The 57671-nt window shown below is 66.5% G+C and carries 48 protein-coding genes (2 of these 48 running past the window's edge); 25 read left to right on the forward strand and 23 right to left on the reverse strand.

All coding sequences use genetic code 11. The features are described 5' to 3' along the window. The 5 genes from PKKP23_RS25120 to PKKP23_RS25140 all read left to right on the forward strand — a co-directional run. Nucleotides 1–2550: the 3' portion of a valine--tRNA ligase gene (locus PKKP23_RS25120; RefSeq protein WP_126878874.1), read on the forward strand. It extends 330 nt beyond the left edge of the window; 2550 of the gene's 2880 nt are visible here — the last part of the coding sequence; the start codon falls outside the window, past its left edge; the stop codon is at nucleotides 2548–2550. 97 nt (nucleotides 2551–2647) lie between these two features. Further along, nucleotides 2648–3529, forward strand: coding sequence for a UTP--glucose-1-phosphate uridylyltransferase GalU (gene galU / locus PKKP23_RS25125; RefSeq protein WP_017777743.1), 882 nt, complete (start codon nucleotides 2648–2650; stop codon nucleotides 3527–3529). A gap of 355 nt (nucleotides 3530–3884) precedes the next feature. After that, nucleotides 3885–6584: a magnesium-translocating P-type ATPase gene (gene mgtA / locus PKKP23_RS25130; protein ID WP_126878875.1), complete on the forward strand. Its 2700-nt coding sequence runs from the start codon at nucleotides 3885–3887 to the stop codon at nucleotides 6582–6584. 257 nt (nucleotides 6585–6841) lie between these two features. Next, complete coding sequence (locus tag PKKP23_RS25135; protein ID WP_126878876.1) at nucleotides 6842–7156, forward strand: hypothetical protein; 315 nt, start codon at nucleotides 6842–6844, stop codon at nucleotides 7154–7156. A 131-nt stretch (nucleotides 7157–7287) separates the two neighbouring features. Further along, a complete protein-coding gene (locus PKKP23_RS25140; protein WP_161978139.1) occupies nucleotides 7288–7626 on the forward strand; it encodes a transposase in 339 nt (112 codons plus the stop codon). 22 nt (nucleotides 7627–7648) lie between these two features. On the opposite strand, the gene PKKP23_RS25145 is transcribed toward PKKP23_RS25140, so the two are convergent. From PKKP23_RS25145 to PKKP23_RS25155, 3 genes are all read right to left on the reverse strand, one after another. Beyond that, complete coding sequence (locus tag PKKP23_RS25145; protein WP_126878878.1) at nucleotides 7649–8665, reverse strand: cyclic nucleotide-binding domain-containing protein; 1017 nt, start codon at nucleotides 8663–8665, stop codon at nucleotides 7649–7651. 173 nt (nucleotides 8666–8838) lie between these two features. Next, nucleotides 8839–9150 (reverse strand): hypothetical protein, encoded by a 312-nt coding sequence (locus PKKP23_RS25150; RefSeq protein ID WP_126878879.1) that lies wholly within the window; start codon nucleotides 9148–9150, stop codon nucleotides 8839–8841. 114 nt (nucleotides 9151–9264) lie between these two features. Next, nucleotides 9265–10809: a methyl-accepting chemotaxis protein gene (locus PKKP23_RS25155; RefSeq protein ID WP_126878880.1), complete on the reverse strand. Its 1545-nt coding sequence runs from the start codon at nucleotides 10807–10809 to the stop codon at nucleotides 9265–9267. Between the two features lie 374 nt (nucleotides 10810–11183). On the opposite strand from PKKP23_RS25155, the gene PKKP23_RS25160 reads away from it, so the two are divergent. Continuing rightward, nucleotides 11184–12350 carry a cupin-like domain-containing protein gene (locus PKKP23_RS25160; RefSeq protein WP_126878881.1) on the forward strand — a complete coding sequence of 389 codons (1167 nt, stop codon included), beginning with the start codon at nucleotides 11184–11186 and terminating at the stop codon, nucleotides 12348–12350. 137 nt (nucleotides 12351–12487) lie between these two features. Here the strand turns inward: PKKP23_RS25160 and PKKP23_RS25165 are convergent, their stop codons facing one another. The 4 genes from PKKP23_RS25165 to PKKP23_RS25180 all read right to left on the reverse strand — a co-directional run bounded on the left by PKKP23_RS25165 (nucleotide 12488) and on the right by PKKP23_RS25180 (nucleotide 15881). Beyond that, nucleotides 12488–12721, reverse strand: a complete 234-nt coding sequence (locus PKKP23_RS25165; RefSeq protein ID WP_114814772.1) for a sulfurtransferase TusA family protein — start codon at nucleotides 12719–12721, stop codon at nucleotides 12488–12490. A 182-nt stretch (nucleotides 12722–12903) separates the two neighbouring features. Further along, nucleotides 12904–13953, reverse strand: a complete 1050-nt coding sequence (locus PKKP23_RS25170; protein ID WP_126878882.1) for a Gfo/Idh/MocA family oxidoreductase — start codon at nucleotides 13951–13953, stop codon at nucleotides 12904–12906. A 40-nt stretch (nucleotides 13954–13993) separates the two neighbouring features. Next, the gene (gene iolG / locus PKKP23_RS25175; protein ID WP_126878883.1) at nucleotides 13994–15007 is read right to left on the reverse strand and encodes an inositol 2-dehydrogenase; all 1014 of its coding nucleotides are present in this window, start codon (nucleotides 15005–15007) and stop codon (nucleotides 13994–13996) included. After that, nucleotides 15000–15881 carry a MurR/RpiR family transcriptional regulator gene (locus tag PKKP23_RS25180; protein WP_017777733.1) on the reverse strand — a complete coding sequence of 294 codons (882 nt, stop codon included), beginning with the start codon at nucleotides 15879–15881 and terminating at the stop codon, nucleotides 15000–15002. The genes iolG and PKKP23_RS25180 overlap by 8 nt, the downstream gene beginning before the upstream one ends. A 253-nt stretch (nucleotides 15882–16134) precedes the next feature. Here PKKP23_RS25180 and PKKP23_RS25185 point away from each other — a divergent pair, with 253 nt between their 5' ends. The 9 genes from PKKP23_RS25185 (at nucleotide 16135) to PKKP23_RS25225 (ending at nucleotide 26993) form a co-directional block, all read left to right on the forward strand. Beyond that, complete coding sequence (locus PKKP23_RS25185; protein ID WP_017777732.1) at nucleotides 16135–17193, forward strand: sugar ABC transporter substrate-binding protein; 1059 nt, start codon at nucleotides 16135–16137, stop codon at nucleotides 17191–17193. Nucleotides 17194–17348: 155 nt separating this feature from the next. Further along, nucleotides 17349–18512, forward strand: a complete 1164-nt coding sequence (locus PKKP23_RS25190; protein ID WP_126878884.1) for an ABC transporter permease — start codon at nucleotides 17349–17351, stop codon at nucleotides 18510–18512. A gap of 13 nt (nucleotides 18513–18525) precedes the next feature. Then, nucleotides 18526–19356: an ATP-binding cassette domain-containing protein gene (locus PKKP23_RS25195; RefSeq protein WP_233411822.1), complete on the forward strand. Its 831-nt coding sequence runs from the start codon at nucleotides 18526–18528 to the stop codon at nucleotides 19354–19356. Nucleotides 19357–19435: 79 nt separating this feature from the next. Continuing rightward, a complete protein-coding gene (locus tag PKKP23_RS25200; RefSeq protein WP_126878885.1) occupies nucleotides 19436–21469 on the forward strand; it encodes a bifunctional 5-dehydro-2-deoxygluconokinase/5-dehydro-2-deoxyphosphogluconate aldolase in 2034 nt (677 codons plus the stop codon). Beyond that, nucleotides 21466–23400: a 3D-(3,5/4)-trihydroxycyclohexane-1,2-dione acylhydrolase (decyclizing) gene (iolD, locus tag PKKP23_RS25205; protein ID WP_126878886.1), complete on the forward strand. Its 1935-nt coding sequence runs from the start codon at nucleotides 21466–21468 to the stop codon at nucleotides 23398–23400. Before PKKP23_RS25200 ends, iolD begins: the two co-directional genes overlap by 4 nt. 24 nt (nucleotides 23401–23424) lie before the next feature. Continuing rightward, entirely contained in the window at nucleotides 23425–24339 is a 915-nt protein-coding gene (iolE, locus tag PKKP23_RS25210) for a myo-inosose-2 dehydratase (RefSeq protein WP_126878887.1), read from the forward strand. Next, nucleotides 24336–25145: a 5-deoxy-glucuronate isomerase gene (gene iolB / locus PKKP23_RS25215; protein ID WP_126878888.1), complete on the forward strand. Its 810-nt coding sequence runs from the start codon at nucleotides 24336–24338 to the stop codon at nucleotides 25143–25145. Before iolE ends, iolB begins: the two co-directional genes overlap by 4 nt. Before the next feature lie 196 nt (nucleotides 25146–25341). Then, on the forward strand, nucleotides 25342–25665 hold the full coding sequence (locus PKKP23_RS25220; RefSeq protein ID WP_126878889.1) for a helix-turn-helix domain-containing protein: 324 nt from the start codon (nucleotides 25342–25344) through the stop codon (nucleotides 25663–25665). Continuing rightward, nucleotides 25662–26993, forward strand: a complete 1332-nt coding sequence (locus PKKP23_RS25225) for a type II toxin-antitoxin system HipA family toxin (protein WP_126878890.1) — start codon at nucleotides 25662–25664, stop codon at nucleotides 26991–26993. Before PKKP23_RS25220 ends, PKKP23_RS25225 begins: the two co-directional genes overlap by 4 nt. 58 nt (nucleotides 26994–27051) lie before the next feature. On the opposite strand, the gene PKKP23_RS25230 is transcribed toward PKKP23_RS25225, so the two are convergent. Then, entirely contained in the window at nucleotides 27052–28731 is a 1680-nt protein-coding gene (locus PKKP23_RS25230) for a methyl-accepting chemotaxis protein (RefSeq protein WP_126878891.1), read from the reverse strand. A 321-nt stretch (nucleotides 28732–29052) separates the two neighbouring features. Beyond that, on the reverse strand, nucleotides 29053–30270 hold the full coding sequence (locus PKKP23_RS25235; protein WP_126878892.1) for an acyltransferase family protein: 1218 nt from the start codon (nucleotides 30268–30270) through the stop codon (nucleotides 29053–29055). A 274-nt stretch (nucleotides 30271–30544) separates the two neighbouring features. On the opposite strand from PKKP23_RS25235, the gene PKKP23_RS25240 reads away from it, so the two are divergent. Further along, entirely contained in the window at nucleotides 30545–31804 is a 1260-nt protein-coding gene (locus PKKP23_RS25240) for an MFS transporter (protein WP_017777721.1), read from the forward strand. A gap of 144 nt (nucleotides 31805–31948) precedes the next feature. On the opposite strand, the gene PKKP23_RS25245 is transcribed toward PKKP23_RS25240, so the two are convergent. The 9 genes from PKKP23_RS25245 to alaS form a co-directional block, all read right to left on the reverse strand. Then, nucleotides 31949–34282, reverse strand: coding sequence for a hypothetical protein (locus PKKP23_RS25245; RefSeq protein ID WP_126878893.1), 2334 nt, complete (start codon nucleotides 34280–34282; stop codon nucleotides 31949–31951). 461 nt (nucleotides 34283–34743) lie between these two features. Continuing rightward, nucleotides 34744–35478 (reverse strand): ABC transporter ATP-binding protein, encoded by a 735-nt coding sequence (locus PKKP23_RS25250; RefSeq protein ID WP_126878894.1) that lies wholly within the window; start codon nucleotides 35476–35478, stop codon nucleotides 34744–34746. Continuing rightward, a complete protein-coding gene (locus tag PKKP23_RS25255) occupies nucleotides 35478–36227 on the reverse strand; it encodes an ABC transporter ATP-binding protein (protein WP_126878895.1) in 750 nt (249 codons plus the stop codon). The genes PKKP23_RS25250 and PKKP23_RS25255 overlap by 1 nt, the downstream gene beginning before the upstream one ends. Beyond that, a complete protein-coding gene (locus PKKP23_RS25260; RefSeq protein WP_126878896.1) occupies nucleotides 36224–37498 on the reverse strand; it encodes a branched-chain amino acid ABC transporter permease in 1275 nt (424 codons plus the stop codon). The genes PKKP23_RS25255 and PKKP23_RS25260 overlap by 4 nt, the downstream gene beginning before the upstream one ends. Before the next feature lie 55 nt (nucleotides 37499–37553). After that, on the reverse strand, nucleotides 37554–38462 hold the full coding sequence (locus PKKP23_RS25265) for a branched-chain amino acid ABC transporter permease (RefSeq protein ID WP_420873248.1): 909 nt from the start codon (nucleotides 38460–38462) through the stop codon (nucleotides 37554–37556). A gap of 60 nt (nucleotides 38463–38522) precedes the next feature. Then, entirely contained in the window at nucleotides 38523–39014 is a 492-nt protein-coding gene (locus PKKP23_RS25270; RefSeq protein ID WP_126878898.1) for an acyl-CoA thioesterase, read from the reverse strand. 23 nt (nucleotides 39015–39037) lie between these two features. Beyond that, complete coding sequence (locus PKKP23_RS25275) at nucleotides 39038–40186, reverse strand: iron-containing alcohol dehydrogenase (RefSeq protein WP_126878899.1); 1149 nt, start codon at nucleotides 40184–40186, stop codon at nucleotides 39038–39040. Between the two features lie 262 nt (nucleotides 40187–40448). Then, nucleotides 40449–40979, reverse strand: a complete 531-nt coding sequence (locus PKKP23_RS25280) for an NUDIX domain-containing protein (protein WP_017777711.1) — start codon at nucleotides 40977–40979, stop codon at nucleotides 40449–40451. Between the two features lie 276 nt (nucleotides 40980–41255). Next, complete coding sequence (gene alaS, locus PKKP23_RS25285) at nucleotides 41256–43880, reverse strand: alanine--tRNA ligase (RefSeq protein ID WP_126878900.1); 2625 nt, start codon at nucleotides 43878–43880, stop codon at nucleotides 41256–41258. 207 nt (nucleotides 43881–44087) lie between these two features. Here alaS and PKKP23_RS25290 point away from each other — a divergent pair, with 207 nt between their 5' ends. Next, entirely contained in the window at nucleotides 44088–45308 is a 1221-nt protein-coding gene (locus tag PKKP23_RS25290; RefSeq protein WP_026122032.1) for a CaiB/BaiF CoA transferase family protein, read from the forward strand. Between the two features lie 65 nt (nucleotides 45309–45373). Here the strand turns inward: PKKP23_RS25290 and PKKP23_RS25295 are convergent, their stop codons facing one another. Beyond that, entirely contained in the window at nucleotides 45374–46006 is a 633-nt protein-coding gene (locus PKKP23_RS25295; protein ID WP_126878901.1) for an RBBP9/YdeN family alpha/beta hydrolase, read from the reverse strand. 145 nt (nucleotides 46007–46151) lie between these two features. Here PKKP23_RS25295 and PKKP23_RS25300 point away from each other — a divergent pair, with 145 nt between their 5' ends. Continuing rightward, on the forward strand, nucleotides 46152–47903 hold the full coding sequence (locus PKKP23_RS25300) for a glutamine--tRNA ligase/YqeY domain fusion protein (protein ID WP_017777707.1): 1752 nt from the start codon (nucleotides 46152–46154) through the stop codon (nucleotides 47901–47903). A 68-nt stretch (nucleotides 47904–47971) separates the two neighbouring features. On the opposite strand, the gene PKKP23_RS25305 is transcribed toward PKKP23_RS25300, so the two are convergent. The 3 genes from PKKP23_RS25305 to PKKP23_RS25315 form a co-directional block, all read right to left on the reverse strand. Then, a complete protein-coding gene (locus PKKP23_RS25305; protein ID WP_126878902.1) occupies nucleotides 47972–48421 on the reverse strand; it encodes an NUDIX hydrolase in 450 nt (149 codons plus the stop codon). Nucleotides 48422–48444: 23 nt separating this feature from the next. After that, on the reverse strand, nucleotides 48445–48858 hold the full coding sequence (locus PKKP23_RS25310; protein ID WP_240659135.1) for a hypothetical protein: 414 nt from the start codon (nucleotides 48856–48858) through the stop codon (nucleotides 48445–48447). Between the two features lie 189 nt (nucleotides 48859–49047). Then, nucleotides 49048–50493 carry a cytochrome-c peroxidase gene (locus PKKP23_RS25315; protein WP_126878903.1) on the reverse strand — a complete coding sequence of 482 codons (1446 nt, stop codon included), beginning with the start codon at nucleotides 50491–50493 and terminating at the stop codon, nucleotides 49048–49050. 269 nt (nucleotides 50494–50762) lie between these two features. On the opposite strand from PKKP23_RS25315, the gene PKKP23_RS25320 reads away from it, so the two are divergent. From PKKP23_RS25320 to PKKP23_RS25335, 4 genes are all read left to right on the forward strand, one after another. Next, complete coding sequence (locus tag PKKP23_RS25320; RefSeq protein WP_126878904.1) at nucleotides 50763–52340, forward strand: acid phosphatase; 1578 nt, start codon at nucleotides 50763–50765, stop codon at nucleotides 52338–52340. A 282-nt stretch (nucleotides 52341–52622) separates the two neighbouring features. Continuing rightward, nucleotides 52623–52838, forward strand: a complete 216-nt coding sequence (locus tag PKKP23_RS25325; protein ID WP_017777701.1) for a hypothetical protein — start codon at nucleotides 52623–52625, stop codon at nucleotides 52836–52838. 7 nt (nucleotides 52839–52845) lie between these two features. After that, the gene (locus tag PKKP23_RS34200; RefSeq protein WP_126878905.1) at nucleotides 52846–53082 is read left to right on the forward strand and encodes a DUF6726 family protein; all 237 of its coding nucleotides are present in this window, start codon (nucleotides 52846–52848) and stop codon (nucleotides 53080–53082) included. Between the two features lie 389 nt (nucleotides 53083–53471). Further along, the gene (locus PKKP23_RS25335; RefSeq protein ID WP_051062126.1) at nucleotides 53472–54134 is read left to right on the forward strand and encodes a flagellar basal body L-ring protein FlgH; all 663 of its coding nucleotides are present in this window, start codon (nucleotides 53472–53474) and stop codon (nucleotides 54132–54134) included. Nucleotides 54135–54215: 81 nt separating this feature from the next. Here the strand turns inward: PKKP23_RS25335 and PKKP23_RS25340 are convergent, their stop codons facing one another. Further along, nucleotides 54216–54965, reverse strand: a complete 750-nt coding sequence (locus PKKP23_RS25340; protein WP_017777697.1) for a response regulator — start codon at nucleotides 54963–54965, stop codon at nucleotides 54216–54218. Between PKKP23_RS25340 and PKKP23_RS25345 the strand changes: the two genes are divergently transcribed. From PKKP23_RS25345 to PKKP23_RS25355, 3 genes are all read left to right on the forward strand, one after another. Further along, a complete protein-coding gene (locus PKKP23_RS25345) occupies nucleotides 54954–55199 on the forward strand; it encodes a hypothetical protein (RefSeq protein ID WP_126878907.1) in 246 nt (81 codons plus the stop codon). The genes PKKP23_RS25340 and PKKP23_RS25345 overlap by 12 nt on opposite strands. A gap of 163 nt (nucleotides 55200–55362) precedes the next feature. Continuing rightward, a complete protein-coding gene (locus PKKP23_RS25350) occupies nucleotides 55363–56724 on the forward strand; it encodes an ATP-binding protein (RefSeq protein WP_126878908.1) in 1362 nt (453 codons plus the stop codon). 11 nt (nucleotides 56725–56735) lie between these two features. After that, nucleotides 56736–57671, forward strand: the 5' portion of a protein-coding gene (locus PKKP23_RS25355) for a tyrosine-protein phosphatase (protein WP_240659136.1). It continues 147 nt past the right edge of the window; 936 of the gene's 1083 nt are visible here — the first part of the coding sequence; its start codon is at nucleotides 56736–56738; its stop codon lies off the right edge, out of view.

Genomic DNA, 57671 nt, shown 5'->3' on the forward strand with positions numbered 1-57671 from the left:
CGCGAGAAGTTTGTCGAACGCGTGTGGGAGTGGAAGCAGCAGTCGGGCTCTACGATCACGAGGCAGGTGCGGCGCCTCGGCGCCTCCATCGACTGGTCGCGCGAATACTTCACGATGGACGACAAGATGTCGGCCGCCGTGCGCGAAGTGTTCGTGCGGCTCTACGAGCAAGGCCTGATCTACCGCGGCAAGCGGCTCGTGAACTGGGACCCGGTGCTCGGCACCGCGGTGTCCGACCTCGAAGTGACGAGCGAAGAGGAAAGCGGCCACCTCTGGCACATCCGCTATCCGCTCGCGGACGGCTCGGGCCATCTCACGGTGGCCACCACGCGGCCTGAAACGATGCTGGGCGACGTCGCGGTGATGGTGCATCCCGAAGACGAACGCTACGCCGCGCTGATCGGCAAGATGGTGAAGCTGCCGCTCACGGACCGCGAGATTCCCGTGATCGCCGACGACTACGTGGACCGCGAGTTCGGCACCGGCGTCGTGAAGGTCACGCCCGCGCACGACTTCAACGACTATCAGGTGGGCCTGCGCCACAAGCTGCCCGCCATCGAAATTCTCACGCTCGACGCGAAGATCAACGACAACGCGCCCGCACAGTACCGCGGGCTCGACCGGTTCGACGCGCGCAAGCAGGTCGTGGCCGACCTCGACGCCGCAGGCCTGCTCGAATCCGTGAAGCCGCACAAGCTGATGGTGCCGCGCGGCGACCGCACGGGCGTGGTGCTCGAACCGATGCTCACGGACCAATGGTTCGTCGCGATGAGCAAGCCGGCGCCGGAAGGCACGTTCACCCCGGGCAAATCGATTGCCGAGACCGCGCTCGACGTGGTGCGCAACGGCCAGATCCGCTTCGTGCCCGAGAACTGGACCACCACCTACTACCAGTGGCTCGAAAACATCCAGGACTGGTGCATCTCGCGCCAACTGTGGTGGGGCCATCAGATTCCCGCCTGGTACGGCGACAACGGCGAAGTGTTCGTCGCGCGCACTGAAGACGAGGCGCGCGCGCAGGCCGCGGCGAAGGGCTATGCGGGCGCATTGAGGCGCGACGAAGACGTGCTCGACACGTGGTTCTCGTCGGCGCTCGTGCCGTTCTCGTCGCTCGGCTGGCCGAACGAAACGAAGGAACTCTCGGCCTTCCTGCCCTCTTCGGTGCTCGTCACGGGCTTCGACATCATCTTCTTCTGGGTGGCGCGCATGGTCATGATGACCACGCACTTCACCGGCAAGGTGCCGTTCGATACGGTCTACGTACACGGCCTCGTGCGCGACCACGAGGGCCAGAAGATGTCGAAGAGCAAGGGCAATACGCTCGACCCCATCGACATCGTGGACGGCATCGATCTCGAATCGCTCGTCGCCAAGCGCACCACCGGCCTCATGAATCCGAAGCAGGCCGCCAGCATCGAAAAGAAGACACGCAAGGAGTTTCCGGACGGCATCCCCGCGTTCGGCACCGACGCGTTGCGCTTCACGATGGCGTCGATGGCCACGTTGGGCCGCAACGTCAACTTCGACCTCGCGCGCTGCGAGGGTTACCGCAACTTCTGCAACAAGCTCTGGAACGCCACGCGCTTCGTGCTGATGAACTGCGAAGGCCACGACTGCGGCTTCGGCGAAAAGGCCGCGGCGTGCGGTCCCGACGGCGCGGGCGGCTGCGGTCCGGGCCGCTATCTCGACTTCTCGCAGGCCGACCGCTGGATCGTGTCGCTGCTGCAACGCGTGGAGTCGGAAGTCGAAAAGGGCTTCGCGGACTACCGTTTCGACAATGTGGCAAACGCAACATACAAGTTCATCTGGGACGAATACTGTGACTGGTACCTGGAGCTCGCCAAGGTGCAGATCCAGAACGGCACGCCGGAGCAACAGCGGGCCACGCGCCGCACGCTGCTGCGCGTGCTCGAAACCGTGCTTCGACTCGCCCACCCGATCATTCCGTTCATTACCGAAGCCCTGTGGCAAAAGGTTGCGCCGCTCACGAACCGTTATCCGGCAGGCAAGGCCGAAGGCGAGGCATCCATCATGGTGCAGCCCTACCCTGTCGCCGAACCGGGCAAGATCGACGAAGCCGCCGAGCAATGGGTCGCGGACCTGAAAGCGATGATCGACGCGTGCCGCAACCTGCGCGGCGAAATGAACCTCTCGCCCGCCACGAAGGTGCCGCTGCTCGCCACGGGCAACGCCGAACGTCTCGCCACGTTCGCGCCGTACGCCCAGGCGCTCGCGCGACTTTCCGAGGTCCGCATCATCGCCGACGAAGCGACGCTCGACGGCGAAGCCCATGGCGCGCCGATTGCTATCGTGGGAACGGACAAGCTCGTGCTCAAGGTCGAGATCGACGTGGCCGCGGAGCGCGAGCGGCTGTCTAAGGAGATTGCACGGCTCACCGCGGAAATCGCGAAGTGCAACGCGAAGCTCGGCAACGAGAGCTTCGTGGCAAAGGCCCCGCCTGCTGTCGTTGAGCAGGAGCAGAGAAGGCTGGCAGAATATGAAACCACCATTGGCAAGCTGACCGCGCAGCTTTCGCGGCTGCCTGCCTGAACACCGCGGCGGCCGTTTTGGCCGCAGCAGTCGCCGCATGCGGGGCATGGCGCAGTGCTGGAGGCACCGCGTGCGGACAAAGGACCAGGGTAACGACATGCTCAAAGTAACCAAGGCGGTATTCCCCGTGGCCGGTCTCGGCACGCGCTTTCTGCCCGCCACCAAGGCGAGCCCGAAGGAAATGCTGCCGATCGTGGACAAGCCACTGATCCAGTACGCGGTGGAAGAGGCGATGGCCGCCGGCATCACCGAAATGATCTTCGTGACGGGCCGCAGCAAGCGCGCCATCGAAGACCACTTCGACAAGTCCTACGAGATCGAGGCCGAACTCGAGGCGCGCGGCAAGGACAAGCTGCTCGAACTCGTGCGCAGCATCAAGCCGAGCCACGTCGACTGCTTCTACGTGCGGCAGCCCGAAGCGCTGGGCCTGGGCCACGCGGTGCTGTGCGCCGAAAAGCTCGTGGGCGACAACCCGTTCGCCGTGATCCTCGCGGACGACCTGCTGTACGGCACGCCGCCCGTCATGCAGCAGATGATCGAGGTGTTCGACCACTATCACAGCTCGGTGATCGGCGTGGAAGAGATCCCGCCCGAAGACACGAAGTCGTACGGCATCGTGGACGGCAAGGAGTGGGAAGACTCGATCATCAAGATGTCGGGCATCGTGGAAAAGCCGGCGCCGGACGTGGCGCCGTCGAACCTGGGGGTGGTGGGGCGTTACGTGCTCAAGCCGCGCATCTTCGAACACCTGCGTGCGCTGAAGCCGGGTGCGGGCGGCGAACTGCAACTCACGGATGCGATCCAGTCGCTGCTCGCCGACGAACAGGTGCTCGCGTACAAGTATCACGGCACGCGTTTCGACTGCGGCAGCAAGCTCGGTTATCTGAAGGCAACCGTGGAGTTCGCGTTGCGCCACCCCGAGGTGGGCGCGGAATTCGAAGCCTATCTGCGCACACGTTCGCCGGTGCTCGCGGGGTAAAGCCGCGCGGTGGTGCACGCACCGCCGCCGTACGTTGAAACTCATGCTGTAAAGAAGCGCTGTGATTCGCTACCCGCGGATCGCAGCGCTTTTTGTTTGAGGGTCATGTTCAGAGGACAACCTTTAGTGGCCACCGCAACCGCAAAGCCCCACATGACGCTTCCGTGACACGGGCGCCCCGCCGGCCCGCGCTTGACTCACATCAATTGGCCACCGCCCACCGGTGCGAACATCTGCCCCACCGGCTCGTCGCCCTGGCTGGCCTCGCCCGAGAAATCGAGACATCGCGGTGTTTGCCGGACAGCGTTCGAAGCGTCCAGGCGCGCTGGTGTCCGGCTCACTTCTGAATCCGATCATGATGCTTCCGGACGGCAAGGCGCGGTTCCTTTCTCCCATTCTGAGCCGGCTGCGGCGCTCGCCGCGCGGCGGCTCGCACGTTCCCACGGCCACGCAGGGCACGCTCGAGCAGTTCGCGCGCCTGTCGCCCGACGAAGTCATGCAGCGGCTTGGCACCTGCGCCGCTGGCCTCGACGCCGACGACGCTGTGCAGCGCCTGCGCACGGTCGGTCCCAATCAGGTCGCTCGCGAGGCGCGGCACACCATGGTTCGCGAGCTGGCCGCGCGAGCCGCCAATTCGCTGAACCTGCTGCTGCTCTCGCTTGCCGCCGCGTCATGGTTCCTCGGCGATCCGCGCGCCGCGCTCATGATTTCCGTGATGGTCGTACTCAGCGTTTCGCTCGGCTTCGTGCAGGAGCACCGCTCGAATCGCGCCGCCGAAGCGCTGCGCCGCATGGTGCACACCACCGCCACGGTGCGCAGGCGTAACGCCGCAGGTGGATGCGAACACGCCGCAGGCGTGAGCGAACACAGTGCGACCACGATCGAAATTCCTATCGAACAGATCGTGCCGGGCGACATCGTCATGCTTTCGGCCGGCGACATGATCCCCGCCGACCTGCGGCTCATTTCCGCGCGCGATCTGTTCGTGAATCAATCCGCGCTGACGGGCGAAGCCATGCCGGTCGAAAAGGCGCCCGCCACCGGCACGCACGGCGCCGACTCGCACTTCGAGCTGCCGGACATCTGCTTCATGGGCAGCGCAGTGGTGAGTGGTGTGGGCTGCGGCGTCGTGATTCTCACTGGCGGGCGCACCGCGTTCGGCAACGTGGCGGACATGATCGCGGGGCAGCGCGTGCTCACGAGCTTCGACCAGGGCATTGCGCGCTTTACGTGGCTCATGATGGGCTTCATCGCCGTGATGGTGCCCCTCGTGTTCCTCATCAACGGGCTGACCAAAGGCAACTGGTTCGAGGCACTGCTGTTCGCGGTCGCGGTGGCCGTGGGGCTCACGCCCGAGATGCTGCCCATGATCGTGACCGTCAATCTGGCCAAGGGCGCCATCGCGATGTCGCGCAAGAAGGTGATCGTGAAGCGGCTCAATGCGATCCAGAACTTCGGCGCCATGGACGTGCTCTGCACCGACAAGACCGGCACGCTCACGCAGGACCGCATCATCCTCAAGCGCCATCTCGACATTCATGGCAACGACTCCGACCGCGTGCTCGAGTACGCCTACCTCAACAGCACGCATCAGTCCGGTCTCAAGAATCTGCTCGACGTGGCCGTGCTCAAACACGTCGAGCTGCACGAGCAGCTGAAGGCGCACGAGCAATACACGAAGATCGACGAAATGCCGTTCGACTTCGAGCGCCGCCGCATGTCCGTGGTGCTCGCGCGCGACGACGGCGCGCATCTGCTGATCTGCAAGGGCGCGGTGGAAGAGATTTTTTCGGTGTGCAGCCGCTACGCGGTGGACGGCGACATCGGCACGCTCGACGAAAGCCATTTCGTGGCCGCCAAGGAAACCACGGACGCGCTCAACGCCGACGGCTTTCGCGTCGTCGCGGTGGCCTACAAGGAGATGCCGCCGCAACAGTCGGCGTATTCGGTGAAGGACGAGCAGGACCTCACGCTGCTCGGCTACATCGCGTTTCTCGATCCGCCGAAAGAAACGGCGGCCGCGGCGATTCGCGCGCTCAAGGCGAGCGGCGTCGCCGTGAAAATTCTCACCGGCGACAACGACATCGTCACGCGCAAGATCTGCCGCGAAGTGGGCATCGACGCGAGCACCATCGTGCTCGGCAAGCAACTGGAGAACTGCACGCCCGACGAACTCGCCGCGCTCGCTGAGCGCGCCTCGGTCTTCGCGAAGGTGTCGCCGGCGCAGAAAGCGGCAATCGTCGACGCGCTGCATCGCAAAGGCCACGTGGTGGGTTTTCTCGGCGACGGTATCAACGACGGGCCGGCGCTGAAGACCTCGGACGTGGGCGTATCGGTAGACAGCGCCGTAGACATCGCCAAAGACTCCGCCGACATCATCCTGCTCGAAAAGAGCCTCGCCGTGCTGGGCGACGGCGTGATGGAAGGCCGCAAGGTGTTCGGCAACATCACGAAGTACATCAAGATGGGCGCGAGCTCGAACTTCGGCAACATGTTCAGCGTGCTGGGCGCAAGCATCCTGCTGCCGTTCCTGCCCATGGCGCCCATCCAGGTGCTCACCAACAATCTGCTCTACGACTTCTCGCAAACCGCGATTCCTACCGACAACGTCGATGCCGAATACCTCGCCGTGCCGCGCCACTGGGATATCGTCAACATCATGAAGTTCATGCTGCTGATAGGCCCGATCAGCTCCATCTTCGACTACGTCACCTACTTCCTGATGCTCGACGTCTTCCACGCATGGAACAACGCGCCGCTGTTCCAGACCGGCTGGTTCGTGGAGTCGCTCCTCACGCAGACGCTGATCATCCACATCATCCGCACCGCGAAGGTGCCGTTCTTCGAAAGCCGCGCAAGCGGCGCGCTGATGGCGACGAGCGCGATCATCGCCGTGGTGGGCATCGCAATTCCGTTCACCTGGCTTGGGCACGTGCTGGGCTTCACGCGGCTGCCGGCGACGTACTGGCCGGCGCTGGTGCTGATCCTGCTCGCCTACGCGGCGCTCACCCACGTCGTGAAGACGTGGTTCGTGCGGCGGGTCGGGTTGGGATGACCGGGCAAACGATTACCCGGCTGAACGCCCGTCGAACCGTATAGCCGGCACCGCCGCCTCTCGCCACACCCTGCCTCGCTTTCCGTCAAATTTACTTGACGCCGATTCCAATCGGCAGGAAAAATAGCGACGCTATACGTCAAATAAATTTGACAATGAGCGCCGCGCCGAACCCGGCATACGCGCTCGCGAACCGGAGCAAAGGGGTTTCGGGGCGAGGCTTGCAGGATCCAGGCGGGGTTTCCAGGACATATGACATGAACGACAGGTTCCTGTTACCGGTCGCGCTGCGCGGACACGAATGTGGCCCGGGCGACGCCGACGGGCAAGACGAGACGCAATTCCTCGGGAAGCAGGTCGAACTGATCTGCCTGCTCTTGCGTCGCGCGCACCATTTGCGCGGATGCGGACGCGAAACCCCCGTCGCCGACCTCATTGTTTCCTGCATCGTCAATCTGCTGGAAGCGCTCGAACTCAATTCACCAGACGAAACCGAAATCGGCCTCGCCCGGCTGCAACAGATCATCGACCTGGCCTTCACAGGCGGCCCGTGGAAAGCAGCCTCGGGCTGATGCAGCGGCCTCGCGCCACAACGCGGCCCGCGAAGAAGAAACCTCCGCAACACGAGAGAACGCATTCATCGACAGGCGCATGCAGAACGACAACACCAGTTCCCACGGAACTGGAATACGAGGGGGTTGCCATGCATCACGAGATCGGTCTGGGGGTCACGGCTTTTCGCCTCTCGGCGCCGGAGCGCCGGGTATCGGACGAACAATGGATGCGGGTCGCCCATCTGTTCTCGAGCGACGAGACGAAACACGGCGGCCGGCGAAAATGCCCCGACCGGGCCGTGCTCGATGCTGTCTTCTGGGTCATGACGAGCGGTGAGAAATGGCACCGGCTACCGTCCTGCTACCCGGCGCAGCAGACCTGCTACAACCGGTTCGTGGCGTGGCGCCGAAGCGGCCTCGTCGATCAGGTGGTGCGGGCGCTCGGCTGGGACACGATGCGCGCCGACGTAGCGCACGCCGGGAACTGACGCGGGCCGGCCCCGCGCCCGGTCAGCTTGCCCCGAAGATGCGGCCGTACTCCCTTTCGAGCACGGCATGGCATTCGCACGCGGCCGCTTCGATCGCGGCGCGATCGAGCACGCGAATGGATCCTGGACGGCAACGCAGCGCGCCGCTCGCTTCGAGCGACTTCAGTTCGTCGAGCGCCTCTGCCGCGTGCGCACCGAGCACGTCCGGAAACACCCTCTGGCTGAAACGGATTTCGTCGGAATCCTGGCGGGCGAGCGTCTGCAACAGCCAGCGGCACATCTGCTGACGCGGCGTGTGGTGGTGGACGCACAAGGCAATCTGCGCCATCTGCGCCATGAGGGCCTGGGTATAGCGCAGCATCACCCGCTGAAACGCACCTGCCAGAGCGAACTCGCGGCGCGCCACGTCGACGCTCAACCGGAACGCCTCGCCGGCGCCTTGCACGACGGCGCGCCTTGCGGCATGCGGCTCGCCGATGCAGGCGGAAAGGCCCAGCAACCCTTCGTTGCCCACCACTGCCACGCCGAGCGGCGCGCGGTCCGCCGTGGCATGAAAGATCGCGACGATTGCGGTGGTCGGCAGATACACGTTGGTGAGCGGCTCGCCTTGCCGGAACACGACCTGGCCGAGCGGCATCGCCACCGGTGCGAGATGCGGTTCGAGGCGCTCGCGCTCGCGCGGCGAAAGTGCGGCGAGCAGCCGGTTGCCGGGCGCCGACGCACGGGCCGTGCGCGAACCGCCATTTGTGCCGGCACCTGCTGCCGCATGCTCCGCGACGCGTCGCACAAGCGCGAGGTGTTCCTGGATCAGCGTGTCGCGGTTTCTTTCGGGCAGCAGGCTCAGCACGGCAGAGCGCACGTCGCTGTGGCCGAGTACGTCGAGAATGCGAAGCTTGACGAGGGTGCCGAGATCGCTTTTACCGTTGCGCCAGGCCGATATCTGCGCACGGGTGAGATGGAGCGCTTCTGCAAGCTGGGCGTCGCTTGCGAAGCGGCCCCGCGTTTTGACGTCGTCGAACAATGCGTACCAGTCGCGCACAGTGTTATTGACCTGAATTGGCGTCCAGAGAACTCGACATGGACGGCATGGCAGCGCTACGGCATGTCGATGAAGTAACCGGGTAAGGTAACCAGACGAGGTGACCGGATCCGGTCGAAGGCGCACCCTTTATAGCACAACTGTGACAGCCGTCGCGGCCCTGTCCGCCGCCTTCAGCGGCCTGACGCCGCCTGCGCGGACAGCGCCGCCATGACGCGCACGAGCTGCTCGCGGCAGACCGCGCTCTCGCTCGTATCGTTGAGCGCGATGCCTTCGAGCAGATTCACGATCGCGCACAGGAACGCATCAGCCACGGGCGTGGGCCGCGCACAGCTGCGCAGATAGTCGGCGTAGCCGTACACCGCTTGCAGAAACGCCACCTGGCGGGAGGCGAACTGTTCGTCGTCGAGCAGTGCGGCGACATCGACCGTCTCGCGTCCGTCGCGCAAGGCGCCAGGCAGCCGAATGGTATGCGGATTGGTCATGGCGCCCTCGCCCACGCCGTGAATGACCACGAGACAATTGCCATACGCAAACGGTGGGCACGTTGATCTGTATCAGCCAGGCTGCGGACACACCGCGGCCTCGGGCGGCGTGCCTCAACGAAATACGCTCACGGCATCGACAAGACGCGTGGCCTGTTGCTTGAGGCTCTCCGATGCCGCCGTGCTCTCTTCGACGAGCGCCGCGTTCTGCTGCGTAATGCGGTCCAGTTCGCCCACCGCCGCGTCCACTTGCGTCACGCCGCTGCTCTGCTCTTCGGTAGCCGCGCGAATTTCGGCGATGAGGTCCGACACGCGTTTGACCTGCGCGACGATCTCGTCCATCGTCGTGCCCGCGTCGTCCACGAGCCGCGCGCCCGACGCCACGCGCTCCACGCTCGCGCCGATCAGGTCTTTGATCTCGCGCGCCGCGTTCGCGCTGCGCTGCGCGAGCCCGCGCACCTCGCCCGCCACCACGGCGAAGCCGCGCCCCTGCTCGCCGGCGCGCGCCGCCTCCACCGCGGCGTTCAGCGCAAGGATGTTGGTCTGAAACGCGATGCCGTCGATCACGCCGATGATGTCCGCAATGCGCCGCGAGCTCTCGGTGATCTCGTTCATGGTGTGCACGACTTCGGATACTGCGCGTCCGCCCTTCGCGGCCGTGCTGCTCGCCGAACCCGACAGCGTGTTGGCCTGAAGCGCCGTTTCGGCATTGCTCTTCACGGTGGACGTCATCTGCGCCATCGATGCCGCGGTCTGCTGCACGCTGAAGGCCGCCTGCTCGGTGCGCTTGCTCAGATCGGTGTTGCCCTGCGCGATCTCGTCGCTCGCACGCTGCACGTTGATGACCTGCTCGCTCACGTCGCCGATGAGCCAGCGGAACATGAGGCCGAGCTGGCTGATAGTGCGCAGCGTCATGCCGATTTCGTCGACCCGGTCCATGTGAACCACGTTCTGGCTTTCGCCCGTGGCCACGCGCAGCGCCTGGGCGAGCACCTGCTCGAGCGGCCGCGAGATCTGCGATTCGAGCCACCACGTGGCCATGAACGAAACGAGCGCCATCAGGGCCGCAAAGCCGCCCAGCGCGCCGCCCGTCAAGCCGAGCTGCCACGCCGCCGCGACCATCGCCGGCAGCATGACGAGCAGCGCGGACCGGATGCGCCAGCGCACAGGCATTGTCTTCAGCAGCGAAGTCCAACCCATCAGGCCACGTCGCACGATCAGCCCCTTGTGAAAGCGCTGGTTGCCGGCCTTGCCCTCGCGGAAGTCACGATAGAGCGACTCGGCCGCGGCGATTTCCTCGCGCGTCGCCTTGGTTCGCACGGACATGTAGCCCGCGGCCTGTCCGTTGCGCACCACCGGTATCGCATTGGCCCGCACCCAGTAATGGTCGCCGTTCTTGCGACGGTTCTTCACGAGCGCCGTCCACGGTTCGCCGCCCTTCAGCGTGGCCCACATGTCGGCGAACGCTTCTTGCGGCATGTCGGGGTGGCGCACGATGTTGTGTGGCTGGCCCTGAATTTCTTCCTCGGAAAATCCGCTGACCTGAATGAACGCCGCGTTGGCGTAGGTGATGTAGCTCTGCGTGTCCGTGGTGGACATCAGCGTGGCGTTGTCGGGAAATTCAAATTCGTGCTGCGTGACAGGCTGATTGTTTCGCATGACGCCCCCTGAAGCGAATTACGTGTTCGCTATTTATCGTCAACCAGTGAGCATTCCTGAAGTGCAGACGTGTCGCGATGCAGACAGATTTCACCGTGGCGCGGCGCGCGCCACGGCCTCTTCACACGTCAGCGCGAGCTGAACAGGGCTTGCATTTTTGCGCGACAGGAAGAGCCCGCGCTTGTGGGGCGAGGCTCTCGCCATGCACATCGCATCATGATGCGCAGCGTGGATCGCTTCGTGTCGCCGCACGTGCCGTCGCACGGTTCGCCGTTGCGCCGCTGTGAAGCGGGTAAAAAGATTCGGAGCGCGTCAAGCGCCAGCCCGGCGTTCATCCGACACCCTTCGCCTGGGCCTTACGTCTGCTGAAACATATGTCTGCTGAAACACCACTCGCCGCGCCGTCGCCCGACGCCTCTGCTTCGATGTCTGCCTCGATGAGCCAGACGATCGAACGGCTCACCGAACGCCTTGCCGAGCACTACATCGCGCCGGCACAGACGTCCACGCTCGATCTGATCGTGAGCGACCACGAGCACGCGCCCTGGCGCTTCGTGATGGGCACCGCCGTGCAATCGGTTGCGCTGCGCGAAGGCAGTCTGCAACCGCCCGCCATGTGCACGCTGACGTTGTCGCGCGCGCTGATCGAACACGTGCTGGCCCACCCCACGTCGTTCGATCTGCGCAGCGCGCAAAGTCTCGCCATGGGCGGCGCGCGCATCACGGGAGCGAGCCGGATTGCGGCGTACTGGATTCAATTGCTCAAGCGGCCCGATGCCACGCAGCGCGCCGCGCTCGCACGAGCCCGTGCACACGCGCCGGAGTCGATACAGACGGTGCCGCGCCTCTCTCTACACGACGCCGCCTCGCGTGAGCTGCTCGGGCACGCGGTGAGCGCGCTGCAATCGAGCACGCCGCTGCATCTCGCCGGCGTGCTCGACTGGCCCGAGACGCAATGGACGGCCGCCGACTGGCACGCGCGTGAAGGCGAGACGGTACTGCCCATCGTGTCGGGAGAAGGCCGTCACGTGTGCGTGAGCGCGCTGATCGACGCGTTTTCGGCCACCGCAGCATCGAACACCACTTCGTACACCGAAGGCTGCCTGCTGCCGCCCGACTGGGAAGCACGCTTCGCAATGCCGCTCGTGCCCCGCGACGCACTCGGCCCCGGGCAGCTGTGGGCCGGCCGGCGCTGCGCGCAAGCGGTCACGCGCCTGCATTGCGATCTCGGCAACTCGTTTCTCGCGCAGGTGCTGGGACGCAAGCGCGTGCGGCTCTATGGTCCGAGCCAGGAACGCGCGCTCTACGCGCTCGATGCGTTCAACAGCTACCGCCCCTGCGCCGTGGACGTCGACGCGCCCGACTTCGAGCGGCACCCGCGCTTTGCCGAGGCACAGGGTGTCGACGTGCTACTGGCGCCGGGCGATCTGCTGATCGTGCCGACGGGCTGGTTTCACTGCGTATGGGCGGTGGACGACGTGCTTTCGGTGAGCCGCGTATTGAGCGACGACAGGATCACGCGACTGCGGTCCCTCGTGTGATGGCCGAAGCGCCGGGAAAAGCTGCGGGGGGGAGAAACGTAAAGCCGGATAAAAAACCGGCAGGAGCGGCTCACGGCAGGAGGAGAAACCGGTCGTCCACCACTTCACGACCGGCCTGAAACAGAAACAGCGGCCGCCTAGCGCCGCCGCATCAGAAACACGAAGGTCTTGTCTTCCACCGAGCTTTCCACGATCTCGTTGCCCGTCTGCTTCGCGAAGGCGGCGAAGTCGCGTTGCGAGCCCGGATCGGTGGCGAGCACCTTCAGAATCTGCCCGCTTTCCATGTCGGCCAGCGCCTTCTTGGCGCGCAGGATGGGCAGCGGACAGTTGAGTCCGCGCGCATCCACTTCCTTGTGAACCTGAGTTTGCATCGGTGTTCGACCTTCGGGAGAGGCGCGCCAGCGGCGCGCTCGTAGAAGGCCGGATTTTACCGCAGCCGCTGTTGCACCGCTGCGCAACGCTGCGCAGGCTGCCGCGGCCACATGCCATCGTGGGCAGGGACACAAAGCGTGCGCGCGATGCATCACGCCCAACTCCGCCCCGACCTTCCACCTCACGCCTGCAACGTCACCGCCTCGCCGGTTTCGAGCGAACGGCGCAGCGCGCTGCCGATGCGCGTTGCCTCCAGCGCGTCCGCGAGCGTGGCGCCCGCCTGCTCGCCGTTCGTCACAGCGGCGACGAACGCCTGCGCCTCGCACAGGAACGCCTCTTCGAAGCGGTCGAAGAAGGTCGGCGTGCATTCGTTGCGAATGCCGGTACCGTCGTAAATCTCCACGCGATTCGCGCGAGGAGTGCGCCCCACCGTGAGCGCGCCCGCCGTGCCGATCACCTCCGACGACGTATCGTTGCCGTGCGCCATGGTGCGCGACGCGTAGAACACCGCGAGCTGCCCGCCTTCGAATTCGCAGATCGCCACGCCGTTATCCACATCGCCTGCTGCGCGCAGTCCCTCGTGCAGCGCGATCGTGCCGCTCGCGTAGACGCGTTTGGCACGCGGAAAGCCGAGCAGCCAGCGCGCCACGTCGATGTCGTGCACGGTGCAGTCCAGAAAGATGCCGCCCGAGGTGGGAGCGAAACGCACGAAGAAGCCTTCGGGGTCGTTCTGGTCGCAGGTCTGCGAGCGCACGAGGAACGGGCGGCCAATCGCGCCCGCCTGCACCTTGCCGAACGCGTCGCGATAGCTCGGATCGAAACGGCGCATGAAGCCGATGGTCACCTTGAGATGCGGATAGCGCGCGGCCACGCCGAGCACGCGTTCGCATTCGGCCACGTCGAGCGAAAGCGGCTTCTCGCAGAACACGTGCTTGCCCGCATGCAGCGCATCGACGATCTGCTGCGCGTGCAGCGAAGACGGCGTGACGAGCCACACGGCGTCTACAGCGTCGTCGGCAAGCAGCGCCGCGTAGTCGTCGTAGACGCGCGTGGCGGCAAAGCGCTCGCGCGCCCACGCGCATTCCTCGGCGAGCGGACTGCACGCCGCAGCGAGCGCCGCGCCCGGCACGCGGAACGCAAGGTTTTCGGCATGGCGCCGCCCGAGCCGCCCGAGCCCCACCACGCCAATGCGCAGCGGACCTGAAGCGGTGATGTTGGCTGTTGTCGCCATCAGTCGTGTCTCCTCGATCCTCTCTGTGAACGAACGCGCCTCAGCCCATCTGCACGATGCGACCTTCGCGCCACGACTGCGTGGCGGCCTCGGCCAGTTCGAGCGCCTTCAGCCCGTCGGCCACCGTGGTGCGCACGGGCTTGCCTTCGGTCACCGCGGCGAAGAAATGCGCGATTTCGTCGGCATAGGCTGCACGATAGCGTTCGAGGAAAAAGGCCTCCGGCACGTCGATGGCGACGGCACGCTTCGACCACGCCACCACCTCCGTGGGCCGCACGTTGCCCGCCTGGAGCATGCCCTCGCTGCCCAGCACTTCGAAGCGCTGGTCGTAGCCGTACGCGGCACGCCGCGCGGTGTTGATCTGGCAAAGCCGCCCGCGCTTGGTGCGGATCGTGACGGCGGTCGAATCGATGTCGCCTGCCTCGGCAATCGCGGGGTCCGTAAGACAGCTGCCGGTGGCATGCACGGTGGCGGCTTCGTCGTCCAGAATCCAGCGGAAGATGTCGAAGTCGTGGATCAGCATGTCCTTGAAGATGCCGCCCGAGTGCTTGATGTACTCCACGGGCGGCGCGCCCGGATCGCGGCTCGTCACGACGAGCATTTCCGGCGTGCCGATTTCGCCTGCGTCGATGCGCGCCTTCACGGCGGCAAATGTCGGATCGAAGCGCCGCTGAAAGCCGATCATGCAGACCACGCCTGCACGCGCCACGGCGTCCGCGCATTCGCGCGCACGTTCGATCGCGAGGTCCACGGGCTTCTCGCAGAACACATGCTTCTTCGCCGCCGCGGATTTCAGGATGAGGTCCGCATGCGTGTCCGTGCTCGAACAGATCACGGTGGCCGCAATCGACGCATCGCCCATCGCGCCGTCCACGTCGGCCACCTGCGCGCCGTGCTGCGCCGCGAGCGCGGCGGCCGCCTCGCGGTTCACGTCCACCACGTACTTGAGCCGCACACCCGGCTGGCGCGCGAGATTGGCCGCGTGAATGCGGCCGATGCGGCCTGCGCCGAACACCGCGACGTCGAGCGTCTTGCCGCCTGCTGTTTCAGTCATCGTATCCTCCAGTGTCTTTCGATTCTTCTACGTTCAATTCGAGCTTGTACGCGAGCGCGATGAAGAGCGCCTGGCACAGGCAGATCGTGCTGGTCAGTGAGCGGAAGGCGAACGCACTGCCCTCCTTCACGTACAGTTGCGCGCTCGCGTAACGCGCGAGCGGCGAAAGCTGGCTATCGGTAATCACGAGCGTCTTCGCCTGGTGATGCTGGGCCACGCGCAGGCAGTACTGCGTTTCCTTGCCGTAGGGCGCAAAGCTGATGGCGATCACCACGTCGCCCTTGCGCACGCTGCGAATCTGTTCGCGGTACATGCCGCCGAAGCCCGACACCAGATGCACGCGCTTGGGCGTGTGCTGCAGTGCGTAGACGATGTAGCTCGCCACCGGGAACGAGCGGCGCACGCCCACCACATAGATGTTTTCGGCCTGCTGGAGCATCTTCACGGCGGCGTCGAACTGCGCGTTGTCGAGACCCGCTTCGAGTTCGTCCAGACCGCTGCGGCACGCGCTGATGAACTCGCGCGCCACCGACCCGCCCGACACCCGCCCCGGCTTCTCGTCGATCAGCTTGCGAATGCGCTGCTGATAGCTCGTCGCTGAAACGCCCTGGTTCGTATAGGCCTGGCGGAACACGGCCTGCAGATCGGAAAAACCCGAGAAGCCGAAGCGCTGCGCGAAGCGCACCACGGCCGAGGGATGCACGCCGCAGCTCGCCGCGATGTCGCTCGTGCGATCCACCATCACGCTCGCGCGATGCTGCTCGATGTAAGTCGCCACGCTCTTCAACTGCCGCGGCAGCGACTCGTAGTTTTCCGCGATGCGCTGCATCAGTTCCTCGACGCTCGGCAGCGCTTCGGTGCTCTCTTCGCTCATGGTTCTACCCGTTTCCATTGGTGCAGCGCCGCAGCGTACGGCGCCTCGTCGTTGGGAGCGATTATAGGCACGCCACCTCATGAATGGAACAGATTTTCCATTTTTATTTGCAATGAAATTTCCGTTGCACCACGCCGCGAGATGACCTAATCTTGTTCGTGAGCGATGGCCCCGGCGCGCTTGCCATGCATTCACAGTGGGCCGGCACGCTCGCTCATTCCCTAAAAACGAAAGATCGAGATAGGTGGAGACAATGACACATCGCAAGGGCAAGGCAACGCTCAGGATGCTGGCTGCCGCATTGACGCTGGCGGCCGGCCTCGCCACCACGCTGGGCACGGCGTCCACCGCTTACGCGGCCGACGCGCACTTCGTTCTGATCAGCCACGCGCCGGATTCGGACTCGTGGTGGAACACCATCAAGAACGCCATCAAGCAGGCCGACGAAGACTTCAACGTAGAGACCGACTACCGCAATCCGCCCAACGGCGACATCGCCGACATGGCGCGCCTCATCGAGCAGGCCGCAGCGCGCAACTACGACGGCGTGATCACCACCATCGCCGACTACGACGTGCTCAAGAGTTCCATCTCGAAGGTCACGGAAAAGAAGATTCCGCTCGTCACGATCAACTCGGGCACCGAAGAGCAGAGCGCGAAACTGGGCGCCATCATGCACATCGGCCAGCCCGAATACGTGGCAGGCAAAGCCGCCGGCGAGAAGGCCAAGGCCGCGGGCGTGAAGAGCTTCCTGTGCGTGAACCACTTCGCGACCAACGCCGTGTCGTTCGAACGCTGCCGCGGCTTTGCCGACGCGCTCGGCGTGGACTACAAGACCTCTACCATCGACTCCGGACAGGACCCGACCGAAATTCAGTCGAAGGTGAGCGCCTATCTGCGCAACCATCCGAACACGGGCGCCGTGCTCACGCTCGGCCCGGTGCCGGCTGCCGCCACGCTCAAGGCGCTCCAGCAGATGGGTCTGGCGGGTAAGGTGTTCTTCTGCACGTTCGACTTCTCCGACGACATCGCCAAGGCCATTCAGGCCGGCACGATCCAGTTCGCCATCGACCAGCAGCCGTATCTGCAGGGCTATCTGCCGGTCGCCGTGCTCGCCATCGCGAAGAAGGAACACACCACCGACCCGGCCGCCATCCGCAAGGCGCTGCAGGCCAATCCGAAGTTCCAGGCGCGGCTGCAGACGTACGGGCTGGAGCCGTCGTATGGGCCGAAGAACATCCGTTCGGGCCCGGGCTTCATCACGAAGGCCAACCTCGACAAGGTCATCAAGTACGCGGGCCAATACCGCTGATGGCGCGCGGTTGACTCGTTGTTGACTCGTTGTTGATTCGTGGTTGATTCGTTCTGGTTGTTGATTCGTTCTGTCAGTCACCGGTTTCGCCATCCGCACGCGCGCCTGCCCGGCGCAGGGCGTGCGGCGTGGCGGCCGGGCTTCAAGGAGACATCATGGGCGTAGCCGGCAAACCTTATCCCTCGCACGTCGACGAGAGCCCCGCCAATAACGGCGCGGGGCGCAACGCGACCGCGGCGGACGAGCGCGTGCGCAAGGAGTCGTGGTTCGGCCATCTCATGGGCCGCCCCGAGTTCGCGGCCATTTCGGGCACCGTGCTCGTGTTCGCCGTATTCGCCATCGGCGCGGGCAGCTCGGGCATGTTCAACCTCGACGGCGTGATGAACTGGTCGCAGGTGTCCGCGTATCTCGGCATTCTGGCCGTGGGCGCGTGCCTGCTGATGATCGCGGGCGAGTTCGATCTTTCCATCGGTTCCATGATCGGCTTCGCGGGCATGATGGTCGCGCTGCCCACCATGTATTTCCACTGGCCGATCTGGCTCGCCATCGCGTTCGCGTTCGCCGCTTCCATGGCGCTCGGCGCGCTGAACGGCTATCTCGTGATGCGCACGCGCCTGCCCTCGTTCATCGTCACGCTCGCGTTCCTGTTCATCCTGCGCGGCCTGACTCTCGCGCTCTCGATCATGTTCGCGGACCGCACCATCGTCTCGGGCGTGGGCGACGTCGCGAAGGCCGACCCGCTCACCAACCTGCTCTTTCACGGCGTCGCGTTCAAGGGGCTCTTCACGGCGCTCGCGCACATGGGCGTCGGCTCGCTGCTCGACAACGGCCAGCCGCTCGTGCCCGGCATTCCGAAGGTGATTCTCTGGTGGTTCGCACTCGCTGCCGTGGGCGCGTTCGTGCTCGCGAAGACGCGCTACGGCAACTGGGTTCTCGCCGTGGGCGGCGACGCGAATGCCGCGAAGAACGTCGGCGTGCCGGTGCGGCGCGTGAAGATTTCGCTCTTCGTGCTCACGGCGTTCTGCTCGTGCCTCTTTGCCGTGCTGCAGGTGTGTGACATCGGCTCGGCCGCGGCCGACCGCGGCATCCAGAAGGAATTCGAAGCCATCATCGCGGCGGTGATCGGCGGCACGCTGCTCACGGGCGGCTACGGGTCGGTGGTCGGCGCATGCTTCGGCGCGTTGATCTTCGGCGTGGTGCAGATCGGCATCACCTACACCAACGTGAGCTCCGACTGGTTCCGCGTGTTCCTTGGCGTCATGCTGCTGATGGCCGTGCTGTTCAACCACTATGTGCGCCGCCGCGTCGCGCAGTCGTAACGGGAGGACGATCATGGCAGACACGACTATGGCGCAAGCCACCACGCCGGGCGACAGCAGCGGCGACACCATCCTCGCGCTCGAAAACGTCAGCAAGTATTTCGGCAAGGTGATTGCGCTCAACGGCGTCACGCTGCGCTTAAAGCGCGGCGAGGTGCATTGCCTGCTGGGCGACAACGGCGCGGGCAAGTCCACGCTCATCAAGACGCTTGCGGGCGTGCACGCACCCAGCGCCGGTGAATACCTCGTGGACGGCAAGCCCGTGCACTTCGAGTCGCCGAAAGAAGCACTGGACCTCGGCATCGCCACGGTCTACCAGGACCTCGCGCTGGTGCCGCTGCTCTCCGTTGCGCGCAACTTCTTCATGGGACGCGAGCCGCAGAAGAAACTCTTCGGCCTCGTCAACGTGATGGACCTCGAAACGAGCGCCGCCACCGCGCGCGAAAAGCTCGCTGAAATGGGCATCATCGTGCGCGACCCGCATCAGCCTATCGGCACGATGTCGGGCGGCGAGCGCCAGTGCCTCGCGATTGCACGCGCCATTCACTTCGGCGCGCGCGTGCTGATTCTCGACGAGCCCACCGCCGCGCTCGGCGTGAAGCAGAGCTTCAACGTGCTCAAGCTCATTCACAAGGCACGCGCGAAAGGCATCTCGGTCATTTTCATCACGCACAACGTGCACCACGCCTACCCCATCGGCGATTCGTTCACGCTGCTCAACCGCGGCCGTTCCATGGGCACCTTCACGAAAGACACCATCACGAAGGACGAAGTGCTCGACATGATGGCGGGCGGCGCCGAGATGCAGAAGATGATCGCCGAACTCGACGGCGCCACGATCTGAATCGCACGTCGATTCACGCTCGATACAAGCTCGATCCACGCCTGAACCACGCTCGATTTACGAACACCAGGACTTACTCATGGCACTCACCGGCAACTCCAGCGCCCACGGCCCGAGCCGCTTCGCGCCCGGCCGCAGCCGCGACGTCATCTGTCTCGGCCGCCTCGCCGTCGACCTGTACGCGCAGCAGGTCGGCGCGCGGCTGGAAGACGTGACGAGCTTCGCGAAGTACCTCGGCGGCTCGTCGGCGAACATCGCGTTCGGCTGCGCGCGGCTCGGCCTGCGCTCGGCCATGCTCACGCGCGTGGGCAACGACCACATGGGCCGCTTTCTCACCGAAACGCTCGACAAGGAAGGCTGCGACACGAGCCACGTGCGCGTCGATGCCGACCGCCTCACGGCCCTCGTGCTGCTCGGCCTCAAGGACCGCGACACGTTTCCGCTCATCTTCTATCGCGAGAACTGCGCGGACATGGCCGTAGACGAACACGACTTCGACGAGGCGTTCATCGCGTCGTCGAAAGCGCTGCTCATCACAGGCACGCACTTCTCCACCGAGCAGGTGAACCGCGCGAGCCGCCGCGCGCTCGACTACGCGCGCCGCAACCAGGTGCGCACGGTTCTCGACATCGACTATCGGCCCGTGCTGTGGGGCCTCACGGGCAAGGCCGACGGCGAGACGCGCTTCGTCGCGAACGAAGGCGTGACGGCGCACCTGCAACGCATCCTGCCGCTCTTCGATCTCGTGATCGGCACCGAAGAGGAATTCCGCATTGCGGGCGGCAAGAGCGAACTCGTGGATGCGCTCGCGATGGTGCGCGCGGTGACGCCGGCCACGCTCGTCGTGAAGCGCGGGCCGCTCGGCTGCCAGGTGATCGACGGCAAGGTGCCCGCCTCACTCGACAACGTGCCGTTGCAGGGCGGCGTCGAAGTGGACGTGCTCAACGTGCTGGGCGCAGGCGACGCGTTCGCGTCCGGCTTCCTCTCGGGCTGGCTGCGCGACGAACCGCTCGACGCCTGCGCGAAAGCCGCGAACGCATGCGGCGCGCTCGTCGTGTCGCGCCACGGCTGCGCGCCCGCCATGCCCACGCCCGCGGAACTCGACTACTTTCTCTCGGCCGCAGCCGCCGACCCCGTGCGCATGCGCCGTCCCGACCGCGATACGACGCTTGCGCGACTGCATCGCGTTACGCCGCCGCGTACACGCCATGACGAAGTGCTCGGCTTCGCGTTCGACCATCGCAACCAGTTCTTCGACCTCGCGCAGCAAACGGGCGCGGACGAATCGCGCATCGCGACGCTGAAGGGCCTCTTCGTGGAAGCGGTCGCGCAGACCGAAAGCGCGCTGGGGCTTGCGGGCCGCATCGGCGTGCTGATCGACGACCGCTACGGCCAGGATGCGCTCAATGCCGCGACCGGACGCGGCTGGTGGGTGGGTCGCCCCGTCGAGTTGCCGGGCTCGGTGCCGCTCGTGTTCGACCACGGCCGCTCCATTGGCACCACGCTCGCGAGTTGGCCCATCGGGCACACGGTGAAGTGCCTCGTGCAGTTTCATCCCGACGAGCCCATCGAACAGCGGCTCGAACAGGAAGCGCAATTGCGCGCGCTTTACGACGCAACGCAGGCAAGCGGCCATGAACTGCTGCTCGAAGTGATTCCGCCCAAGCACGCCGGACTGCCGCTCGCGCCGGATACGGTTTATCGCGCACTGAAGCGGCTCTATAACGTGGGCATCTATCCCGAGTGGTGGAAGCTGGAACCGATGGACGCCGCGCAGTGGCGCGCCATCGACGCGCTCGTCGCCGAACGCGATCCGTACTGTCGCGGCGTGGTGCTGCTGGGTCTCTCGGCACCCGTCGAGCAACTCACGCAGGACTTCCGCGCGGCGGCCGCCTCGGCCACCTGCCGCGGCTTCACGGTGGGGCGCACCATCTTTCACGAACCGAGCCATGCGTGGCTCGCAGGCACCATCGGCGACGACGAACTCATTGCGCGCGTGCGACGCACGTTCGAAACGCTGATCGCGGCGTGGCGCACGGCGCGCGACGCAGCCGGCGCAGGCACGGGCACCGCTGGCCGCGCGGGCACGGTACACGAGGAGAAAGCCGCATGAACGAACGCATTGCACATTCCTCGCAGGAAACTCCGGCCGCACAGCCACAAACCGGCACGGTCCGCCTGACCGCGGCCCAGGCGCTCGTGCGCTATCTCGCCGCCCAGCGCGTGGCTACCGAAGACGGCAGCGGCCGCACCGAGCCGCTCTTCGGCGGCGTGTTCGCGATCTTCGGTCACGGCAACGTGGCGGGCATGGGCGAGGCGCTCTACCAGCATCGTCACGAACTGCCCACCTTCCGCGCCCATAACGAGCAGGCCATGGCGCACAGCGCGATCGCCTACGCGAAGGCGCACATGCGCCGCCGCATGATGGCCGTGACGACTTCGATCGGCCCAGGCGCCACGAATCTCGTGACCGCTGCCGCGCTCGCGCACGTGAACCGGTTGCCGGTGCTGCTCCTGCCAGGCGACATCTTCGTGTCGCGCGCGCCAGACCCGGTGTTGCAGCAAGTCGAAGACTTCCACGACGGCGGCATTTCCGCGAACGACGCGTTCAAGCCCGTCTCGCGCTACTTCGACCGCATCATGCATCCCGCGCAGTTGCTCACCGCGTTGCCGCGCGCGCTGCGCGTGCTCACGGACGCCGCGCTGTGCGGACCCGTCACGCTCGCGCTGCCGCAGGACGTGCAGGCCGCCGCCTACGACTACCCCGTCGATTTCTTCATGCCGCGGCTGGTGACGTTCCACGCGCCCTCGCCGGTCGAAAGCGAGATCGACGCGGTGCTCGGCACGCTGCGCGCCGCGCAGCGGCCGATGATCGTGGCCGGCGGCGGCGTGCTCTACAGCGGCGCCGCCGAAGCGCTGCGCGCGTTTGCGCACGCGCACGACATCCCGGTAGCCGAAACACAGGCGGGCAAGAGCGCGCTTGCGTGGGACGATCCGCTCAATGCGGGCGCGCTCGGCGTGACCGGTTCGCCCGCCGCGAATGCGCTCGCCCGCGACGCCGACTGCGTGCTCGCCGTGGGCACGCGGCTGCAGGACTTCACGACGGGATCGAACTCGCTCTTCACGCAGGCGCAAGTCATCGGCATCAACGCCAATGCGTTCGACGGGCTCAAGCACGGCGCGCTCGTCGTAGAGGCCGATGCGAAGCGCGCGCTCGAGACGCTCGATGCACGGCTTGCGGGCTGGCGCGCGGCGGCGGACTGGAGCGAGCGTGCACGGTCGCTTGCTGCGCAATGGCGCGACACCGTGAGCCGTCTCACGAACACGCCCCAGCGCGAGGGCACGCTGCCCTACGATGCAGACGTGATCGGCGCCGTGCAACGCTCGGCGGCGAACTCGCCCGGGGACGACATCGTGGTCTGCGCCGCCGGCACGCTGCCCGCCGAACTCCACAAGCTGTGGCGCGCAGGCCGGCCAGGCGCCTATCACGTCGAATACGGCTACTCGTGCATGGGCTACGAGATCGCGGGCGGTCTCGGCGCGAAGCTCGCGCGCCCAGAACGCGAAGTCATCGTGATGGTGGGCGACGGCAGCTACCTCATGATGAACAGCGAACTCGCGACTTCCGTCATGCTGGGCGCAAAGCTGATCGTCGTCGTGCTCGACAACCGCGGCTACGGCTGCATCAATCGCCTTCAGCAAGCCTGCGGCGGCGCACCCTTCAACAACCTCTTCGACGACTGCGTGCAAGGGCCGGCCGGCGCGCCGCAGATCGACTTCGCGGCCCATGCGCGCGCGCTCGGCACGCACGCGGAGCACGTAGCGAACGTCGGTGAACTCGAGGCCGCAATGCAACGCGCGCGTGCCGCGGACCGCACCTACGTGATCGTGATCGACACCGACCCGGCCCGCACCACGGACGACGGCGGCTGGTGGTGGGAAGTGGCGGTGCCCGAAGTCTCGCAGCGCGGCGCCGTGCGCGAGGCGCGCGCGAAGTACGAAGCGCAGATCGCCGCGCGCGACCGCCACGACGGCACCACGTGACGCCATTGAGAAAAGGAACGCTCCATGAATTCGTTTGAAGTGCGCATCGGCATCAATCCGCTCTCGTGGATGAACGACGACCTGCCCTCGCTCGGCGGCGAAACGCCGCTCGACGTCGCCCTCACCGAAGGGCGGCGCATCGGCTACGAAGGGTTCGAACTCGGCAACAAGTTTCCACGCGAACCGCAGGCATTGAAGACGCTGCTCGCGCAGTACGACCTCGCGCTCGTCTCGGGCTGGTATTCGGGGCAGCTTGCGCGGCGCAGCGTGGAAGAGGAAATCGCCGCGGTGGGCCCGCACCTGGAACTGCTCGCGAAGAACGGCGCCACGGCGATGGTGTACGGCGAAGTGGCCGACACCATCCAAGGCGCGCCGAAGCCGCTCTATCAGCGGCCACGCTTTTTCTCGGCGGCGCAGTGGGACGCCTACGCGGAACGTCTCGACGCCTTCGCGCGCTATACGCTCTCGCACGGCGTGCGCGTCGCCTATCACCATCACATGGGCGCTTACGTGGAAACGCCCGCCGACGTCGACAACCTCATGGCGCGCACGAGCGACGCCGTGGGCCTGCTGTTCGACACGGGGCACATCACGTTCGCGGGCGGCGACCCCATTGCCGTGCTCGACAAGTACATCGACCGCGTCTGTCACGTGCACTGCAAGGACGTGCGTCCCGCTGTCGTCAAACTCGCGCGCAACCGCAACTGGAGCTTTCTCGACGCCGTGCTGGCCGGCGCCTTCACGGTGCCCGGCGACGGTGCCGTCGATTTCGCGAGCGTGATCGATCGGCTCAAGCGCCACGGTTATCGCGGCTGGCTCGTGGTGGAAGCGGAACAGGATCCCGTGGTGGCGCCCTCGTACGCCTATGCGGAGAAAGGCTATCGCACGCTGCGCACGCTCGTGGACGCGCCGCTCGATGCAACGAAGGAGGCCGCATGACCCTGCTGGTGAAGGCCGAGCGCGAAGGCCAGACAATCGCGCGCGTCACACCCGAATCGGCGGACTGGCGCTACGTGGGTTTCGCCGCCTACCGGCTCGGCGAAAACGACGTGGTGCACGTGTTCGAAAGCGCGCGGGAAAGCTGCATCGTGGTGCTCTGCGGTGTGGTGAACATCGAGGCCGGCGACACGAAGTGGCTGAACCTGGGTTCGCGCGACAGCGTGTTCGAGGACAAGTCGCCCTATGCCGTGTACCTGCCGCCCAACGTGCGCGCCGTGGTGCGCGGCGTGCGCAATGCCGAGATCGGCGTGGCGAGCGCGCCCGCGAAGGGCACCCTGCCGCCCCGGCTCATCGAGCCCGCGCAGATGAAACGCTCGACGCGCGGCAAGGGGCTCAACACACGTTACGTCTGCGACATCCTCCCGCAAACCGAGCCGGCCGAATCGCTGCTCGTGGTGGAAGTGCGCACGCCGTCGGGCCATGCGTCGAGCTACCCGCCGCACAAGCACGACACGGACGACATCCCGGTGGAAAGCTCGCTCGAAGAGACTTACTACCACCGCCTGAATCCGCCGCAAGGCTTCGCCTTCCAGCGCGTGTACACGGATTCGCGCGACATCGACGAATCCATGGCGGTGGAGGATCACGACGTCGTGATGGTGCCGCGCGGCTACCACCCGGTGGTGGTGCCCTACGGCTACGACTCGTACTACCTCAACGTGATGGCGGGCCCGCAGCGCGTGTGGCACTTCAAGAACGATCCCGCGCACGAGTGGATCATCGAGCGGGATGCACGCGACGGCTGAACGCGCGAGAAGCCTGCCCGACGCCCGGATGAGGACCAGGGAAGCGGCGGCAACGCAGCTTAATGTCTCACTTAAATGACATTAAGCGGTTTTTTCCGCCTAATGTTCCCTATACACGACAATACTTGCACCCACGTAATGTTCCGTATACGATGCGTTAACTCGCATTTCCGCGTTAACGTGCCGAATACAGAACATGAACCTCGCTGAATTGGGTGAAGCCTTCCGCCATGCGCGCATGGCCGCCAACCTCACGCAACAACAGGTGGCCGACCTGAGCGGCGTGGCGCGCGGCCGCATCAGCATGTTCGAGACGGGAACGCTGCCCGAAATTGGCGCCGTCAAGTTGCTGAGCCTCTTCGACGCGGTGGGACTGGAACTGATCGCCCGCCCGCCAGGCCACCAGCGCACGCTCGACGACGTGCTGATGGAGGCGGCCGAGACCTACGATGCGCCGCCCCGCCAGCGCGTGCGTGCCCGCGCCGCGCGGCCCCCGAAAGCCACGGAGGGCAAACCGTGAGCGGCGCGACCCTCGACGTGTATGTGAACAGCCGGCACGTGGGCACGCTCACCGAAGAGGTCGGCCAGTACGTCTTCACCTACCTGCCCGATGTTCCGCCGGCCAGCCTCGTCTCGCTGCTCATGCCCGTGCGTGCGGCGTCGTACGGCTGGAAGACGCTGCATCCCTTCTTCCAGATGAATTTGCCGGAAGGCTTCCAGAAGAACCTGATGATCCGCCGTCTCGGCCCGCACGCCGACGTGAGCGATTTCGGTCTGCTGGCGCTCACCGGCGCGAACACGATCGGGCGCGTCCGGCTGGTTCCACGCGGCGCCACGCCGGAACAGGCGGCCAGCAAGGCGGATATGGCGGCGCTGCTGGCGTCGGCCGACTCGCGCGACAACCTCTTGCAGCTGCTCGAAGGCGGGGTTGCGGAAGGCGTCTCCGGGGTCATGCCGAAGGCGCTCGTTCGGCCCGACCACCTCGACAGCAAGGCCACGGTCTGGACCGACGAGTTCATCCTGAAGACGGGATTCGAAGACCTGCCGGGACTCGCCATCAACGAATACCTGTGCCTCGACGTGGCGCGCGAAGCGGGTCTCGAGGTACCCGAGGCGCGCCTGTCCGACGACGGGCAGGTGCTCGCCGTGCGCCGCTTCGACCGCAATGCGGATGGCGGGATGCTCGCGGTGGAGGACTACTGCGCCCTCAAACCCAACGACGCCGTCAACAAGTACAAGGGGTCGCTGGAGGACCTCGCCAAGCTGACGCACACCTACGTGCCGCGCGCTGCGCTCAAGGACAACGCCCGGCGCCTCTACACGCTGATCCTGCTGAACTACGCGATTCACAACGCGGATGCGCACCTGAAGAATTTCGCGCTCGTCTACACGAATCTCGACGACGTTCGGCTTGCGCCCGTCTACGACGTGCTGAGCGGCACCGTCTACCCGAGGTACGCCACGCAGCTGCCTGCGCTCACGTTGCAGGGCAAACGCGTGTGGGCCTCGGGCAGCATGCTCGCCACGTACGGCGGCGCCAGGCTGGGGCTCAGCAGGGCCGACATGGACGAAGCGCGCGAGCGGATCACGGGCGCCGTGCACAAGGTGGCCCCCAGGGTGGAGGCCTATGCGAAGAGCCACCCCGCGTTTCGCGAGGTGGCGAAGGGCATGCTGGACACGTGGGCCGCCGGGCTCGAGGACATCTTGCCCAACGCGAAGCCGGGCAAGACCGCCCCGGCGCCGCTGCGCGCACAGATGGGCATGTCCGGGCCCGACACGAAGGCACGACGCAAGGAAGCGAATCCTTATGCCAACGCCGACGGTCCTTTCAGCTACAAATCGCGATAAGTCCGCGACAGGTCCGCGATCAGCCGCTCGATGCCGGACCGGCCGCCCGATCCAGCCCTCAACCCGCCAGCTGGAACTTGCCCACCATCCGCTTGAGCGACTTCGCCTGATCGTCGAGCGACTGGGCCGCCGCCGTGGCCTCTTCCACGAGCGCCGCGTTCTGCTGCGTACCCGCGTCCATCTGCGTGACCGCGTGGTTCACTTCTTCGATGCCGGCGCTCTGCTCCGCGGAGGCCGCGGAGATTTCGCCCATGATGTCGGTCACGCGCTTGACCGCTCTCACGACCTCGTCCATGGTCTGGCCCGCGTCCTGCGCGAGCGCCGAGCCGTTGCTCACGCGATCCACGGATGCGCTGATGAGCGTCTTGATTTCCTTCGCCGCGGCCGCGCTGCGCTGCGCGAGGTTGCGCACTTCGCCCGCCACCACTGAAAAGCCGCGTCCTTCCTCGCCCGCACGCGCCGCTTCAACGGCTGCGTTGAGCGCCAGAATGTTGGTCTGGAACGCGATGCCTTCGATCACGCCGATGATGTCGGCAATGCTCTTTGCGCTGTCGTTGATCTCGCCCATCGTCGCGACCACGCGGCCCACCACTTCACCGCCCTTCTCCGCGATCTCCGACGCGTTGGCCGCCAGCGTGCTGGCCTGCTTCGCGTTGTCGGCGTTCTGGCGCACCGTGGAGGTGAGCTGCTCCATGCTGGTCGCCGTGCGCTCCAGCGCCGTGGCCTGTTGCTCCGTGCGTTGCGAGAGATCCAGGTTGCCCATCGAGATTTCGCTCGACGCCGCGGCAATCGCCTCGGCGCTCGCCGCGATCTCGCTCACCGTAGAGGCGAGGCCCTTCTGCATGTCGCGCAACGCGAACAGCACGCTCGACGAATCGCGCCGCTCCACCTTCACGGGATAACCGAGCTCGCCCGCCGCAATGCGCGCCGCGATCTCTTTCGCGTAGGCCGGCTCGCCGCCCAGCTGACGCGCAAGCCGCCGCACCACCCACTCGCTCACGAGGAACGCGAGCACGATCAGCCCAACGGTCATCGCCGCGATCATCACGAACGACGAATGGAAAATGAACGCGGATGCCTTGATGGTGGCCTTCGCCGCCGTGCCGCGCTGCGCGACGAGTTCGTCGACGAGCTTTTCGAGCTTGCCCGTTTCCACGAGGAGCGACACGTCCTGCGTGCCCACTTGCCAGTTCATCTGCGAGAGGTCGAGCGGCTGCGCCTTCACGAGCGTCACGAAGTCATGCAGGTGTCCGCTCCACGTGGTCACCGCAGCGGAGAACTTGCGCTCCAGCTGGGCGTCGTTGGCGTCAGGCGATGCATCGGAATATTGCTTCAGCGTGGCGAGCTGGGTGTTGAGCGCGGCCAGACCGCTTTCGATGTCGGCGCCCAGTTCGTCGCGCTCCTTCGCGGTGGTCGCGGTAAGCAGCATCTTCTGGGCGCGGCTTGCGCGCAGCATGTAGCCGCGCACTTCTTCCGCAGCGCGGCTCGCCACGTGGCCCTGGTCGTAGATGGATTGCGCCGATGCGTTGAGGCGGCTGATCTGCGTGAGCGCGAATATGCCGATGGCGAACGTGCCGATCAGCAGGAGGGCAAAGGCGAGACGCAGCGTCGCCTTCACCGAAAGCCGCGCGAGGCGATGTGATCCGGCCGTGCCCGCAGGCTGCCCCGACCTGGGTGCCGCCGCTTCGTGCCGTGGTACGAATCCGATGGTCCCGCTGGTCCCCGAAACTGCTTTCATAGTGTCTTCCCCGCTACTTTGGCCGCGCGCTGCGGGCCGGATCGCACCCGCATGCGCGCTTATCCTCCGGGTCTACGGCAGCGGCATCCTTTTCTTTAGCACTGCGCCGTCCGTGTCAACCCGAACCCGTCGTGACGCGCGCTTCGTGGGCGCACGTCCGTGCGGCTTTATACACGGCCAAAAACGCGCAGCGGGTCCGGGTTTGCATTCGTCACACAGATTCGTCGCGCGGATGCGACGTAGCGGGCCGCAGTTGCCTGACGACTCCGGACACTTGTTTTCCGGGGGGTTTCACGTGCTTGTCACGCACACGTCGGCCAATCAGACCGCGGGCCGCGTAGGCACACGCTGGGCAAACTTGCGCAGCCGATGCGCAAGCCGGTGCGAGGGCCGCTCCACCGCGAGGTAGAACGCGTAGCTCACGGCGAGCGCGATCACCACCGTCGCGAACCATGCGGCCACGGCGCCAGGCGGACTGCCCGTGACGCCGAGAATCGCCTGCGCGAGCTTGTGGCAGAGATAGAGGCTGTAAGACCACGCACCCAGCGCGCCCACGCGATTCCAGAAACGGCTGCGCGAGGGCCGCGCCAGTTCGGCGGCGATCCATGCGGTCGCAACGAGCTGGAAGATGGGCAGCGTGATGTCGGGCCCGATAAACGGCAGGAACGCAGGCTTGATGCGCGACGTGGACGCCAGCACGAAGGTCAGGGAGGCGGCTGCCACCACGGCGATGCGCGTGGCGACGAGTTGCGTCGAAAGCGCCTGCGCGACGGCGCGCAGCGTAGCGGCGAACCTCGCGGTAAAGGCCGACATGGGTGAACGCATGGACGAACCCACGGACGACCCCCCTCGTTCGCCCGCCGCACCCATCTGCTGGATCTCGGCGACGAGGCAGCCCAGCAGCCAGCCAGGCAGATACAGGAACGACGTGCCGGCCACGCCATAAGTTTCGTAGACGCAGTGCTCGCACACGATGTGCGTGTGCGTATGGACGTACCACACCATCGCGGCTCCGGCGAGCGCGATGCCGACGATCATCTCCCCCGCGTAGCGGAAATAGCTGCGCAGCAGCGGATAGAGCGTGTAGTAAACGATTTCGCAATAGAGCGACCACAGCACCGACTGCAGCAGAGTGCCCGCCCCCGGCAGCGGCTGGCAGACGAGCACGGCCACCGCGAGCGGCAAACCGATGCGCACGTAACGCGAGGCAAAGTAGTTGACGGGCTTGAGCACCGCGTCGCGATGCCAGGCGTGGTGAATGCAGTAGCCCGAGATCACGAAGAACACGATCACGGCCGCAGGCCCGGCGAACAGCACGACCGAGCCCGACCACAGCGCGCCGCCCACGGGCGCGAATGCAGGCGGAAGCACGGCCTTGAAAATCTCTTTGAAAGGCGGCGGACCGAAGTGGTAAAGCATGACCCACGTGGCCGCGAGAAAACGGATGGCGTCGATCTTGAGCGATTTACCGGACGCCGCCGCGCGTGCACTGCCCTCGCCATGCGCACCCGCCGACCTCACAGCCGAATGTCCGTCCATGACAGGCCCCTTTCAGGAAAGTGCGAAAAGCCTACGCTTGCGTGCCATGAAAAAAATCGGAAATAAATTCGCATGCGGCGAGGAGACGAAGCAGTACGCAACCCATGTCCTGATCGCGACAAAGGTTGTCCGCACAATGCGGGCAGGACACATTACACTGCGTCAAAACAAGTCGAATAAATCTATTTATTCCCATGCAATTTGGCGCCACATCCGTTTCGCCCGCGTTGGGCGACCGGACGCCGCGATGCGTGGACATTTCCGCCAATAAAAAATGGATACGAGTTTCGATAAACGCGCCGCCGCGGCAGGCGCCATCGCTTCCACGGCTTCACCCACAGAAGCCTCGCTGCCGGCGAAAGCCCAACGCACGGTTTATTCCGTGCTGGGCGCAATCAGCTTTTCGCATTTGCTCAACGACATGATCCAGTCGTTGATTCTCGCGATCTATCCGATGCTGAAGGCGAATTTCGCGCTCTCGTTCACGCAGATCGGCCTGATCACGCTGACCTATCAGATCACGGCGTCGATGCTGCAGCCGCTCGTCGGCATCTATACCGACCGGCGTCCGCAGCCGTGGTCACTGCCCATCGGCATGGGCTTCACGCTGAGCGGGCTGCTGCTGATGTCGGTGGCGCCGAATTTCGGCGTGCTGCTCATGGCCGCAGCGCTCGTGGGCTGCGGCTCCTCGGTGTTTCACCCCGAGTCGTCGCGCGTGGCACGCATGGCTTCGGGCGGACGGCACGGGCTCGCGCAGTCGCTGTTTCAGGTGGGCGGGAATGCGGGCACGTCGCTCGGACCGCTGCTCGCGGCGGCCGTCGTGATTCCACATGGGCAGCGCAGCATCGCGTGGTTTTCGGTGGCGGCGCTCGTCGCGATTGCCGTGCTCACGCAGATCGGCCGCTGGTACCGCCAGCATCCGGCCACGAAGAAGACGCGTGCCGAACGGCCCCACGCCACGCTCTCGCGCGCACGGGTGGCGGCAGCAATGGGCGTGCTGGTGCTGCTCGTGTTCTCGAAGTACTTCTACCTTGCGAGCATCAACAGCTACTTCACGTTCTATCTGATCGACCGCTTCCATCTGCCCGTGCAAGCCGCGCAGGTGCATCTGTTCGTGTTTCTCGCGGCCGTGGCGGCGGGCACGATCATCGGCGGGCCGGTGGGCGATCGCATCGGGCGCAAATACGTGATCTGGGTGTCGATACTCGGCGTGGCGCCGTTCACGCTGCTGCTGCCCTACGCGAACCTGTTCTGGACCGGCGTGCTCACGGTCGTGATCGGCGTGGTGCTCGCCTCGGCGTTCTCGGCGATTCTCGTCTACGCGCAGGAACTCATCCCCGGCAAGGTGGGAATGGTGGCCGGCCTCTTCTTCGGCTTCGCATTCGGGCTGGGCGGCATCGGCGCCGCCGTGCTCGGCCAGCTCGCGGACGCCACGAGCATCGCCTACGTCTACAAGGTGTGCTCGTTCCTGCCGCTGCTCGGCGTGCTGACGGTGTTCCTGCCCAACGTGGAGGCGAAGAAGGCTGCGGCGTAATGAATGATGAATGGCGCCGCGCGCGGTGTGCTGGGTCGCACCACCATCGCGCGGTGGGTTCAGCGCGGCTTCGGCGGGTTCAAGCCTGGTTCAAGCCCGCCTCAAGCCCGCCTCAAGCCTGCTTCATTCGCCTCCTGACCTGCCTCACTTGTCCAAAGCGAGCGAGGCCGATGGCGTCGTCGACCGTTGTACGGCCATTTGTGCCGCACCGCGCGGATTGAGGTCCACGTCGAGGCTGCCGTCCAGCGCCATTTTCACGGTGCCTTTCGCCACGTCGCGCCGATACGCGTACATGTCGAAATGCAGCGGGCCGCTCGCGCGCGAATCGTGAATCAGCGTGCGTCCGTTCACCACGAGCGAATCGAACATCTTCACGTCCCCCGCTTCTATCCAGACGTAGCTCGCCCCCGCCGACGCCGGCGCGTGGATCGCGGGCGCATGCGGCTCGGCGCGAAACTTGAGCACGAGGCCCGCCTGCGTCACCGTCGCGCTCTCCAGATGGCCGCGCAACACCGGCGGCGGAAACACGGTGTACTGATCGAATACGAGTTCGTTGCCGCGCAGCGCCACGCCCTTGCGCGCGAACGGCGTGAGCGACGAAAGCGGGATGTCGAGCGCGCGCAGCAAGCCCGCCTGCGGCACGCCGAGCACCGTCACGCTCTGCGGCGCGTAAGCGAGATGACGCTCGTCGAGCACGCGAATCGTGCCGCTCATCGTCGTGGGCAGCCACACGCCTGGAAAGTGATTCCAGAGCTTGATGCCGCCCGTCACGCGCAACGCGTCGCCTTCAGGCACGAGCGCCAGGTCGTTGAGCGAGCGCGGCGTGTAGTCGAGCAGATAGTCGTTGAAGAGCGCCGACATCGCGGACCACGGCTCCACCACTTCGCCGCCCAGAATGCGAATCTCGTATTGCGTCGGGTCGTCCAGATTCACGGGCTGGCCGGGCTGCTTCGCCACGAGTTGCGCGTCGAGCGAGCGCACGTGAAAGCCGATGCGCCCCGTCACGTAGAAGTCGACGTTCTGCGCATGGATGAACGGCGCCGGCCCCGACGAGCGACGTTCGTCGTCCGCCGATTGTGCCGATTGTGCTGTGGGCGGCGATGCTGGTGTAGTCGCGGGCACGGCGTCCGAAGACATGGATACGGTAGACACACCCGATGCCGCCGACGCCATCGGCGTATTCGCGTCCCGCAACGATGCCGGCACGAAGCGCCATTGCGCGCGCGCTTCGGCGAGCGACGCCTGCTGCATGCGGATGAAGCTGTCGTTGTAGCGCGCAGCGGCGCTGCCCGTCTGCATCGCAGCAGACTGCGTTGCCTGCGCGGCCGCGCTCGTGACCGGCCACGATGCGAGCCGCACGTTCAACGCGCCGGCCTCGCTAAACGTGAGCCAGCCCGCGGCGAGTTGCTCGCGATAGTGGTACAGGTCCAGCACGAACGGCGCAGCGCGGTTCACGGGCTCGATAGCCATGTCGATGTTCATCGGCATCGAGCGCATGAACTTCACGTCGCCGCCCACGATACGCAGGCCGCGCGCCGGCATCGACTCGGGCCACACGATGTTGTTCAGCGTATGGTCGTCGAGCGTGAAGCGCACGCCCTCGGGCGTCACGTCGATCTGCGTGATGGTCATGCGCAGCGCGGGCGGCGGCGTGAGCTTCGCGACCTGCATCACGACGTCGTCGCCTTCGAGGCGCGCAATCGGCGTCTGAACCTTGAGCAGGTCGGCCATCTTCACGTGGGCGGTCTGCATCAGATGATCGGCACTCGCGCCCGCCACCTCGACGTGCTGGGCATGGAACACGAGTTCGTCCGCATGGCGCATGGCGAGCGTGCCCGTGAGCGCGATCGGCACCCAGCCGTCGCGCCACATCTGCCCCGTGATGCGCAGCGTGCCCTGCTGCGGCACTACGCGCATGTTGCGCAAGGGCGAGCCCTGGTACTGGAACAGATAGCGGTTGAAGATCCCGGTGAGGCGGTCCGCATTGAGCGTGACGTCGCCTCGATGGACGCTGATCACGACGCTCGTCGGGTCGTCGAACACGACGGGTTCCCCGCGCTTGACCGGCGTGAGCGTGGCGCTCATGTCGTGGATCATGAAGCCGATGTCGCCTGTGACGCGAAAGTCCACGTCGCGCGCGAACATCAGCGAGCCGTCGATGCCCGAGTCGCGCAGCGTGAGTGCGCGCGTGCGTTGCAGTGCCAGGGGCCCGACCGACGGCACGCGCGCAAGAACACGCTGATCCTCGCCTAGCTCGCGCGCCTTTGCCACTTCGAGCTTTGGACGCTCGGCCGAACCCGCGTCGGCGCACCCGGCGAGGAGCGTCGTAATGGCGAGCAGCGCAGCAGCACACGCCGCCACGGACGTGAAAGCGCGTGTGCCGCGCAATGCGCGCTGGCTGCGTGGTTGAGTTTGTCCGGACTGCGCTTTCGCGCGCGCTTCGTGCTGAACAGCGGCCGAACCGGTTGTGTCTTGCATGGTGTTCGCCTCCTCCCTGGGAACGGCGCAGCGGCTTCGTATCGGGTCATACCCGCTTCATACCCGCTTCGTACCCGCGTCATACCCGCTTCGTGGAATGCGCGGCGCCGTCGTCCTGCGTGCCCTCGTTGTCCGGCACCGTCATCTACGCGATCTGTGCGATGTGCCGGAACGGGGTCTTTGCAAGCGATTGTCTTTTTTTGTCGCCGCGCTGCCGACAAGATTCGTCGAGGAGAGTCACCAAACGCGGGCGCGGACGGCGACGGCCGCAGAAGCGCCGTGAAGCCGCGTCCGCAGGGGCTTTTCGCGAGAAGCGTGGGTGACATTCAAACGCCTGTTTTGAGCGTTCGAATCGATAAACGGCGGGGTTTTCGTGTTGCGCTGCAATGTCGCTGTGTACCAGGCAAAGACCAGGCGCACACCAGACGAGTACCAGGCGCGTACGCTCGCCGCGCGCTCGCTCAGCCCACGCCGAGCCAATCGCGCACCACGTCGTCGCGTTTGGCGAACGCGTCGAGCGATCCGTCGAACACGATGGCGCCGTGTCCCATCACCGCAACGCGGTCCGCAAGCCGGCGCGCGAGCACAAGCCGCTGTTCGATCAGCAACACCGCGACGCCGCGTTCGCGCAACGTGCTCAGGCAATCGCCTAAGAGTGCGCTCATCTGGGCCGCCAGCCCTTCGGTGGGTTCATCGACGATCAGAAGATCAGGATCGCCAAGCAGTGCGCGAGCCAGCGCGAGCATCTGCTGCTCGCCGCCCGAGAGCACGCCTGCACGCGCCGTAGCACGCTCGCGCAGAATCGGAAAGCGCGCGTAGGCATCGTCTAGCGTGAAGCGCGGGGCGCGTGATAAACGCGACACGCACCGCAAAGCGCCACGCGGCGCGAAACCGAGCGCGAGGTTTTCGCGCACCGTGAGCGTGGGAAACACGTCGCGGTGCTCGGGCACGTAACCGATGCCGAGCCGCGCGATCTCGAACGTGCGCCGTCCCGCGAGCATCTGACCTGCGAACCGCACGTGCCCTTGCGTGCGCACCATCCCCATCACGGCTTTCGCGAGTGTCGAGCGACCCGAGCCGTTGCGTCCCGCGAGCGCGAGTACTTCGCCTGCATCCACACGCAGATCGACGCCGTGCAGCACCTGGCTTGCGCCGTACCACGCATGCAGTCCGCGAATCTCGAGCAGCGCGCCCATCACGCGAACGCCTCGCCCAGGTACGCGGCGCGCACCGCCGCGTGCGCGCGAATCTCTGCGGGCGTGCCCGTCGCGATAACCCTGCCCTGCACGAGCACCGAGATGCGATCCGCGAGTCCGAACACCGCGTCCATGTCGTGCTCGATCATGAGCAGTGTCTTGCCGGCCGTCGTCGCGCGGATCAGATCGATGGCGTGCGCGGCTTCGGCGCGGTTCATGCCGGCCGTCGGCTCGTCGAGCAACAGCGTGTGGGCGTCGCTTGCGAGCGCGAGGCCGAGATCGAGCGCGCGCTGCTGCGCGTAGCCCAGTCGCGCGGCGCTCACGTCGCGCTGTGCGGCAAGGCCGATGGCGTGAAGCACGTCGTCGGCCCGCGTGTCGATGACTGCGGAGCCTGCCCATCGATGCCACCAGCGCACGCCGCCGCGCCGCGCGGCGAGCACGGCACAACGCAGGTTGTCGTACACGGAGAGCCGCCCGAACACGCTCGTGGTCTGGAAACTGCGGGCAAGGCCAAGATGATTCACGCGCGCGGGCGTGAGTCTCGTGATGTCCACGCCGTTCAACTCGATACGGCCTGCGTTCGCTCGCGCGGCGCCCGTGATCACGTTGAAGAGCGTCGACTTGCCCGCGCCGTTCGGGCCAATCAGCGCGTGGCGCTCGCCGGCTTGCACGACGAGATCGACGCCGCGCAGCACCTCGACATCGCCGAAGCGCTTCTCGAGGCCACGCAGGACGAGCGCCGCGGTCATGATTCGTCTCCGGTGCGCGGGTCTGCGCGGGTGCCTGGGCCTGCCAGGTCGCTGTCGTGACCCGCCGTGAGCTTCGACCACGCACGTGTGGCGCGCCACGCACACACGCCGCCTGCCATCGCGAGCGCCGCGAGACAAACCGCGAGCCGCGAGGCGCCCGCCGCATCGTGCGGCACAGCGCCGACGAACGGCAGCGCAGCATCGGCGCTACCACCGGAGATATCGCCGAAACGCGCGGCGTACGCCCACTGCACCGCGAGCACCAGTGCCGCGCCCCACGCGCTCGCGCCGCCCGTGCTCCACGCGTAGAGGCGCGCGCAACGCCGCCATCCGTATTGCGCCACGAGGCGCCGCTGCCGCTCGACGAAACCCGCGAGGCCGCCCGGCGACGCCACCATCACGACGACGAAGAACAACCCTACGTAGAGCAGCCACGCGCGCGTGACGCTCGCCACCGCGACGCTGAAAAACACCAGCGCGACAGCACCGACCGCCGGTCCGAAGAACCACGCCGGGCCGCCTGTGACCGTTGCGATCAGCACCGCGGCCGAGGGCAGCATACCGACGCTCTCGGGCGACACGAGTTCCACGTTCACGAGCGCGAGCGTGCCCGCCACGCCCGCGAAGAACGACGAGAGCACGATCATCGCGTAGCGGATGCGCGCCGGCGCACAGCCGATCGCGGCGGCGCGCACCGGGTTGTCGCGCACGGCGTTGGCGAGCCGCACGAGCGGCGTGCGCGAGAGCGCGAACATGGCCGCGCTGGCCAGCACGCACCACGCGGCGATCAACGCGTACGCCTGATGCGCGGGGCCGAAGGTCCAGCCGCCCCAAGCCGGGCCGCTGGTACGGTCGATAGTGACGCCTGCTTCTCCGCCGAACCAGTGAGGCAAAGTCCAGGCCGCCGCCGCAACGAGTTCGCCGAGCCCGAGCGTGATCATGGCGAACGCCGTGCCCGCGCGGCGCGTGGCCACGGCGCCAAACAGCACGCCTACCAATGCGCCGCCCACGCCGCCCACTGCGGGCAGCAGCAGCAACGCGATGCCGAACCGGTTGAACACGTGCGCGGCTGTCAGCGCGCCGAGCCCCGAGCAGGCGGCATGGCCGAACGAGAGCAGCCCGGTCTCGCCGAGCAGCAGGTTGTACGAGAGCGCGAGCACGATCAGCGTGGCCGTCTGCGCGAGATACGAAAGCAGCCAGCCCGCTGGCACGAGGTGTGATGGCGACAACAGCGCCGACACGAACGGCGGCCCGGCGAGCAACGCGATCAACGCGCACCAGGGCGCCGCACGCTGGAACAGGCGCGGGCGCGAAGGCCCGTGACACCTACGCATCGTCGCCACGCTGGCCGAAGAGTCCGCGAGGGCGCAGCGCGAGCATCGCCACGAGCAGCACATAAGGCAGCAGCGGCGCGATCTGCGCGACGGTAAGCGCGCTCCATGCAGGCGGCAGCGCATCGGCGAGATGCCCGAGGTGGCTCAGGTGATCGAGGCGTTCAGCCAGATCTCCGAAGGACACGTTGCTCGCCGCCGCGAACGTCTGAATGCAGCCCACCGCGAGCGAGGCCGCGAGCGCCCCCGAAAGCGAACCCAGGCCGCCCGCCACCACCACGACGAACACGATGGAGCCGACAGACTCCGCCATCGCCGGCTCGATCACGAAGAGCGGCGCGCCCACCACGCCGGCGAGCGCCGCGAGCCCGGTGCCCACGCCGAACACCCAGGTGAAGACGCGCGGCACGTCATGACCGAGCGCCTCCACCATCTGCGCATGCGTGAGCGCCGCCCGCACGACGAGCCCCGTCTTCGACACGCGCAGCACCGCGGCGAGCAGCGCGAGCATGGCGAGCGCCACGGCCATCATGAAAGCGCGGTAGCGCGCAAAGGCGAGGCCGTCGAGCGTGAAGAGCGGACCGTCGAGCACGGCCGGCACCGTCGCGCTCAGCGGCTCGAGCCCCCACACGAGCTTGACGAGTTCACCGATCACGTAGGCCACGCCGAAGGTGAGCAGCAACTCGTTCAACGCGCCGCCAGGCCGCACGCGCCGCAATAGCCAGCGTTCGAGCGCCGCGCCCGTGGCGCCCACGGCAAGCGGCGCGAGCACGAGCGCCCAGCCGAAGCCCATGCGCGCCGCCAGCGAAAAACCCACGTACGCGCCCAGCATGTAGAAGCTCGCGTGCGCGAAGTTGAGCACGCCGAGCATGCTGAAAATCAGCGTGAGTCCGGCGCTGAGCATGAACAGCAAGAGGCCGTAGCTGAGGCCGTTCAGCGTCTCGATTGCCAACGTCTGCACGAGTTAATCCGCCGCCTCGTCCTGGTTCTTGTGCTGACCGGAAGCAACGGCCTCATGAGGCGCTACGACGAGCGGCGCGAGTGCTGCGCGCAACGCGTCGGGCAGCACCGAGACCGGCCGGCGCGTGGCGCGCTCCACGTAGACGTGCACGAAATGCCCCTGCGCCGCGGGCTGCGACTCGCCCTCGCGGAAGAGCCCCACCTCGTAACGCACGCTCGACGACCCCAGCCGCGCCACGCGCAGACCGGCATCCACGCGCTCCGGAAACACGAGCGGCGAGAAGTAGTTGCACTGCGTCTCCACCACGAGGCCGATGGTCGTGCCGTGCTCCACGTCGAGCGCGCCCGCGCGGATCAGGTACTCGTTCACCACCGTGTCGAAATAGCTGTAGTAGACGACGTTGTTCACGTGGCCGTAGACGTCGTTGTCCATCCAGCGCGTGGTGATGGGCAGGAAGTGGCGGTAGGCGCTGCGAACGATCGCGGTGGGCCTCATGGTGGTTTGCGTCCTTTCGTGGGTTAGAGCGACTCGTGCAGCATGCGACGGTAGTCGTCCGCGCTGGCTTCGCGCGGATTGGTCTTGTGGCAATGGTCGGCAAGCGCGCCTTCGATCACGTGGTCGAACACGCTCGCGTCCACGCCCATCTGCGCGAGCCCGGTGGGCAGGCCGAGCCGCGCGGTCATGTCGTGCAGCGCGTCGGCCAGATCGGCATGGGGCGCGAGCCCCATTACGCGGCGCATGCGCTCGTAGCGCCGGTTGGCCACCACGCTTTCGGCGCTCGCGTTGAAGCGCAGCACGGCGGGCAGCACAACGGCGTTGAGCGTGCCGTGATGCAGCGACGTGCGTCCGCCCACCTTCACGCCGCCGAGCGGATGCGACAGCGAATGCACGCAGCCGAGCCCCTTCTGGAACGCCATCGCGCCCTGCATCGAAGCGCTCATCATGTTGAGACGCGCGTCGCGGTCGCTGCCGTCGCGGGTGACGCGCTCGATGTTCGCCCACGCGCGTTCGAGCCCGTCGAGCGCGATGCCGTCGGCGGGCGGGTTGAAGGCGGGCGCGAGGAACGTCTCGATGCAATGGGCGATGGCGTCCATGCCCGTCGCCGCGGTAAGCATGGGCGGCAGGCCAAGCGTGAGGCCGGGGTCGCAGATCGCGGCTTTCGGCAGCAGATGCCACGAATGGAAGCCGAGCTTGCGTCCGTCGTCGAGGATGATGATGGCGCCGCGCGCGACCTCGCTGCCCGTGCCCGCGGTGGTGGGCACGGCGATGAGCGGCGCGGCCGCGCTCGTGATGCGGTTGCTGCCGCCTTCGATGGTGGCATAGGTGGCGAGCGGCCCCGGATGGGTCGCGGCAATGGCCACGCCCTTGGCCAGATCGATCGACGAACCGCCGCCCACTGCCACGAGGCCGTCGCAGCCCTCCTCGCGATAACGTGCTGCGGCGGCCCGCACCATGGCCTCCGTGGGGTTCGAGGGCGTGTCGTCGAACACCGGCAGCGTGCCGCGACCGAGCGCATCCACGGCGCGCTGGGCAAGACCTGCGGCCACGACGCCTTTGTCGGTGACCACGAGCGGCCGAGTGATGCCGGCGCGCGCGCATTCGGACGCGAGCTGGTCGAGCGCGTCGTAGCCGAGATGGATGTGAGTCAGGTAGTAGATGTACGCCATGCCATGTCTCCTGGTTGGGTCGCCCGGTTTGGGGCGCCCGGTTTGGGCGTCCGGTCGGTCATCCGGTTGCGCGCCTCAACTGGGGCGCCTTGTTCGGTCTGGTTCGGCCACTTGCGTCAGCTACCTGCCGCGCGCGGGCGCTTTTGTCTTGCGGACCGCTGCGGCGGCTGAGGAGTGCCGCTTCATCGTTATCGTCAGGAATGTGCCGCTACTGCTCTGCTGTGATGGAGTGCTGATACGTCGCTACGCGCGGATGCCGCCGTCATTGTCCCGGCCGCTCGACGAATTCGAACGGCAGACCCCGCCGCCGCATCCACTCGGCGAGCGCCTGGCCGGTACCCGCCAGCCACGGCCGCAGCTTCGCGGGCTCCACGAGCCGATACTCCAGTAGCTCCGGCGACAGCGCGATGGTGCCATGCGCCTTCACGTGATACGCGATGATGAGTTCGTTCTTGCGGATGAACTCGTAGACGCCCACCAGCTCCACGCTCTGCGCATGCAGCGCCGTCTCTTCGCGCACCTCGCGGGCAATGCCCTCTTCGGGCGTTTCGCCGTTTTCGAGAAAGCCCGTGATGAGCGCAAACGTGCCCTCGGGCCATGCGGCATTGCGTGCCAGCAGCACCCGCCCTTCGTACTCGACGATCGCCGCTACCACGGGCAACGGATTGTTCCAGTGCACATAGCCGCAGGCCTCGTCCGGACAGGTCTGGCGCACACGGCCGCCCTCGTGTTCCGGATCGGTTCGCTCGACGAGCGGCGTGGCGCAGCGGGGGCAGAAGCGGTAGTCGGTCATAGGGCGGGAGGACGCGGGGTGCGATGGAAAGCGTCCATTTTAGTGTGCGATTGCGGCGGTCGTGGGGCGGCGTCGGCGTGGGGCGAGGTTCGGGCTGAGGTTCGTCCCGGGACGGCCGCTTTGGGCCGCCACGCCGCTCTCGTTGTACCCCACGCCTCGCGCCCCAAACGAAACGGGCCGCTCCCTTTTCTTCAGGAGCGGCCCGTTCGCCTTTTACTGTCCGGCACGCCGCGATGGCGCTTTCATCGAGCCATTACTGTGGCCCGCCGTCTGCGATTAAAGCTGCGCTTCGATCCAACCCTTCACGCCGGCCAGCGCGGCGGGCAGGTTGGTCGGATCGGTGCCGCCGGCCTGCGCCATGTCGGGCCGGCCGCCGCCCTTGCCGCCCACTTGCTGGGCAACGAAGTTGACGAGTTCGCCCGCCTTCACCTTCTTGCTGGCCTCGGCCGTGACGCCCGCGATCAGGCTCACCTTGCCGCCTTCCACCGACGCCAGCACGATCGCGGCGCTCTTCAGCTTGTCTTTGAGCTTGTCGACGGTCTCGCGCAGCGTCTTCACGTCCGCGCCTTCCAGCGTCGCGGCAAGCACCTGCACGCCGGCCACCTCGACCGCCTGGCCCGCCAGTTCGTCGCCCTGGCTCGACGCGAGCTTCGACTTGAGCGCCGCCAGTTCCTTCTCGAGCGACTTCACCTGGTCTTGCACCTGCGAAATGCGCTGCGTGAGTTCGGCAGGCTGCGCCTTGAGCGCCGCGGCCGCCGCGTTGACGCGTGCGTCGAGTTCCTGCACGTAGCGCACCGCGTTGTCGCCGGTGATGGCTTCCACGCGACGGATGCCCGCCGCCACGCCGCCTTCCACCACGATCTTGAAAAGGCCGATGTCGCCCGTGCGATGCACGTGCGTGCCGCCGCAGAGTTCGCGCGAGAAGCCGAGATCGAGCACGCGCACTTCGTCGCCGTACTTCTCGCCGAAGAGCGCCATCGCGCCGCCCTTCACGGCTTCGTCGTAGGGCATCACCTGCACCACGCCCGGCGCGTTCGCAAGCACCTCGGCGTTCACGATGTCTTCCACGCGGCGAATTTCGTCGTCGGTCATGGGCGCGTTGTGGGCGAAGTCGAAGCGGGTCTTTTCCGCATCCACGAGCGAGCCCTTCTGCTGCACGTGCGCGCCCAGCACTTCGCGCAGCGCCTTGTGCATCAGGTGCGTGGCCGAGTGGTTGCGCGCCGTGCGGGCACGGCGGATCGCGTCGATCTCGGCCTTCACCACGTCGCCCACCTTGAGCGTGCCCTGTTCGAGCAGACCGTGATGGCCGATCACGTCGGCCTGCACCTTCTGCGTATCGCTCACTGCAAAGCGCACGCTCGCGTTACCAAGCACGCCCTGGTCGCCCACCTGGCCCCCCGACTCGGCGTAGAACGGCGTGTGGTCCAGCACCACCACGGCGTGCTGGCCCTTCGTCACTGCGTTGACCGCGGCGCCGTCCACGTAGAGCGCGACCACCTTCGCGTCGTCGAAGACGATCTCTTCGTAGCCGTGGAACGTGGTCTTCGCGCCCGAGTATTCGAGGCCCTGCGCCATGCGGAATTTGCCCGCCGCACGAGCCTGCTCGCGCTGGCGCGCCATGGCTTCGTCGAAGGCGGACTCGTCAACCGTCACGCCGCGCTCGCGGCACACGTCGGCCGTGAGGTCCAGCGGGAAGCCGTAGGTGTCGTGCAGCTTGAACGCGAGTTCGCCGTCGAGCGTCTTGCCGCCCGCGGCTTCGAGTTCGGCAAGCGCGCCTTCGAGAATCGACATGCCGTGCTCGATGGTCTCGAAAAAGCGTTCTTCCTCCTGGCGCAGCACGTCCGTGACGCGCGCCTCGTTTTCCTTGAGTTCGGGATACGCGCCGCCCATCTGCGCGACGAGGTCGCCCACCAGCTTGTGGAAGAACGCCTGCTTGCGGCCCAGCTTGTAGCCGTGGCGGATGGCGCGGCGCACGATGCGGCGCAGCACGTAGCCGCGGCCTTCGTTGCCCGGAATCACGCCGTCGACGATCAGGAACGAGCACGCGCGGATGTGGTCCGCAATCACCTTGAGCGAGTTGTTCGTGAGGTCGGTAATGCCGGTTTCACGGCCGGCGGCCGCGATCAGCGCCTGGAACAGGTCGATCTCGTAGTTGCTGTGCACGTGCTGGAGCACGGCCGCGATACGTTCGAGGCCCATGCCGGTGTCCACGCAGGGCTTCGGCAGCGGCGTCATGTTGCCCTGCGCGTCGCGGTTGAACTGCATGAACACGAGGTTCCAGATTTCGATGTAGCGGTCGCCGTCTTCTTCGGGCGATCCCGGCGGGCCGCCCCACACGTCCGGGCCGTGGTCGTAGAAGATTTCGGAGCACGGGCCGCACGGGCCGGTGTCGGCCATCTGCCAGAAGTTGTCGGAGGCGTAGCGCGCGCCCTTGTTGTCGCCGATGCGGATGATGCGCTCGGCCGGCACGCCCACTTCCTTCGCCCAGATGTCGTAGGCCTCGTCGTCTTCCTGGTAGACGGTGACCCAGAGCTTGTCCTTCGGCAACTGGTAGACCGTGGTGAGCAGCTCCCACGCGTAGTGGATCGCGTCGCGCTTGAAGTAGTCGCCGAACGAGAAGTTGCCGAGCATCTCGAAGAACGTATGGTGGCGCGCGGTGTAGCCCACGTTTTCGAGGTCGTTGTGCTTGCCGCCCGCGCGCACGCTGCGCTGGGCCGTGGTGGCGCGCGAGTACGGCCGCTTGTCGGTGCCGAGGAACACGTCCTTGAACTGCACCATCCCCGAATTGGTGAAGAGCAGCGTCGGGTCGTTGGCGGGCACAAGGCTCGACGAGCGCACGATCGTGTGGCCCTTCGATTCGAAGAACTTGAGGAATTTCTCGCGGATATCGGCTGCTTTCATGGCGTGGTGGGGCGGTCTCTGCTTTAAATCCGGCGCGTACCGGTCAAAACCGCAGACGCGCCAGCCATTTGCTTTCCAGACGGTCGATTATACGGGATCACGCCTGCCACGCGAGGCCGCAGAGCCCTCGTGGGCGGGCGCGCAGGCGGGAATCGCTTAAGATGGACGGCATTGCAGGCAGCCACAAGAGGAGACATGCAAGACATGATGGGCGCTCTCAGTCATATCCGGGTGCTGGACCTCACCCGCGTGCTGGCCGGTCCCTGGTGCGCACAGACGCTCGCCGACTTCGGCGCGGACGTGATCAAGATCGAGCGCCCCGGCGCCGGCGACGACACGCGCCATTGGGGTCCGCCGTATCTGAAGACGCCGGACGGCGCCGACACGCGCGAGGCCGCCTACTACCTCGCGGCCAACCGCAATAAACGTTCGGTCACGGTGGACATCGCGACGCCCGAGGGCCAGCGCATCGTGCGCGAACTCGCGGCGCAAAGCGACGTGGTGCTGGAGAACTACAAGGCCGGGCAGTTGAAGAAGTACGGGCTCGACTACGCATCGCTCGCCGCCGTGAAGCCGGACATCGTCTACTGCTCCGTGACGGGCTTCGGCCAAACCGGGCCCTACGCCTCGCGCGCCGGCTACGACTTCATCGTGCAGGGCATGGGCGGCTTCATGAGCATCACGGGCGAGCGCGACAGCCTGCCGGGCGGCGGGCCGCAGAAAGCCGGCGTGGCCATTGCGGACCTCATGACCGGCATGTACGCGACCATCGCCGTGCTCACGGCGCTCGCGCACCGCGACCGCACGGGCGAAGGCCAGTACATCGACATGGCGCTGCTCGACGTGCAGGTCGCCATGCTCGCGAACATGAACGCGAACTACCTCGCGAGCGGCAAGCCGCCCGTACGCTGGGGCAATGCGCACGCCAACATCGTGCCGTACCAGACGTTCCAGACGAGCGACAGCTGGATCATCGTGGCGGTAGGCAACGACGGCCAGTTCCGCAAGTTCGTGGAAGTGGGCGGCCGCGCGGAACTGGCCGATGACGAACGCTTCGCCACGAACCCGGCCCGCGTGCGCAATCGCGACACGCTCGTGCCCGTGCTCGCCGAAATGGTGCGCCTGAAGACCAAGCACGAATGGATCGCGGCCCTGGAAGCGGCGGGCGTGCCGTGCGGGCCGATCAACGATCTGGCCGAGGTGTTCGCCAACGAGCAGGTGGTGGCCCGCGGGATGCAGGTCGACGTGCCGCATCCGTCGGGCGCCACGGCGAAGCTCGTGGCCAATCCCATCAAGATGACGAAGACGCCGCCGCGGGTGGCGAGCCATCCGCCCACGCTCGGCGAGCACACGGACGAGGTGCTGCGCGACGTATTGGGCTATAGCGAAGACGCCATTGCGGCGTTGCGGGCGAAGTCGGCCGTCTGAACGCCGCGCGCCCGGGGCCGTTCAGCGCACGTTCAGCGCACCCTCAGCGCACCTTCAGCGCACCCTCAGCGCCCCGCCTCCACGCGTGGCTCGCGCGCCAGTTCCGCGAGCCACGCGAGTCCCTGTTCCCAGTCGCCAAGACCGCTGTCGGCATTGATGTGCCCGCGTGCGCCGATGTCGAACCAGCGGCTGCCCCACGCCTGCGCGCACGCGGCGGAAAACGCAATGCCGCCGTACGGGTCGTTGCTGCTCGCCACGACGGTGGTGGGAAACGGCAGCGGTTCGAGCGGCACGGGCGAGAAGCCCGACGCGTCGTGGGGGAACACAGCGCCTGCCGGGTCCGGCACGGCCACGAGCAGCGCGCCCGCCACCTTCGCCGCGCGTTCGGGCGTGGCGTATTGCGTGGCCCAGAACGCCACGGTAAGGCAGCCCATGCTGTGCGCGGCGAGCAGCACCGGCCCTTCAGCGGCGGCGATGGCTTCGTCGAGCGTGCGACACCACGCCTCGCGCACCGGATGGTCCCAATCGGCCATCTGCACGCGGGTGAAGGCGAAATGATCCGACGGCGCGCCCGATGCCGCGCCTCTGGCCGGCCCATGCCGGCCTTGCAGCGTCTCCCAGCGCGTCTGCCAGTGGCCGGGGCCGGAGTTCAGGTAGCCGGGCAGCGTCAGTACCGTCAGTACCGTGTGGTCGATCATCGCTTTCGTGTTCCTCGCAGGCTCGCGACAAGGCTGCGGCGCCCCGCGCAACGCCGTGCGGCGGCTGCTGGAGCGGGCCTCGTCAGGTAGAATTAACAGAATTGCGGACGCACCGCGCGCCCTCGAACGACATCCCTACTCTCGCATGAACAACGAACGCAAACCCACCGAACGCAAAGCCGCCGACAGCAACCACGCGGACCGGACGGACGCGCCCGCGTCCAATTTCATCCGCAACATCATCGACGAGGACAACCGCTCGGGCAAGTGGAGCTCGCGGGTTGAAACGCGTTTCCCGCCCGAGCCGAACGGCTACCTGCACATCGGCCACGCGAAAAGCATCTGCCTGAATTTCGGCATGGCGCGCAGCTACGGCGGCGTGTGCCATCTGCGCTTCGACGACACGAATCCGGAAAAGGAAAGCGTCGAGTACGTCGAGTCCATCATCGACGCCGTGAAGTGGCTCGGCTTCGACTGGCAGCACGACGGCCGCGAGCACCTCTACTACGCGAGCGACTACTACGACAAGCTGTACGCGTTCGCCGAGCTGCTGATCGAGCGCGGCAAGGCCTACGTGGACAGCCAGAGCGCCGACGAAATGCGTGCGAACCGCGGCTCGCTTACCGAACCCGGCAAGCCCTCGCCGTACCGCGACCGCACGCCCGAAGAGAATCTCGACCTGTTCCGCCGCATGAAGGCGGGCGAATTCACCGAAGGCGAGCACGTGCTGCGCGCGAAGATCGACATGGCGTCGCCCAACATCAACATGCGCGACCCGGTGATCTACCGCATCCGCTTCGCGCATCACTACCGTACCGGCGACACGTGGTGCGTGTACCCGATGTACGACTACACGCACTGCATTTCGGACGCGCTCGAAAACATCACGCATTCGCTGTGCACGCTCGAATTCGAAGACCACCGGCCGCTCTACGACTGGGTGCTCAACGAACTGGCCGACGCCGGCGTGTTCACGCGTCCGCTGCCGCAGCAAATCGAGTTTTCGCGGCTCAACCTCACGTACGCCATCACGAGCAAGCGCAAGCTGCTGCAACTCGTGACCGAAGGCCACGTGGAAGGCTGGGACGACCCGCGCATGCCCACCATCGTCGGCCTGCGCCGTCGTGGCTTCACGCCCGAGGGGATCCAGCTCTTCTGCGAGCGCATCGGCATCACGAAGGTGGATTCGTGGATCGACATGAGCGTGTTCGAAGGCGCGCTGCGCGACGACCTCGACGAGAAGGCACCGCGCACGGTGGCCGTGCTGGACCCGGTGAAGCTCGTCATCGACAACTTCCCCGAAGGCGTGACCGAGGAATGCAGCGCGCCGGTGCATCCGCACCATCCGGAACGCGGCCTGCGCACCTTCCCGATTTCGCGCGAACTGTGGATCGAACGCGAGGACTTCACGGAAACGCCGCCGAAGGGCTATTTCCGCCTTTTCCCCGGCAACAAGGTGCGGCTGCGCTACGGCTACGTGGTGGAGTGCACGGGCGCGGAGAAGGACGCGGACGGCAACATCGTGGCGGTGCATTGCACCTACTTCCCGGACAGCCGCTCGGGCACCGAAGGCGCGAACAACTACAAGGTAAAGGGCAACATCCACTGGGTGAGCGCGGCGCAGGCGTGCCCGGCGGAAGTGCGCCTCTACGACCGCCTCTTCAAGGAACCCCAGCCCGATGCAGGCGGCCGCGATTTCCTCGAAGCGCTGAACCCGGACTCGAAGCGTGTGGTGCAGGCCTATCTGGAACCCGGCGCACGCGATGCGATGCCCGAAGACCGCTACCAGTTCGAACGGCATGGCTACTTCGTGGCCGACCGCGTCGATTCGAAGCCGGGCAAGCCGGTGTTCAACCGCATCGTCGGGTTGCGCGACAGCTGGGGCAAGCCGGCTTGAATCCGCGATGAAGAGAAGCGGCGTCTGAAATGACGCCGCTTCTCCCGCGCACCGCGCGCCGCGCGCCGTTACAGCCTGCGGTGCAGCTCCACCAAAGACAACGTTGTCTCGAAGAGCCGGTTCAGACTCCGGCTCGCGTACTGGGCCACCTCATCCGGCGCGGCCCAGCGGTAAGCGTCCATCTCGGGAATCATCACGCCGTCCCAACGGCGCGGAAAGAGCGACGTGCAGGTGCGGCGCGTGAGGTCCAGTTCGTCGTCCCGCGCGCGGGCGGCAAAGAGATGCAGCTCCTTGTCGCGCCGATAGTCGAAGCGTCCCAGGTCCACCAGCCGGTCCGGGTCGATCACGAGGCCCGTCTCTTCCACCAGTTCGCGCAGTGCCGCCTCGCGCGGCGTCTCGCCTTCCTCGCCCTGCCCTTTCGGAACGTCCCAGTGGTTGGTGCCGGTGGCGTGCGCAAGCAGAACCCGGCCTTCCGGGTCCAGCAAAACGACGCCACACGAAACGGTGCGTTCGGCCACCGGCTGCATCCTCCCTGCTGCTTCTATCGGGCTTTCTGGAATTGCCACTCGCCTTTGCCTTCGCGGCAGTAGGACGGCACAAGCGTCATGGACTGGCCCTTCGCATCCAGTTCCACGTCGACCTTGCGACAGGTCTTTTCCCCGTCTTTAGTCGTGTCGTGCGGCGTGATCTTCGCGTCGATCCTCACGCTGTTCCGGGAACCCTGATTCGTCCAGTTCGCAGTTTGGCCGTCCTGCTTGCTGTCGAGCGCGACATACACGGCCTTGATGATTTCATCGTGATCGCGCTGCTGGATGTAGGCGAGCGGCGTGTTGTCGAGAAAGCTCAGGTTCGAGGCCAGCGCGCTGCCCGCGCAGGCGAGCAGCAGCGCCCCGGCGCCCATGCTCAAGAGGTTTCGAATCCGCTGGCGGCTTTGCTGTTGATTTCGCGTCGGCATTCAGTCGTTCTCCTTGTTAGCGTCGTTCGAATAGACGTCGTGCAATGGCCCGCACACGGGCTCCTCAATCGAGCACATTAACCGGCACGCAGACTGAGCGCCACGGCACGCGGGACGGCCTGGCAAGCATAGCACGCAGCTTTCGGCCGCCCCGGGGCCGCACGGCCCCGTGCGGCCCTGCGTCGCGGCCTACTGCGCGGCGGGCTGCCAGCCGTCCGTGAGCGTGTTGAGAAAGGCAATGACATCGCGGATTTCGGCGGCGTTGAAGACGGGCGCGTCGCCCGGCTTGCGGTCGAACGGCGGCTCGGTATTGAGATTCGGCCAGTAGCGTTGCGGCAGGTCGTCGAACTTCTGCACCTTGCCGTTCACCACCGGATAGAACTTCGCGGGGTTCGTGTCGCGTTCGGCGTAGAAGCGCAGCACCTGTTCGAGCGAATGGTAGACGCCGTTGTGGAAGAACGACTTCTTGAGCGCCACGTTGCGCAGCGTCGGCGTGCGAAAGAGGCCGCAGAATTCGGCGCGGCCCTTGAGGTCGGTACGCTCGGGGCCGCACGCGCCCAGGTCGTAGAAATGCGGATCGCGATTCACCGCGAGTGCGCGGTTGCGCGGCACGCCGACGGCGATCAGCCCGAAGTCGCTGAACTGCGGCGGTGCGCCGTCCCGCGCGCGCTGGCTCACGTGGCAGCTCGCGCAGTTGCCCTTCTTCTCGTCGTTGAAAAGCTGCAGGCCGCGCAGCTCGGCCGGTGTGAGCTGAGTCTTGCCCGCCAGGTACGCGTCGTACTTGCTCGTGTACGGATAGAACACCTGCGGCGTCTGCTCGAACGTTTCCAGCGCCTTGAGGACCGCGTTGAAGGTGGCGTCGGCGTTGTCGAAGATGTGCTCGCCGAACGCGCCCCGAAACTGGTTCGCGTAAGGCGCGGCCTTGACCGCGGCGGCCACCTTCTGCGGCGAGCTGCCCATCTCGAGCGGCGAGAGGATCGGAATGCGCGCCTGGTCCGCGCCGCGATCCACGCGACCGTCCCAGGTAAGGCCGCCCGTGGGGCCCGCGTCCACGCTTTCGTCGCCTTCGTCGTCGGACTCGTGATAGTGCTCCTGGAACGCCGGCACCGACTGCAGATACTTGAGCGTGGGCACGGCGCGCATGCCTTGCTGGTGCATGTCGCTGCCGCCCAGTTGCACGGAAAGCGCGTTGGCCGGCGTGAACGCGCGCGACGGCGTGTGACAGGTGGCGCACGCGAGCTTGCCCGAACCGGACAGCGACGGATCGAAGAACAGTTGCTGACCGAGCGCCGTCATCTTGCGCACCGATTCGTACACCTGGGCGCGCGTCTGTCCGCCTCCATCCACGGCAGCTACGCGCACGATCTGCACGATCTGCGGTGCATCCGTTGCTGCGCCCGCTCGCTGCGTATCGGGCTGCGCCGTTGCCGCCACGGTCTTCGCACTTGCCGGCGCAGCCACGTCCGCAGCGCCTTCGGCGCCCGGCCCGCGGGCATCGCATCCGCCGAGCAGTGCCAGCAGCAGGAGTACCGCGCCCGCGGCAAGCGCCGCAACGGCGTGCTCCCGCATGCGAAGCGACAGGCGGCCGGGCGAAGGCGACCGGGCGAACGGCCATTCCGTGAAACGACACAGCATGAGTATTCTTCCGAGGTTGGCGAATCGCGAGAGCGTATGTCGGTGCCGTGACGAAACCATGACGGAAAGCCAACGAACGCCCGGGAATTTAAAGGCGCTTGTAAATAATTACATCTGTCTGTCAAATTAGCTTGCGACACTCCCCGGGGCCGAACGTGCCGAGACAACCCGCCGGTTCCCGACAACAGCCGCACAGCATAGATCGGGAGCCGGGCACAACGGATGGACAGAACGGCAGCGGCAGTCCCCTACGCGAGAGAGAGAACTCCATGAACAAGAAACTGATCTGCACGGCGCCCCTCGCGATCGTTGCAGCGCTCGGCCTGTATGCCTGCGGTGGCAATGAAGTCACCAAGCCGGACATCTCGTCGGTGAAGAACATCGTCGTGATCTATGCGGAGAACCGCAGCTTCGACAACCTCTACGGCAAGTTCCCGGGCGCGAACGGCCTGCAGAACGTGACGGCCGCGAGCGCGAAGCAGCTCGATCGCGACGGCTCGGTGATGGCCACGCTGCCGCCCGTCTGGAACGGCCTCACGCAAACGGGCGTCACGCCCGCCGTCACGCAGGCGATGACCGCGAACCTGCCCAACAGCCCGTTCGCCATCGACGATCCGAACGGCTTCAACGTGCCCTTCACGCAGACGACGCGTGACCTGTGGCACCGCTTCTACGAAAACCAGATGCAGATCGACGGCGGCAAGAACGACAAGTTCGCTGCCTGGGCCGACTCGGGCGGCCTCGTGATGGGCTACTACAACCTCAACGCGGACAAGCTGCCGCTCTGGAAGATCGCCCAGCAATACACGCTCGCCGACAACTTCTTCATGGGCGCGTTCGGCGGCTCGTTCCTGAACCACCAGTGGCTCGTCTGCGCGTGCACGCCGGTCTACCCGAACGCGGACGCGAGCCCGGCCGCCAGCTCGATCTCGGCCGTGAATCCGGACGGCGTTTCGCTGCAGGTCGCGTCGAACTCGCCCGCCTCCGCCATTTCGGGGCCGCCGAAGTTCGTGAAGTCGGGCAACCTCACGCCTGACTTCTTCGCCGTGAATACGATGCAGCCGCCGTATCAGCCGAGCGGCAACAAGCCTGCCTCGGGCGGCGACACGACGCTCGCCGATCCGTCGAACGCCACGACGCTGCCGGCGCAGACGCAGCAGAACATCGGCGACCTGCTCAACAACGCGGGCGTGTCGTGGGCCTGGTATGGCGGCGCGTGGGGCGCGGCGTTCTCCGCGTCGCAAAGCGGCACCTCGGGCGTGATCTACGGCGCGAACATGAGCGCGCCGAACTTCCAGCCGCACCACCAGCCGTTCAACTACTTTGCGGGCTACGCGCCGGGCACGGCGAACCGCTCGGCTCACCTGCTGGACGGCGGCCTTGCGGGTTCGGAGTTCATCAAGGCGATCGATGCCGGCACGCTGCCGCAAGTGGCCTTCTACAAGCCGCAGGGCAACCTCAACGAGCACGCGGGCTACACGGACGTCCAGTCGGGCGACCAGCACATCGCCGACGTGATCGCGCATCTGCAGAAGAGCCCGCAGTGGAACAACATGGTCGTGATCGTCACCTACGACGAAAACGGCGGCTTCTGGGACCACGTCGCGCCGCCGAAGGGCGACCGCTGGGGTCCGGGCTCGCGCATTCCGGCCATCATCGTTTCGCCGCTCGCGAAGAAGGGCTTCGTGGACCATACGCAGTACGACACGACCTCGATCCTGCGCTTCATCACGCGCCGCTACGCGCTGCCCACGCTGCCGGGTCTCACGGCGCGCGACAAGGGGCTGACCGCGAACGGCAACCCGTCGATGGGCGACCTCACGAACGCGCTCGACATCGTGCACTAAGGTTTCTTCAAGCAGCAGCAACGCGCGTTACGCGCAACCTTCGGGCAGCTTCGGCTGCCCTTTTTTGTTTCTGCTGCATTCGTGCGGGTGATGCGTATGCCGTGACGCGCGCCGTGCCGCCTATGCCATGCGCCGCTAAGGTTTGGTAAGGGCCTGCGAAAAACACGCTGTGCCGCGCGCTTCGGCGCGGCGCCTCGCGCGTGAAGATCGGAGCGCGAAATACGGTGCGTCCCCTGTCGCCGTGTTTCGCGCATCAACGTTCAACCATCGGAGCGAGCCCTCATGCAACTGACCAACCTTCCCTCCACTCACCTGCCGAACCTCAACGAGGCCACCGGGACCACCAGCGCCGCCGGGGCCGCTTCGGCGAAGACCGGCAGCCGCACCGGCCTGCGCACCGGCACCGGCACGCAAGCGGCCGCCGAGCCCGCCGCCGACACCGCGCGCAAAGCCCGCACCGGCTCGATGGTCGGCTCGAACGTCGACACCACCGCGTGAGCGGCGCATGGTGACAGCTGTTCCGGCACGGTGGTACGGATGGCGCGGCCGGCCCGCGGCGGTGTTGCGAGCCGCGCGCATGTGCGGCGCGTGGCTCGCCATGGCGGCGGCCACGTTCTCGCTCGACGGCTGCGCTGTCGCGGCGCTGCCATGCCGCGTGGTCGCGGCCACGCTGAAGGTAGTGCCGGTCGTGGGCCACACGGCCGCCGTGCCGTTCGATGCCTGTGCCGACGTGATCGACTGACGCAATCGCCTGACGGGGTGCAACAGCAGAGGGAGGGACGGCTTCACGGCGTGGCGGGATCGTCCGTCACGTCCGTCTTCTCGCTGCCTCTCCATCATCGGGCGACGCTGCGTTCGCGCCGCCGCAATAATTCGCAACACGCCGCAAGTCCGCGCAAGGCTATGCAAGCGGCCGGCAATCTCTGATAACGACCGGTCGCGTCGCCGCGCATATTCGGCCCATTGCGCGAGCCGCGCGGCCCGTATCGTCTGGCCATTGCTTCATCGTGTTCGTTATCGAGCTTTCATATCGAGCCGTCATTCAGGTCCGCAGCCATGATCGCGTCGTTCCGCTCCCCTCGCTCCACTCGCTTCCCTCGCCGCATCGCGCGACAGGCGCGAAACCCAAGGCTGCTCGCCTTCGTGTTCGCCGCGTTGCCGTGGCTCGTCACGGGCTGCGGCTCGAGCCGGCAGCCCTCGGTGGTCAACATGCCCTTGCAGCCGCCCACCGTCGCGCAGCCTTACACGATCAACACGCAGGGCGCCATCTTTCAGCCCGGCACCGCGCTCGCGCTCTACGAGACGCCGCGCGCCCAACATGTAGGCGACGTGCTCACCATTCGCCTCTCGGAATCGTGGTCCGGCAACGATTCGGCCGACACCGAACTGAGCCGCGCAAGCTCGATCAGCGCGGAAGCCGCGGACAAATCGACGGGCGCCGCCGCGCGTCTCGCGCGTCTCTTCAACATCGGTTCGGCGGACACGACCTTCACGGGCAAGGGCACGACGAAGAACTCGATGGGCATGGACGGCACGCTCGCCGTTTCCGTGATCGGCACGACCGCGGGCGGCAATCTCGTGGTGGCAGGCGAAAAGGTGATCGCGATGGCGGGCAACCAGGAGCGGCTGCGGCTCTCGGGCATCGTCAATCCGAAGGACATCGAGGCCGGCAACTACGTGGCGTCGAACAAGGTGGCCAACGCGCACATCGAACAGGCGGGCGTGGGCAGCCTCACCGATTCCACGACGGTGGGCTGGCTGCAGCATCTCTTCCTGAGCGTGCTGACGTTCTGAAGCGGGCGCGCAAAACAGCAGACACCGCGTGATGGCGAAATGATCTGGACGACCTCTCACGCCGCGGCGCGCGCCGCCCGCTTACCCGGCAACCGGACTGCCCGAGCCGTAGCGCTCGGCCGCGCCTGTCTCGCCCTGCGGCACGAAGATGTAGCCCTGCCCCCAGACGGTCTGGATGTAGCGCGGCTCGGAAGGATCGGTCTCGATCAGACGGCGCAGGCGCCAGATCGAAACGTCGAGGCTGCGGTCGCGGTAGGTGGCCGAGTGGCCGCGCAACCGTTCGTTGAGCTGGGCGCGCGTGATGACCGTCATCTCGTTCTTGACGAAGATCTTGAGCGTAGCGAATTCGCTGGAACGCAGCGGCACGCGCTCGCCGTTGCGGCGCAGTTCGCGGGCCGCGAAGTCCACTTCGAACGGGCCGAAGCGGTACGAAGGACGAATCTCGGGCGCGCCCGGCGACACCGTGCTCTGCCGGCGCAGCACCGTGCGGATGCGCGCCACCAGCTCGCGCGGATCGAAGGGCTTGGGCAGATAGTCGTCGGCGCCCAGTTCGAGACCCACGACGCGGTCGATCACGTCGGAGCGCGCGGTAAGAAAGATGACCGGAATGTTGTCGCCCGTGGCACGCAACTGGCGCAGCGCGGTGATGCCGTCCTGCTCGGGCATCATGACGTCGAGCACGACGATGGACGGCCGCTCCATTTCGAGGCGGCGTTTCAGGCCCGCGCCGTCGTACAGCACGGACACCGCGAAGCCGTGGCTTTGCAGGTATTCGCGCACGAGGTCGCGCACTACGGGGTCGTCGTCGACGAGCAGCACATGTTCAGTCATGCCACGGATTCTAAGGGCTCAATTCGCGTTTTTGCGACGGCCAATCCTTTCCAGATATTTCCTGTAATGACCCTTTCGGGCCACGGCATGCGCCTGCGCGGTTCGCCCGCCTGCGAGGCCGATTTCGCCGAAGGTTGCCGTGCGGTGTTCCCGCGTGCATTTGACACGTCTTTCGCGCTCTTTCAGGAAAGCAACGCGGCTCACCGAACCTCAAATGAACGTAAGAATCGGTAACTCCAGCGTCAGAACTCTGCAAGGTTCTTTTTTTGATGGCCGTCTACAATTTCGCGGTGTCGATTCCGGCACCTGCCGTGCCTCGCGGCCGCACCGGTCTGCGTATCGGTCTACCTGCGGGCCCGTTTGTCGATCCGTCCTCCTGCCCGCCCTTTTGTCTGCGATGAACAAGCGAGCCCTCCTCAAGATTCCGTTCGACTCGCTGTTCGGCAGGATGGCGCTCATTTCCATGATCGTGCTGTTCGCCGTGCAGGCGGGCTGGTTCGCCGTGCTCACGGCGCAGCGCCGCCACCACGACGCGGACGGCTACGCGCGCGGCCTGCTGCTCGTGCTCGAAGCCGTACACAGCGACACCTCCCACGGCGCCCATCTCGCGCCCGCGCTGCATACCCATCTCGTGCCGACCTGGAACATGCCGGCCGCCGTGAAGCTGCAAAGCCCAGCCGCGACGCCCATCGCGATGCTCGCGCGCAAGCTCGCCGCCGATTTACCGGCCGGCGTGCAGATTGCCGCGGACGTCGACCCGCAGCACACCGTGCGGCTCTGGGTGCGTTACCCGGACAGCAACAACTGGATCGTGACGCCCGTGGATCTGCCGCCGCCCAAGCCGATTCTCGTGGAATCGGTGTCCATGCTGGTGGGGGCGCTGCTGCTCTCCTTCGTGGCCGCGTGGCAGTTGCAGCGGCCGCTCTCGCGCGTGGCCCAGGTGGCGCGCCATTTCGGCGGCGGCCGGCGCGCCGCGCCCGTGGCCGAGCGCGGGCCGCGCGAGCTGCGCGACCTGATCCGCGCGTTCAACCAGATGATGCAGCAGATCAACGAGACCGACGACGAGCGCGCCGTCATGCTCGCCGGCATCGCGCACGACCTCAAGGCGCCGCTCACGCGCCTCAAGCTGCGCGCGAGCGTGACCGCGGGCGGCAACGAGGAAACGCGCGCGCAGTTCATTCGCGACATCGATTCGCTCACCCGCATCGTCCAGCAGTTCCTCGAATTCGCGGCGAGCGCGCCCGCGGCTGGTCCCGATGTGGGCGTGGACGACTTTCTCGCCGAGCAGTTCTCGCTGCCCGAAGACGACGATGCGCCGCTCTTCGTGCTCGCGCTCGCGGCCGGCCCCGCGTTTCGTCTGCCTCGCACGCTGATCGACCGGCTCGCCACGAATCTGGTCGATAACGCGCTCGAACACGGCGAGCCGCCCGTCGAAATCAGCACGCAGCGCGACGGCGACGACTGGGTGCTCATGGTGCGCGACCACGGGCGAGGCATTCCGCCCGCACGCATCGAAGACGCGTTGAAGCCGTTCGTGCGGCTCGATCCCGCGCGTGCGGGCGACGGCCACTGCGGTCTCGGGCTGGCCATCGTCACGCGGCTGGCGCGCGACCTGGGCGGCCGCTGCGTGATCGAAAACGCGGCGGGCGGCGGGCTCGCCGTGCGCATCGCCGTTCCCGCCCAGACGCCGCGCGCCCTCCCGGGCCGCCCGTCGCCATACGACAGCTCACGCGCCGGCGCCCGGCTCGCAACCGCATGAACGGGCCTGACATGGACGCTGCCTTCCACGCCTCACCGTCTTCCTCCATGCTGCTTCACACGGACACGCCGCACGAGCCTGCGCACAATGCTTCCTTCAGCCCTGCGCTTGATCCCTCATTCAATCCCGCATTCAACCCCGCATTCAACCCGTCACTCCACGGCGCGTACGCCGCTGCGCTGCGCATGCACGGGGCCTGCAGCGGCTCCCGCCCGCCCCTGCCGATCCTGCCGCAGGCGTTGACGCGCCGTGCGTTCCTGAAGAGCAGCGCGCGCGCCGTGGCGCTTTCCGGACTCGGCGCGTGCCTGCTTTCGGCATGCGGAGGCGGCGACACGACCGACGTGCCTGCGGCGGTCCAGCTCACCTCCGTCGAAAATTTCCGCGACGTGAGCGGCTCCGGCGCAGGCTACCCGACTACCGACGGCCGCCGCACGCGGCGCGGCATGTTCTACCGCAGCGGCGCGCTCTCGCCCGACGACGCCGATGCGGCCACCCTCGCGCGCCTCGGCATCGCCCAGGTCTACGATCTGCGCGTCGCAGCGGAAGTCGACGCGCGGCCCGACCGGCTGCCCTATGGCGCCGTGCGCAGCGAACTCGACATCTCGCCCATCGACGTGAGCGCCGTGCGCCCCGCGAGCGAAGCCGAAGCCGTGGCGTGGATGAGCGAGGCCGAGCGGCGCCTCGTGATCGACGCGCAATCGCGCTCGCGCTTCGGCGCGCTCTTCACGCAGCTCGCCAACACGGCGGGACCGCAGGTGTTCCACGGCTCGACGGGCAAGGACCGTACGGGCTGGGCCGCGGCGCTGCTGCTCGCGATTGCGGGCGTGCCGCTCGACGTGATCATGCAGGACTATCTGCTCACCAACACCGTTGCAGCGAGCGCCATTTCCGCGCGCATCGACGCCCTCGCGCGCCGCACGGACGCCACTGTGGCCGCCCGCGCCAAG

Origin of the sequence: Paraburkholderia kururiensis JCM 10599 = LMG 19447 (assembly GCF_003986935.1) — a bacterium.
Taxonomy (GTDB): Bacteria; Pseudomonadota; Gammaproteobacteria; order Burkholderiales; family Burkholderiaceae; genus Paraburkholderia; species Paraburkholderia kururiensis.

Coding starts and splice junctions, on each gene's coding strand:
- PKKP23_RS25235 (WP_126878892.1), bottom strand. CDS start 30,270: ATGGACGGACATTCGGCTGTGAGGTCGGCGGGTGCGCATGGCGAGGGC.
- PKKP23_RS25340 (WP_017777697.1), bottom strand. CDS start 54,965: ATGACTGAACATGTGCTGCTCGTCGACGACGACCCCGTAGTGCGCGAC.
- iolG (WP_126878883.1), bottom strand. CDS start 15,007: ATGACTGAAACAGCAGGCGGCAAGACGCTCGACGTCGCGGTGTTCGGC.
- PKKP23_RS25230 (WP_126878891.1), bottom strand. CDS start 28,731: ATGAAAGCAGTTTCGGGGACCAGCGGGACCATCGGATTCGTACCACGG.
- iolB (WP_126878888.1), top strand. CDS start 24,336: ATGACCCTGCTGGTGAAGGCCGAGCGCGAAGGCCAGACAATCGCGCGC.
- PKKP23_RS25180 (WP_017777733.1), bottom strand. CDS start 15,881: ATGAGCGAAGAGAGCACCGAAGCGCTGCCGAGCGTCGAGGAACTGATG.
- PKKP23_RS25315 (WP_126878903.1), bottom strand. CDS start 50,493: ATGCTGTGTCGTTTCACGGAATGGCCGTTCGCCCGGTCGCCTTCGCCC.
- PKKP23_RS25345 (WP_126878907.1), top strand. CDS start 54,954: ATGTTCAGTCATGCCACGGATTCTAAGGGCTCAATTCGCGTTTTTGCG.
- mgtA (WP_126878875.1), top strand. CDS start 3,885: ATGATGCTTCCGGACGGCAAGGCGCGGTTCCTTTCTCCCATTCTGAGC.
- PKKP23_RS25255 (WP_126878895.1), bottom strand. CDS start 36,227: ATGACCGCGGCGCTCGTCCTGCGTGGCCTCGAGAAGCGCTTCGGCGAT.
- PKKP23_RS34200 (WP_126878905.1), top strand. CDS start 52,846: ATGGTGACAGCTGTTCCGGCACGGTGGTACGGATGGCGCGGCCGGCCC.
- PKKP23_RS25200 (WP_126878885.1), top strand. CDS start 19,436: ATGGCACTCACCGGCAACTCCAGCGCCCACGGCCCGAGCCGCTTCGCG.
- PKKP23_RS25290 (WP_026122032.1), top strand. CDS start 44,088: ATGGGCGCTCTCAGTCATATCCGGGTGCTGGACCTCACCCGCGTGCTG.
- PKKP23_RS25220 (WP_126878889.1), top strand. CDS start 25,342: ATGAACCTCGCTGAATTGGGTGAAGCCTTCCGCCATGCGCGCATGGCC.
- PKKP23_RS25155 (WP_126878880.1), bottom strand. CDS start 10,809: ATGCGAAACAATCAGCCTGTCACGCAGCACGAATTTGAATTTCCCGAC.
- PKKP23_RS25295 (WP_126878901.1), bottom strand. CDS start 46,006: ATGATCGACCACACGGTACTGACGGTACTGACGCTGCCCGGCTACCTG.
- PKKP23_RS25240 (WP_017777721.1), top strand. CDS start 30,545: ATGGATACGAGTTTCGATAAACGCGCCGCCGCGGCAGGCGCCATCGCT.
- PKKP23_RS25300 (WP_017777707.1), top strand. CDS start 46,152: ATGAACAACGAACGCAAACCCACCGAACGCAAAGCCGCCGACAGCAAC.
- PKKP23_RS25250 (WP_126878894.1), bottom strand. CDS start 35,478: ATGGGCGCGCTGCTCGAGATTCGCGGACTGCATGCGTGGTACGGCGCA.
- iolE (WP_126878887.1), top strand. CDS start 23,425: ATGAATTCGTTTGAAGTGCGCATCGGCATCAATCCGCTCTCGTGGATG.
- PKKP23_RS25310 (WP_240659135.1), bottom strand. CDS start 48,858: ATGCCGACGCGAAATCAACAGCAAAGCCGCCAGCGGATTCGAAACCTC.
- PKKP23_RS25265 (WP_420873248.1), bottom strand. CDS start 38,462: ATGCTCAGCGCCGGACTCACGCTGATTTTCAGCATGCTCGGCGTGCTC.
- alaS (WP_126878900.1), bottom strand. CDS start 43,880: ATGAAAGCAGCCGATATCCGCGAGAAATTCCTCAAGTTCTTCGAATCG.
- PKKP23_RS25185 (WP_017777732.1), top strand. CDS start 16,135: ATGACACATCGCAAGGGCAAGGCAACGCTCAGGATGCTGGCTGCCGCA.
- galU (WP_017777743.1), top strand. CDS start 2,648: ATGCTCAAAGTAACCAAGGCGGTATTCCCCGTGGCCGGTCTCGGCACG.
- PKKP23_RS25280 (WP_017777711.1), bottom strand. CDS start 40,979: ATGACCGACTACCGCTTCTGCCCCCGCTGCGCCACGCCGCTCGTCGAG.
- iolD (WP_126878886.1), top strand. CDS start 21,466: ATGAACGAACGCATTGCACATTCCTCGCAGGAAACTCCGGCCGCACAG.
- PKKP23_RS25160 (WP_126878881.1), top strand. CDS start 11,184: ATGTCTGCTGAAACACCACTCGCCGCGCCGTCGCCCGACGCCTCTGCT.
- PKKP23_RS25275 (WP_126878899.1), bottom strand. CDS start 40,186: ATGGCGTACATCTACTACCTGACTCACATCCATCTCGGCTACGACGCG.
- PKKP23_RS25170 (WP_126878882.1), bottom strand. CDS start 13,953: ATGGCGACAACAGCCAACATCACCGCTTCAGGTCCGCTGCGCATTGGC.
- PKKP23_RS25320 (WP_126878904.1), top strand. CDS start 50,763: ATGAACAAGAAACTGATCTGCACGGCGCCCCTCGCGATCGTTGCAGCG.
- PKKP23_RS25325 (WP_017777701.1), top strand. CDS start 52,623: ATGCAACTGACCAACCTTCCCTCCACTCACCTGCCGAACCTCAACGAG.
- PKKP23_RS25140 (WP_161978139.1), top strand. CDS start 7,288: ATGCATCACGAGATCGGTCTGGGGGTCACGGCTTTTCGCCTCTCGGCG.
- PKKP23_RS25350 (WP_126878908.1), top strand. CDS start 55,363: ATGAACAAGCGAGCCCTCCTCAAGATTCCGTTCGACTCGCTGTTCGGC.
- PKKP23_RS25195 (WP_233411822.1), top strand. CDS start 18,526: ATGGCAGACACGACTATGGCGCAAGCCACCACGCCGGGCGACAGCAGC.
- PKKP23_RS25135 (WP_126878876.1), top strand. CDS start 6,842: ATGAACGACAGGTTCCTGTTACCGGTCGCGCTGCGCGGACACGAATGT.
- PKKP23_RS25165 (WP_114814772.1), bottom strand. CDS start 12,721: ATGCAAACTCAGGTTCACAAGGAAGTGGATGCGCGCGGACTCAACTGT.
- PKKP23_RS25190 (WP_126878884.1), top strand. CDS start 17,349: ATGGGCGTAGCCGGCAAACCTTATCCCTCGCACGTCGACGAGAGCCCC.
- PKKP23_RS25150 (WP_126878879.1), bottom strand. CDS start 9,150: ATGACCAATCCGCATACCATTCGGCTGCCTGGCGCCTTGCGCGACGGA.
- PKKP23_RS25270 (WP_126878898.1), bottom strand. CDS start 39,014: ATGAGGCCCACCGCGATCGTTCGCAGCGCCTACCGCCACTTCCTGCCC.
- PKKP23_RS25245 (WP_126878893.1), bottom strand. CDS start 34,282: ATGCAAGACACAACCGGTTCGGCCGCTGTTCAGCACGAAGCGCGCGCG.